Annotated in this window: 47 protein-coding genes and 2 pseudogenes (2 of these 49 running past the window's edge); 13 read left to right on the top strand and 36 right to left on the bottom strand. The window is 40.9% G+C overall.

What is annotated here, in order from left to right; all coding sequences use genetic code 11:
• The 16 genes from gabT to BRLA_RS05040 form a co-directional block, all read right to left on the bottom strand.
• Positions 1–151, bottom strand: partial view of a 4-aminobutyrate--2-oxoglutarate transaminase gene (gene gabT / locus BRLA_RS05115; protein WP_003335087.1) — the start only. The gene continues 1214 nt to the left of window position 1, outside the view; the window shows 151 of its 1365 coding nt (coding positions 1–151); the start codon lies at positions 149–151; the stop codon falls past the left edge of the window.
• Between the two features lie 171 nt (positions 152–322).
• On the bottom strand, positions 323–1738 hold the full coding sequence (locus tag BRLA_RS05110; protein ID WP_003335088.1) for a sigma-54 interaction domain-containing protein: 1416 nt from the start codon (positions 1736–1738) through the stop codon (positions 323–325).
• A gap of 42 nt (positions 1739–1780) precedes the next feature.
• Positions 1781–3259: an aminoacyl-histidine dipeptidase gene (locus BRLA_RS05105; RefSeq protein WP_003335090.1), complete on the bottom strand. Its 1479-nt coding sequence runs from the start codon at positions 3257–3259 to the stop codon at positions 1781–1783.
• A 116-nt stretch (positions 3260–3375) separates the two neighbouring features.
• On the bottom strand, positions 3376–5175 hold the full coding sequence (locus BRLA_RS05100) for a M3 family oligoendopeptidase (RefSeq protein ID WP_003335091.1): 1800 nt from the start codon (positions 5173–5175) through the stop codon (positions 3376–3378).
• Between the two features lie 235 nt (positions 5176–5410).
• The gene (locus BRLA_RS05095; protein ID WP_003335092.1) at positions 5411–6655 is read right to left on the bottom strand and encodes an MFS transporter; all 1245 of its coding nucleotides are present in this window, start codon (positions 6653–6655) and stop codon (positions 5411–5413) included.
• An 11-nt stretch (positions 6656–6666) separates the two neighbouring features.
• Entirely contained in the window at positions 6667–8031 is a 1365-nt protein-coding gene (locus tag BRLA_RS05090) for an ATP-grasp domain-containing protein (RefSeq protein WP_003335093.1), read from the bottom strand.
• Complete coding sequence (locus BRLA_RS05085) at positions 8028–9164, bottom strand: KamA family radical SAM protein (RefSeq protein WP_003335094.1); 1137 nt, start codon at positions 9162–9164, stop codon at positions 8028–8030. The genes BRLA_RS05090 and BRLA_RS05085 overlap by 4 nt, the downstream gene beginning before the upstream one ends.
• Positions 9165–9300: 136 nt before the next feature.
• Positions 9301–10449 carry a mannitol-1-phosphate 5-dehydrogenase gene (locus tag BRLA_RS05080; RefSeq protein ID WP_003335095.1) on the bottom strand — a complete coding sequence of 383 codons (1149 nt, stop codon included), beginning with the start codon at positions 10447–10449 and terminating at the stop codon, positions 9301–9303.
• Position 10450: 1 nt separating this feature from the next.
• Positions 10451–10873, bottom strand: a complete 423-nt coding sequence (locus tag BRLA_RS05075) for a PTS mannitol transporter subunit IIA (protein ID WP_003335097.1) — start codon at positions 10871–10873, stop codon at positions 10451–10453.
• A complete protein-coding gene (locus BRLA_RS05070; RefSeq protein WP_003335098.1) occupies positions 10870–13038 on the bottom strand; it encodes a BglG family transcription antiterminator in 2169 nt (722 codons plus the stop codon). Before BRLA_RS05070 ends, BRLA_RS05075 begins: the two co-directional genes overlap by 4 nt.
• A gap of 34 nt (positions 13039–13072) precedes the next feature.
• Positions 13073–14542: a PTS mannitol transporter subunit IIBC gene (locus tag BRLA_RS05065; RefSeq protein ID WP_003335099.1), complete on the bottom strand. Its 1470-nt coding sequence runs from the start codon at positions 14540–14542 to the stop codon at positions 13073–13075.
• Between the two features lie 484 nt (positions 14543–15026).
• Positions 15027–15767: a pyruvate formate-lyase-activating protein gene (gene pflA / locus BRLA_RS05060; RefSeq protein ID WP_003335101.1), complete on the bottom strand. Its 741-nt coding sequence runs from the start codon at positions 15765–15767 to the stop codon at positions 15027–15029.
• A gap of 141 nt (positions 15768–15908) precedes the next feature.
• On the bottom strand, positions 15909–18173 hold the full coding sequence (gene pflB, locus BRLA_RS05055; protein WP_003335102.1) for a formate C-acetyltransferase: 2265 nt from the start codon (positions 18171–18173) through the stop codon (positions 15909–15911).
• Between the two features lie 362 nt (positions 18174–18535).
• Positions 18536–18862 carry a nitrite reductase small subunit NirD gene (gene nirD, locus BRLA_RS05050; protein WP_003335103.1) on the bottom strand — a complete coding sequence of 109 codons (327 nt, stop codon included), beginning with the start codon at positions 18860–18862 and terminating at the stop codon, positions 18536–18538.
• 48 nt (positions 18863–18910) lie between these two features.
• Entirely contained in the window at positions 18911–21346 is a 2436-nt protein-coding gene (gene nirB, locus BRLA_RS05045) for a nitrite reductase large subunit NirB (RefSeq protein WP_003335104.1), read from the bottom strand.
• Positions 21347–21614: 268 nt separating this feature from the next.
• Positions 21615–22397, bottom strand: coding sequence for a Cof-type HAD-IIB family hydrolase (locus BRLA_RS05040; protein ID WP_003335105.1), 783 nt, complete (start codon positions 22395–22397; stop codon positions 21615–21617).
• A gap of 144 nt (positions 22398–22541) precedes the next feature.
• Here BRLA_RS05040 and yunB point away from each other — a divergent pair, with 144 nt between their 5' ends.
• A complete protein-coding gene (gene yunB / locus BRLA_RS05035) occupies positions 22542–23246 on the top strand; it encodes a sporulation protein YunB (protein ID WP_003335106.1) in 705 nt (234 codons plus the stop codon).
• An 18-nt stretch (positions 23247–23264) separates the two neighbouring features.
• On the opposite strand, the gene BRLA_RS05030 is transcribed toward yunB, so the two are convergent.
• Positions 23265–23828: a DUF402 domain-containing protein gene (locus tag BRLA_RS05030; RefSeq protein WP_003335107.1), complete on the bottom strand. Its 564-nt coding sequence runs from the start codon at positions 23826–23828 to the stop codon at positions 23265–23267.
• Positions 23829–24187: 359 nt separating this feature from the next.
• Here BRLA_RS05030 and BRLA_RS05025 point away from each other — a divergent pair, with 359 nt between their 5' ends.
• From BRLA_RS05025 to BRLA_RS04995, 7 genes are all read left to right on the top strand, one after another.
• Positions 24188–25969 carry a flavocytochrome c gene (locus tag BRLA_RS05025; RefSeq protein WP_003335109.1) on the top strand — a complete coding sequence of 594 codons (1782 nt, stop codon included), beginning with the start codon at positions 24188–24190 and terminating at the stop codon, positions 25967–25969.
• A gap of 499 nt (positions 25970–26468) precedes the next feature.
• Positions 26469–27479 (top strand): FecCD family ABC transporter permease, encoded by a 1011-nt coding sequence (locus tag BRLA_RS05020; protein ID WP_003335110.1) that lies wholly within the window; start codon positions 26469–26471, stop codon positions 27477–27479.
• Positions 27472–28530, top strand: coding sequence for a FecCD family ABC transporter permease (locus tag BRLA_RS05015; protein WP_003335111.1), 1059 nt, complete (start codon positions 27472–27474; stop codon positions 28528–28530). Before BRLA_RS05020 ends, BRLA_RS05015 begins: the two co-directional genes overlap by 8 nt.
• 129 nt (positions 28531–28659) lie before the next feature.
• Positions 28660–29646 (top strand): ABC transporter substrate-binding protein, encoded by a 987-nt coding sequence (locus tag BRLA_RS05010; protein ID WP_051876105.1) that lies wholly within the window; start codon positions 28660–28662, stop codon positions 29644–29646.
• Positions 29647–30011: 365 nt separating this feature from the next.
• On the top strand, positions 30012–31604 hold the full coding sequence (locus BRLA_RS05005; protein WP_003335113.1) for a spore germination protein: 1593 nt from the start codon (positions 30012–30014) through the stop codon (positions 31602–31604).
• A gap of 21 nt (positions 31605–31625) precedes the next feature.
• Entirely contained in the window at positions 31626–32738 is a 1113-nt protein-coding gene (locus BRLA_RS05000; RefSeq protein ID WP_003335114.1) for a GerAB/ArcD/ProY family transporter, read from the top strand.
• Positions 32713–34014: a Ger(x)C family spore germination protein gene (locus tag BRLA_RS04995; RefSeq protein WP_003335115.1), complete on the top strand. Its 1302-nt coding sequence runs from the start codon at positions 32713–32715 to the stop codon at positions 34012–34014. The genes BRLA_RS05000 and BRLA_RS04995 overlap by 26 nt, the downstream gene beginning before the upstream one ends.
• Positions 34015–34101: 87 nt before the next feature.
• Here the strand turns inward: BRLA_RS04995 and BRLA_RS23010 are convergent, their stop codons facing one another.
• From BRLA_RS23010 to BRLA_RS04975, 5 genes and pseudogenes are all read right to left on the bottom strand, one after another.
• Positions 34102–34314, bottom strand: a complete 213-nt coding sequence (locus BRLA_RS23010; RefSeq protein WP_003335116.1) for an IS3 family transposase — start codon at positions 34312–34314, stop codon at positions 34102–34104.
• Between the two features lie 46 nt (positions 34315–34360).
• Positions 34361–34516 (bottom strand): annotated as a pseudogene (locus BRLA_RS04990) (transposase); the annotation flags it as partial.
• Positions 34517–34634: 118 nt separating this feature from the next.
• Complete coding sequence (locus BRLA_RS04985) at positions 34635–35456, bottom strand: arylamine N-acetyltransferase family protein (protein WP_003335118.1); 822 nt, start codon at positions 35454–35456, stop codon at positions 34635–34637.
• A gap of 463 nt (positions 35457–35919) precedes the next feature.
• Positions 35920–36285, bottom strand: coding sequence for a hypothetical protein (locus tag BRLA_RS04980; RefSeq protein WP_003335119.1), 366 nt, complete (start codon positions 36283–36285; stop codon positions 35920–35922).
• A 497-nt stretch (positions 36286–36782) separates the two neighbouring features.
• Positions 36783–37334 (bottom strand): copper amine oxidase N-terminal domain-containing protein, encoded by a 552-nt coding sequence (locus BRLA_RS04975; RefSeq protein WP_003335121.1) that lies wholly within the window; start codon positions 37332–37334, stop codon positions 36783–36785.
• Positions 37335–37771: 437 nt separating this feature from the next.
• Here BRLA_RS04975 and BRLA_RS25205 point away from each other — a divergent pair.
• Positions 37772–38575 (top strand): annotated as a pseudogene (locus BRLA_RS25205) (DUF4158 domain-containing protein); the annotation flags it as partial.
• A gap of 164 nt (positions 38576–38739) precedes the next feature.
• On the opposite strand, the gene BRLA_RS04965 reads toward BRLA_RS25205, so the two are convergent.
• The 7 genes from BRLA_RS04965 to BRLA_RS04940 form a co-directional block, all read right to left on the bottom strand.
• Entirely contained in the window at positions 38740–39234 is a 495-nt protein-coding gene (locus BRLA_RS04965; protein ID WP_003335124.1) for a hypothetical protein, read from the bottom strand.
• 135 nt (positions 39235–39369) lie between these two features.
• Positions 39370–39552, bottom strand: coding sequence for an SMI1/KNR4 family protein (locus BRLA_RS22995; protein WP_081870799.1), 183 nt, complete (start codon positions 39550–39552; stop codon positions 39370–39372).
• Positions 39553–39692: 140 nt separating this feature from the next.
• Positions 39693–39857: a hypothetical protein gene (locus tag BRLA_RS23930; protein ID WP_003335126.1), complete on the bottom strand. Its 165-nt coding sequence runs from the start codon at positions 39855–39857 to the stop codon at positions 39693–39695.
• Between the two features lie 473 nt (positions 39858–40330).
• Positions 40331–40705, bottom strand: a complete 375-nt coding sequence (locus BRLA_RS04960) for a MerR family transcriptional regulator (RefSeq protein WP_003335127.1) — start codon at positions 40703–40705, stop codon at positions 40331–40333.
• A gap of 1221 nt (positions 40706–41926) precedes the next feature.
• Positions 41927–42892, bottom strand: coding sequence for an ABC transporter substrate-binding protein (locus tag BRLA_RS04950; protein WP_236867757.1), 966 nt, complete (start codon positions 42890–42892; stop codon positions 41927–41929).
• 323 nt (positions 42893–43215) lie between these two features.
• Positions 43216–44061, bottom strand: coding sequence for an IS3 family transposase (locus BRLA_RS04945; RefSeq protein ID WP_158332762.1), 846 nt, complete (start codon positions 44059–44061; stop codon positions 43216–43218).
• Positions 44062–44078: 17 nt separating this feature from the next.
• Complete coding sequence (locus BRLA_RS04940) at positions 44079–44375, bottom strand: helix-turn-helix domain-containing protein (protein ID WP_003335133.1); 297 nt, start codon at positions 44373–44375, stop codon at positions 44079–44081.
• Positions 44376–44545: 170 nt separating this feature from the next.
• On the opposite strand from BRLA_RS04940, the gene BRLA_RS04935 reads away from it, so the two are divergent.
• Positions 44546–45406 (top strand): DUF2087 domain-containing protein, encoded by an 861-nt coding sequence (locus tag BRLA_RS04935; RefSeq protein ID WP_003335134.1) that lies wholly within the window; start codon positions 44546–44548, stop codon positions 45404–45406.
• A gap of 84 nt (positions 45407–45490) precedes the next feature.
• Here BRLA_RS04935 and BRLA_RS04930 read toward each other — a convergent pair whose 3' ends face one another.
• Positions 45491–46438 (bottom strand): nucleoside hydrolase, encoded by a 948-nt coding sequence (locus BRLA_RS04930; protein WP_003335135.1) that lies wholly within the window; start codon positions 46436–46438, stop codon positions 45491–45493.
• Positions 46439–46441: 3 nt separating this feature from the next.
• Positions 46442–47413: a nucleoside hydrolase gene (locus BRLA_RS04925; RefSeq protein ID WP_003335136.1), complete on the bottom strand. Its 972-nt coding sequence runs from the start codon at positions 47411–47413 to the stop codon at positions 46442–46444.
• Between the two features lie 240 nt (positions 47414–47653).
• Between BRLA_RS04925 and BRLA_RS04920 the strand changes: the two genes are divergently transcribed.
• Positions 47654–48235 carry a biotin transporter BioY gene (locus BRLA_RS04920; protein ID WP_003335137.1) on the top strand — a complete coding sequence of 194 codons (582 nt, stop codon included), beginning with the start codon at positions 47654–47656 and terminating at the stop codon, positions 48233–48235.
• Between the two features lie 455 nt (positions 48236–48690).
• Here the strand turns inward: BRLA_RS04920 and BRLA_RS04915 are convergent, their stop codons facing one another.
• Together BRLA_RS04915 and BRLA_RS04910 are read right to left on the bottom strand one after the other, a co-directional pair.
• Positions 48691–50985, bottom strand: coding sequence for a thiamine pyrophosphate-dependent enzyme (locus BRLA_RS04915; protein ID WP_003335138.1), 2295 nt, complete (start codon positions 50983–50985; stop codon positions 48691–48693).
• Positions 50986–51002: 17 nt separating this feature from the next.
• The gene (locus tag BRLA_RS04910) at positions 51003–52022 is read right to left on the bottom strand and encodes a 2-oxoacid:acceptor oxidoreductase family protein (protein WP_003335139.1); all 1020 of its coding nucleotides are present in this window, start codon (positions 52020–52022) and stop codon (positions 51003–51005) included.
• 312 nt (positions 52023–52334) lie between these two features.
• On the opposite strand from BRLA_RS04910, the gene BRLA_RS04905 reads away from it, so the two are divergent.
• A complete protein-coding gene (locus BRLA_RS04905) occupies positions 52335–53444 on the top strand; it encodes an acyltransferase (RefSeq protein WP_003335140.1) in 1110 nt (369 codons plus the stop codon).
• An 87-nt stretch (positions 53445–53531) separates the two neighbouring features.
• On the opposite strand, the gene BRLA_RS04900 is transcribed toward BRLA_RS04905, so the two are convergent.
• From BRLA_RS04900 to BRLA_RS04890, 3 genes are all read right to left on the bottom strand, one after another.
• On the bottom strand, positions 53532–54068 hold the full coding sequence (locus BRLA_RS04900; protein ID WP_003335141.1) for a hypothetical protein: 537 nt from the start codon (positions 54066–54068) through the stop codon (positions 53532–53534).
• A 105-nt stretch (positions 54069–54173) separates the two neighbouring features.
• Entirely contained in the window at positions 54174–55619 is a 1446-nt protein-coding gene (gene cls, locus BRLA_RS04895; RefSeq protein ID WP_003335143.1) for a cardiolipin synthase, read from the bottom strand.
• An 887-nt stretch (positions 55620–56506) separates the two neighbouring features.
• Positions 56507–57373 carry a LysR family transcriptional regulator gene (locus BRLA_RS04890; RefSeq protein ID WP_003335144.1) on the bottom strand — a complete coding sequence of 289 codons (867 nt, stop codon included), beginning with the start codon at positions 57371–57373 and terminating at the stop codon, positions 56507–56509.
• A 143-nt stretch (positions 57374–57516) separates the two neighbouring features.
• Between BRLA_RS04890 and BRLA_RS04885 the strand changes: the two genes are divergently transcribed.
• A protein-coding gene (locus BRLA_RS04885; protein ID WP_003335145.1) for a DMT family transporter crosses the window boundary here: on the top strand, positions 57517–57671 show its start. The gene runs 802 nt beyond the window's last position; only the first 155 of its 957 coding nucleotides appear in the window; it begins with the start codon at positions 57517–57519; its stop codon lies off the right edge, out of view.

Genomic DNA, 57671 nt, shown 5'->3' with positions numbered 1-57671 from the left:
CATGAACCAATGCCCCATCTGCCTTTTCTACAAAAATAGGAGAATTATTACCTACACCTTTAGGTACATAGGTCTTTCGCTTCTCAATCAGCTCCATTGATTTTGGTCCAGGAATGCTGGTGTTTATGGATACGCATCTAGTAGTTGCCATGTTATACTCCCCCTTCATATTTTGGCTACGCTTTTATATATTTGCTACTCAGCCAATTTTCTACTATTTTATTATTAGCAATTATCGTGCCAAAGTATTGAAGCGGAGAAAATAACATGACCATACAAAACACTCTATCTAGAAATCAGATTTTTATTCATTTATAAATAATTATTCATTTTTGAATCGTTTTATCTGATACTTTTTTACCTTCCTCACTACAGAAGGCTGACTGATTCCTAACATCTGTGCCATTTCTACCGTTGTCTGGCAAATGTTAGCTGCCTGTTCTAGCATACTTTTCTCTAATCTCTCCACAGCTTCTTTCAGGGGAACAGTTGGAGGTAAGGAATGTTCACCTGAGAGAATTGCAGGAAGACGTAACGAACTGATTTCAGCTGGTAGATGTTCGGCTGTTAGCGTATCCTCGTCAGCAATGACAACTATTCTTTCTAAAACGTTCTCAAGCTCTCGAACATTACCCGGCCATTCATATTGCAGGAGTACTTGGGTCGCTTGAGAGGAAAGTCGCTTTTGTAGCCCGTACCGATCATTTAAAGAACGTAAGGTCCATTTCAAATGGGCAGCGATATCTTCCTTTCGCTCACGTAAAGGTGGTATTCGTAACGGAATCACATGTAAGCGAAAGTACAGGTCTTGGCGGAACGTCCCATTCCTGACCATTTCCTCCAAATCTCGATTCGTAGCCGCAATTAGGCGAAAATCCACCTCTCGATACGTAGTGCTTCCGATACGCTGTAGCCGCTTTTCCTGAATGACTTTTAACAGCTTGGCTTGTAAGGACAAGGGTAGCTCTCCCAATTCATCTAGGAATAGGGTTCCCTGATTAGCCCGTTCGATTATCCCCATCTTCCCGGCTTTAGCAGCTCCCGTAAAAGAACCTGCCTCATAACCAAATAGCTCAGACTCTAGTAGTCCATCGGGTATTGACCCGCAATTAATTTCCACCAATTCTCCGTGTGAACGACGGCTTCTCTGATGTATTTCCCGGGCGATAACGTTTTTCCCCACGCCTGATTCCCCTAAAATAAGAACCGTTGAATCTACCCCCGCTACTTTTTCTACTAAACGATAAATTTCTTTCATAGCTGGGCTAACTGCTACAACTTGATCGGAACCACTATTTTTCTCACGCAGTTCCTCAATCTCATTTTCGAATTGCTTCAATTGCTGTGTTAGATTTTCATAGCGGCGTTTTAATTCAAGAATCTCAGTCAAATCATGTGAAAAACTAACTACACCTTCCAATTCATCAGGCGTATTCCAAATGGGAAAGGCAGACACCATCAGCTTTTGCTTATAAATCGTCTCCTGCATCATTGTCTGGGCTTCCCCTGATTCCAGAACCAAACGAGTAGCGGACGGAGAAAAAATTTTAGCTTCCTCCAATTCCCTTACATTTCGTCCAAGTAATTCCTGTTGCTTTTTACCATAAATAGCTTCGCACGTAGGCCCAACTAGCCGAACTACACCATCTCCATCGGTAATAAGCAGGTGCTCATGCGAATAGTGGACGATCTGTTCTAAAATACGACCCATCCATTTGTCCGTGTCTGCCTTGTCCATCTTTATCCTCCGTAAATCTTTTCCTCCATCATAACACGCCTGCTATGAAGCGAAACGCTCGGCCTCTTTCATTGCAGCCAGAATTTCTACTAGATATTCCCAAATGCGAGTCACTGAATCAATTTCAACATGCTCTTGTGGGGTATGTGCCCCATAAATATTTGGCCCAAAAGAGATCATATCTAGGTTGGGATTTTTCTCTGCAAATACACCGCATTCTAAGCCAGCATGAACCGCCGTAATTTCTGGTTTTTGACCATTCATCTTTCCATATACCTGCTCACAAATCTCCCGAATCACAGAATCCGGGCGGTATGCCCACTCTGGGTAATCGGAATCGGTGATAAGCTCAGAGCCTGTTAAGGAGGCGAGCATTTCCAGCTGTTTCACAATAGCTCCCTTTAAGCTAGCCACAGAGCTTCTTACCTCATTTTCCAAATAAATGTAAGTGTCATCTGTTCGTATAACACCTAAATTCGTGGAGCTTTCTACGAGTCCTTCGATTTCTTGGCTAATGCTTTGAGCTCCATTTGGTGTGAGCATCAGAGAGGCAAGTACATGTTCACATGTCTGGGTAGAAAATACACGCTTTTCTTTCCCTTGTGCTTCTGTGAGTTTGACACAAACCTCTGGATCACTTGCCCGTAATTCTGTAACAAATCGTTCTTGAAGATCGCCCACTAGCTGCTTTGCTTTTTCTATTTCTTCCTTTTTTATATACAAAATGGCCTCTGCCTCTCGGGGAATCGCATTGGTTTTCATTCCACCTTGCACATGTTGGAGCTGATAAGGAATCACTTGCTGAAGACCATGCAGCACACGACCTAGCAGTTTATTAGCATTGCCGCGACCCTTATGAATCTCAGCCCCTGAATGCCCTCCTTGTAATCCATGTACAGACAATCGAAATGCGGTACTTTGGTCATCGGCGTCAGCCCATTCTATTTCAAGTCGTTGTCTCGCCGTGACACCACCTGCACAGCTTACCAGCAAACGTCCTTCTTCTTCCGAATCAATATTAAGCAGAATGGAGCCCTTTAATTGATTAAAATCAAAATGCATAGCCCCACCCATTGATGACTCCTCCTCGGTGGTTATAAGTGCTTCTAGGGCAGGATGCATGAGAGTCGTATCAGCTAGCAGAGCAAGCATGTAAGCTACGGCTATACCGTTATCTGCACCTAATGTGGTCTCCGTAGCATATAGCATATTGTCCACTACCCGTAGCTGAATGGGATCTGTTAGAAAATTATGTACGGTTCCTTGATTTTTTTCACAAACCATATCCATATGCCCTTGTAAAATAATGGTGGGCAATGCCTCATAACCTGCGGAAGCTGGCTTGCGAATCACTACATTTAATGCCTCATCCCGTGTAGCATCTAATCCATGCTGTGCCGCAAAATCTAATAGATAGGTACTGATTGCTTGTTCATTGCCTGATCCCCTTGGAATTTTTGATATTTCTGCAAAATAATGAAATACGGGATGCTGTAAAACTTCCTGGAGTGTTTTAGCCATATGTAGTCCCTCGCTTCTAAATTAGTAGATTAGATGATTGCTTTAGATGCAGGAAAAAGCCCTCTTATATGAGAGCTTTTCCCTTTTCTTCCTGCTTGTTACGTTAGATAGAATTTTTACGCTTTTTTCTCTGTAAGCGTCATAAATTCATCAATGTTTGCCAAAGCAGCATCTACAGCACTTTGCCAGAAATCTGGTTGTGTCAAATCTACATGTAGATGAGCCTTCGCCAGATCTTCTACTGTCATGCGACCTGTGTCTTTTAAGAAGTCAATATATTTTTCCTCAAAGGAAGCCCCTTCTTTTTGTGCCTGCGCAAACAAACCAGCACTTAACATGTATCCGAATGTGTATGGGAAGTTATAGAACGGAACATCACTAATATAGAAGTGAAGCTTAGCGGACCAGAAGTTAGGGAAGTATTCGTCTAAAGCTCCCGCAAATGCGAACTTCTGCGCTTCTTCCATTAGTTGATTCATTTCTTCCGCACTTAGCATTCCATTCTTGCGTTGTTCGTAGAATTTCTTCTCAAATGTAAAGCGAGTAAAGATATCCATAAAGAAGGAAACGGCATCACCAAGCTTATCATCGATCATGGAAATACGTTCTGCATCAGATTTGGCATTTTTTAAGGCAGCATCCTTCACGATTAATTCTGCAAAGGTGGAAGCTGTTTCGGCAACGTTCATGGCATAATCCTTCGCCAGCTCAGGCAAATCCTTCATTACATACGTGTGATAGGAATGTCCCAATTCATGAGCTAGTGTAGAGGTGCTAGACATACTACCGTCAAACGTCATGAAAATACGCGTTTCTTTGCTGGACTGTAAATCGGTGCAGAAGCCACCTGGTCGCTTACCAGGACGATCCTCAGCTTCAATCCAATGTTTTTCAAAAGCCATTGTTGCGAATTCAGCCATTTTTGGACTAAATTTCTCAAACTGCTCTGTAATGAATTGGGCTGCTTCATCATAGCTCATTTTGCTGGTACTGCCAGGCAATGGTGCCGTCCAATCGTAGAAAGACAGAGAATCGATGCCAAGTAATTCCTTTTTCCGTTTTAAATAAGGAACGAGGCGCTCACGATTCTTCTCTACAACCTCCCACATGACATTCAGCGTCTTCTCACTCATACGACAAATCTCGACCGGCTCTTTCAAAAAGTCATCCCATTTACGCTCTTTATATAAGGCTAAACGGAAACCACTTAAATGATTCAATGCTTTTGCGCATAGGTCTTCATTTTCAGACCAAGCTTGCTTCCAATTGGCAAACATCTGCTTGCGAACTGTAGGATCAGTATCAGATAGCAGGTTAAAGGCTTGCCCAACTGATAAATTCTCAATTTTCCCATCTTTCTCACTTGGGATATGCATGCGTCCAACGATCACGTCATATAACTGCGACCATGCATGATACCCATCTACTGCTAAGTTTCCTGCCAAAATCTCTTGCTCAGTAGGAAGCTTAGCTGCCCCTAATTGACGGCGCTCATCTAGAATAAAAGCAATTGGTTTCATACTATCTAACGCTAGGAATTGCTTCCAAAGCTCCTCAGGCACTTCTAAAATGTACTGATCAAACAATGTTCCTGTTTCTTGATTTGCCGCTCCTAATTGTGTTACACGGTCACGTAGGAAATGAGCTTTTCCATCATGTACATTCTGTGCCTCAAGGCAGGAGACGAATGAACTTGCCTGCATCCAATCAGAGCGTACTTGTTCAAAACGTGCTACAATCGCTTCTAATTTTTTTAGCTGCTCTAGCGATGTAGGAGCTTCTAACGCTTTTAAATCAGCCGTTAAAGAAGACGTTTGTTCCTTTAATTTATCCAAGAATGCAGCAAATTCCTTTGATTCGCTTCCTCCAGGAAAGATGCTATCTAAGTCCCATACGGGTTTAAGATTTTGTAGCATGTAATATCCTCCTTTGTCTTGGCAAAACTCGCCTGTTATGTATAAGTCTTAGCTCTCATTGTACCTGTTTCCTGCTAGAATGGTATGCTTTTTTTACCGAAAAAAATTTTTTGATTGTAAACGATAACGCAAAACTAGGTAAAGGTGAAAAGCAAGGTGCCGGAGTGTATAACCTGACACCTCGATGCAAAAGGCACCGCTACATTTGGCGGTGCCAAGCTGATCTCTTCTTTTCTTATGAAGTGAGTTCAGTTGGTGCTTTCCATTTCCGATAGAAATAGATCGTGAATATCAGCGCCATGACCATAGGTACACCATGTAGGATACCTACTACCCATATCGGCAGCATGATTTCAAATAAAGGGGAACAAATTAGCATTCCAAACGCAAATCCAATTGTTTGCAAGGTGGAGGATACTCCAAAAACACGACCGCGCTTATCATCTGATACCTGCTGTAGGCGTGAGTTATAGCAAATGGCCGATATACCATCAGATACTCCCGCTAGGAAAGCACAGATAAGCAGAAGATACGTTGTAGAGAACGCAAACAGTAAAATAAAGAAGAACGACATTAAAATCGTCGAGATGCCAAATGCTTTTTCGGTAAATACTTCCTTAGCATTTTTAGAATGCTTACTCATAAAACGAGAACCGACAAGATTCCCAATTGCCCAGATTCCCCATATAAAGCCCATAATCATAGAGGGATTGTCCGGCTTAATCATAGACGAATAAATCGGTATCCCTACATTATGCGCTGCGGAACCAAACGTATCAAATAATCGAATCGTCATTAAAGATAATAAAACAGGAATTACACGTAAATACCGATAAATAAACGAAAACTCTGAAAAAAACGAAGCCTTTTGATCTGATTGAGTTCGTGTTTCATTCGTTTTAATGGGGAGGCTAATTAGGTTCACAGCCGAAAGCAAATAAGTCAGGGAGTCAAGCAAGAAAATATTTTGATAGCTTAACAGATTAATGAGAATCCCACTTGATAGCATCCCGACAACCATGGCAATGGCTTGCCACGACTGTAATAAAGCATTGGCTCTTACTCTATTTTCTGGTGACACAAGCATAGGAATACTGGATTGCATGGATACGTTAAACATCGAGCTAAACATTCCCATACCAAAGATCACAAAATACAGCATATAAAAATGATATTCCTGTGGTGTAATAAATAGAGAAAAGAGAAGACAAAACCTTGCAACGTCACTAATAATCATTAGCTTTTTACGGTTAAATTTATCTGCTAGCATACCAGAATAAAAACCTGCTAAAAAGCTTCCCAATAAACGAACAGCCATAAATAATCCCATGTAAACAGCACTGCCCGTTAATAGGTACACATACAGATTTAGCGCAATCATATCTAAATAACTGCCTATATCTGAAATGGTTCTTCCAGCAATCAACTGGTAAATGTACCGCATTTTATTATTCTGTCCTGCTGGAATTGTTGTTGTCATGTTCTTTCCTCCTACACCTTAACCAATTTCTCGATTTCAAATGTGACTAGCTCGCACGCCTTTTCATAGACTTGTTCAATATGTTCATAGCTTTCTCCACGCATCCAGCACATAACGAGAAATACTTCTTCCTCGTCCCCTCTTATCTCTGCTCCTATTGGATAGACTTGTGTTACTCTTAATACCCCAGGAATTTTTTCAAGCTCCTCTAGTCCGTTTACCGCTCGAAGAATCCCGCTCTCCTTTGGATATAAAGTAAACATGGCATGAGGAGTTTGTTCTTGGTTTGGTAGAGTCGGTAATTCAAAGGTTCCTAAAACAATTCCCAATTGGGCTTTTACAGAATCAAATCCAAGCATTGTTTCTAAGCTATCCTTAACACACATACCACCTATACGTGGATTGATTTCTAATACCTGTGGGCCTAATTTTTCGTCATAGCGTAATTCAACATGGGACAACGAATTCTTTAAGCCAACAGCGCGAACGGCTTCCACTGCATAATTCTTGAGCTCCTCAATTTCCTTCTCCGTAAAGCGAAGAGGGGGAACGACCAGAAGATGCTCATAGAACACCTGCTTTTCTTCTGTGACTTTTAGCTTATCATGCACAAGTAGAGGAATGATTTCCTTCTCTGTGATCACCATCTCTACACTAGCTTCCCGACCATTCATATATTTTTCCACTAGCATGCAACCCATCGGATTAAAATCAATAAGCTTCCCATCCTTCGTCGCATAGGTGTGACAGGATGCATAAAGATTGGAATAATTACAGTCAGGTAGCTTTTGCAGGGCGTATGTAAAATTATCCCTTACCTCTTGTTGATTGTGGGATTTGAGAATTAAATGCGAAGCAACTCCGTTAATCGGCTTTAAAATCACCGGATAGCCAATCCGTTCCGCATGGGCGACTGCTGAATCTACATCGACAGCTAGTCCATAATCAACCGTTAGCACTCCCGCATGTCTTAGTGCGTCACGCATAAGGTATTTGTTATTTGTACGATACAACGCATCTGAGTCCTGAGATGGTAATCCTCTTTTTTCTGCTATCTTAGCGACATCAGCCCCTAATAAACCAGCGCTTGAAAATAACCCAAGAATACTAAGTACAGCAGAAATTTTATATGTTTCCTCAAGCATGCACATCTTTTTTTCTAATTCCTCATAGCCAAAATCAGTAGTCTCCATTATTTCGGCAAATAAAGCAGGAATGTCGTTTTCTGCTTCTAATTGAGCGATTTTCGTTCTTTCATGCTCTGTGAGAGGGCGAGTAATGATTGCACACTGGTATCCCATTTTCGTAACATGAACAGCGCGATTAATGGTAGGAACTACCGAGAGATTTTCAATAAATACGATTAATTCTTTCATATCAATGCCTCCATTGGATTATCATCCCCGTCAAGATAATGAGACACAATGTATCCGTTTTCATTTATTTCATGAAGAGGTGGTAGCATCGTGTTATCAGAGAAATGTAAGAAATCAGCCGCTTTATATGGTGTAGTGGAACGAATATACCGTTGACCATCAATCTCTACATAATCGAGCTGAGAATTCGTACCGACTCTATGCTTTCCAATAGGGGTTACATAAACATAATGCGGAGCAATGCTTCCAGAGAAAGCGGATAGTTCACGTATAATATCAATTCCCTTTTGGACTGATGTACGGAAATGCTTAGCGCCGACTACAGCCATACAGTGGAACAGATAATAAGGCACAATCCCATTACAGAGAAACAGCTCTATTAATTCTCGCATCGTTTTGGTATTATCATTAATATCTTTCATCAAAACGATTTGTCCTCTTATCGTAATACCTCGGGAAATGATCTTTTGCGCAGCGCGAATAACTTCTGGGGTAAGTTCATCTGGGTGATTTAGAGATAAGCCAATGGAAAGGTTCCTGGATAAACGTGGATTTTCATAGTTAATTTCATTAAATTCTGATAACATCTCTGCTGTTTCATCCGTGATGTTTTCGGGAGCAAATAGAATATTTCTGGTGCCTACCCGAATGTTTCGTACATGATCAATTTCCTTGATTTGCTGTAGAACCTTATGCAGTAATGTTACATCGAGAAACGGGTCTCCGCCGGTAATTAATACCGTTTTAATCCGATCATCATTGCTTATATAGTTGATCGCATCTGCAATATTTTCATCTGACATCCGCTTGGCTTCTCCCGCTAACGTACGGGTTTTCTTAAAACAGTATCTACAATAGGCAGAACATTCAAAATAGGGAGTTAATACTGCTCGATCCTCGTATATTCTTTCAAGTCCGTATATTCCTTTATTATTTTTACCCTCTTCAAAAGGCTTTTCTGTGCCATATTCTAATGCTTCATAGGGACTTGGTACAAATTGCTTGGCTACACCCTGAGATTGCTTCACAATCTTTGCTAGAGAAGGACTAATTTTGGAACGGAATTTTTGCATTACCTGCTTCTGCATCTCTCTTGCTCTTTCAGAAACGATTGTTTCCGTCATTCTTGACATTTTGTTACCTCCCTTAATATAATTTGATTTTTCCATTTAAACCTTATATTTAATTTACATTTTTGTCAATAATAGGTTTCTTGCTCGTTCATAAGAAAAAAGATCGGGGAATTCCCGATCCTTCTAGAAAAATTTATTATGATTTTTGAAGTATCTCATGTTTTTCCAAAATCCATTCTATCAACGGACTCTCTTCTGGCAACTCACAATATTTCATGATCGTTTCCTTCAAGCCTTGCTGTCTAATACTATTTTGCAGCTCGACTGCTTCTGAATCTTGTTTGTAGTCAAACGAAAGAGCCGCTGCTATTCCCAAGCAAAGTGCCTTGGGCTCCATTTGATAAAACAATGCTTGACGAGCTGGATTAATAAAACGATCGTTACAGCCCAACTTACGAATTGGCGAACGCGCAATACGTGTCACTTCATCTTGTAGGTGTTTATTTTCGAAGCGACGAAGGATTTTACTAATATAGGCAGCATGCTCTGTTGCCTGAAAACCATATTTTTTCTGCAACACGTTACCCGTTTCTTGCAATGTTTCTTCTGTTAATTGGCGAATCTGTGGATCTTTCATCGCTTCTTCTATATAGGAATAACCTTTTAAATAGCCAAGATAAGCCGCTGTAGCATGTCCTGTGTTAACCGTGTATAGTTTCCGCTCAATATAGGGTTCTAGATTATCTACATACATAATATCAGAAGATTCAGGTAATTTACCTTTTGCCTGTGATTGATCGATGACCCATTCGAAATAAGCTTCCACCATCACCATTAGCTGGTCATCATTCTTTTGCATCGGAACAATTCGGTCTACAGCAGAATCTGGAAACCCAAATTGTTGATCCGCTCTTGCCTGCTCTGATTCATGTAAGTGACTATACACGTATTGCTTAAGTAAAGTGCTTCCACCGATCGCATTTTCACAGGCAATGATGTTAAGTGGCTCGCTGATTTGATTCATGCGTTCCTTCATGCCCCAGGCAATTGATTGAGAAATGTATGGGAGAATATGAGGCCCAACCGCTGTCGTGACGAGATCGGCAGTAGCAATGGCTTGAACTACTGCCTGTTCGTCTGCTCCATGTAGGGCACTTACATGTTGAACCGTGAATTCTTGTGTTTCTTCTTCAGCGATCTGTACGGTATAAGATTTACGTTGGTTTATTTCCTTAACAAGCTCCTCATTAACATCTACAAAGCATACCTCAAACCCTGCCTGTTCTAGTAACAGTCCAATGAAGCCTCGTCCAATGTTACCTGCTCCAAAGTGAATGGCACGCATCCTACATACCTCCCTTGATGATATCCATGATCTCTTCATCGGTAGTAGCATGAACCAATTTCTCTACATTTTCTTCCTCGGATACCACAATCGCTAAATCAGACAAGATATCCAGATGCTCATCACCTACACCTGCAATACCGATCAATAAACGCGCTTTATTCCCTTCCCCAAAATCTACTCCATCTGGAAGCTGTACAATTGAAATTCCTGTACTTTTAATCAATGTCTTTGCCTCATTCGTACCATGAGGAATTGCCACACCATTGCCAAGATAAGTGGTTAACAGCTCTTCACGCTCTTGCATTTTAGTAATATAGTCCGCTTCAACATGACCTGCTTGCACTAATAGTTTACCTGCTAGCTCAATTGCTTCTTGTTTGTTGTTCGCTTTTTGATTTCTAGCAATTACGATGTTTGTCATAGGTGATTTCCTCTCTCTTTAACTTTTCTGAAACAAAACTGTTTCAATTTTTCTATAAAGTAGGTTTTAATCTCGATAGGCTGCTTGTTTTCTATTACATTCATTGTCTCTTCTTCAATTAATAAAGAGCTGATTTCACTCAGAATTTCTGTTCCTTCACTCCGCATTTCTTGTGGACTCACCAAAATTAGTAATTTAGTAACACTCATCTCTTCCCCATCCATCGACCGGCGAATGATCGGTTCTTGTAAATATCCAATGGAAAAGGAGGGTTGTACGATTTCCGCACTTTTTACATGATAGAGAACCTGCGTGGTACCTGGTATACCAAGACCGCTTTTCTCCTCGCGTTCTAGTAATTTACGAACAACCTTTCGATAGTCACGCATGATCCCAAGATTCTTTAATTGTTCACATATCGTTTCCAGCGTTTCGATAATATCCTGGCTCTGGTTATTTAGTTGGACATCATACCAGCCCTTGCAAATAGTTAGCGTATACCTAAAGTAGGATTCGCCTGCCTCCATATGATCCAGAATTTTTTCTATCGTTTGCGGTTGACTAGGCTTAGCATCATTCAAAGGTTCTATTGGTACCTGACTGAGGAAATTCCGAATACTAGCAATTTCTTCACGTGATAATAACGGGCTTACTGTAATGTACGGCTTCTGCTCAAATGGGACAGGAATCGTTGAGATAATTAGGTCATACTTTGTAAAATCAATTTGATGTACCTCAAAGATAGAAGCATGTTTAAAAACTTCTATTTCTGGAATTTCTGCTTCAATCCGGTCTGCCAGCATACGAGAAGATCCGATCCCGCTTGAACAAACGATTAGTGCCCTGTATTTGGTACGTGTTCTCTTTAACCGCTCCATTGAGGAACCAAAATGGAGAACCAGATAAGCAATCTCCTCCTCTGGAACCTGTACAGGGGGAAATGCTTCCTTGACTGTTTCCGCTATCACTTTGAATACTTGCTCATAATCTTGTTTGATTTTATGGAGCAACGGATTGCGAATGTGCATGCCTCGCCTCATTCGATTCATTGCCGGCTCCAAATGAGTTAAGAGTCCTGATAACAATGAGCGATCTTCATAAAAATTGACCCCTAATCTTCTTCCGGCACCCTCCATTAGCTTCTGTGCTACGGCGGTTACTTCTACATTATTGATCTCTAATAGATCATGCTGACTCATTCGTAGCTTAGATCCTTGGAGATGCATGGTGATGTAAGCAATTTCTGCTTCAGGAAATGGAATGGTAAAGGTACCTGCTAATTCATTAATGATTTGCTTAGCAACTTTATATTCGGCTTGCCTTTTCAAATCTTCAAAGTAATGCTGATCAATCTCGATATGCTCGCCTTTCATGAGTCGTTCAATCATGAGGGACAAATGAACTACTAAAGCAATATAGGAGCTATCAGCTAATGGATAAGGCAAATCCTTCCGTACACGCTGTAGTGTATTTTCCACAGCAATCAATCTGTCTCGTTGAATCAGACCTAATAACTGCTCGGAAGCACTGTTTACCCTTTGAGCCGTTTTTTGCTGGATATTCTCTTTTAATAATCCAATGAGTTGTGTTTCATCTAAGTTTTCGGAGAGTAGGGACATCATGGCTTTTCTCTTTGCTGCCTCCGTCCCCTTCAACTCAATGCCGTATCCTCTGCGACGTACCAAATGTAACTGCAAACCTCTAACCCACTCTTCCAATTGATCTAAATCGTGACTAATAGTAGGAACCGCCACCTTCAGATTATGTGCCAGCAAAAATAGCTTGATGGGTTCGTTGGCCGCTAGCAGGGTACACAAAATAATACTGCGTCGCTCCTCAGGGCTAAACTCCCTTTGGGTCACTTGAAATGCCTCTTGATGTTGCTCTGGATTAGATACATGCTTGGAGGAATGCTGTATAGCCCTCTCCAGTGCTCGTTCTAATCGCTCTTTATCTTGTTCCGCTCCTTGGAGAATCAAGCCAACCCCCGACCGTTTCATTAGGTGAAGTCCGTACTGCTCCATCAGTGGTTCTATCTCAGGTAATTCACGGTGTACAGTGCGTGTGCTCGTATGGATTTCATCAGCAATTTTAGCAATCGTAATCCCGTTGTTCTCCCGTAGTAGTATCATGATCATCTGTTGTTGTCTCGCTGAAATTTGCACATGTACACCGCCTTTCTCATGGATTTCCTATCGATTACTTACTTAGATAGGTGGTTAACTCATCATATTTAGGACTGCTTAGGAAATTATCTACCGAGATATGATGCGCTTGGGGTACCGTTTGTTTAGCACGTTCGGTCAAAGATTTATGTGTAACAACAATGTCTACATTCTTTGGTAAATCATTTATTGCTTTATTTGTTACTTCTACATCAATGCCTGCCTTTTGGAACTTCTTGCGTAAAATAGAAGCACCCATAGCACTTGAACCCATTCCAGCATCACAAGCAAAAATTACTTTTTTCACCTGTTCCTTTGCAGGTAAAGCATTGCTAGTGGCAACTTGGTCTGCCTGATTTTTTACGTTAGCGCTTACAACAGCGCTTTCTTCTTTGTTGTTTTTCATTGCTTTCATTTGTGCAGTTGCTTTGTCTAGTCCATCCTCTTCATCTGATGCAGCCGAAGCTTTTAAGAATACAGATGCAAGTAGGAAAGAAACGATCGTACTAATGACTACCCCGGCTAATACCGGGAATAATCCACCTTTTGGCGCCATAGCAGCTATCGCAAAGATACTACCCGGAGATGCAGTCGCTACTAAACCGGCACCTAACAATTTGAAAACAAATACCCCACTGATGCCACCGCCAATTGCTGCTAGAATTAGCTTTGGCTTCATCAAAATATAAGGGAAATAAATTTCGTGAATCCCGCCTAGGAAGTGAATAATTGCTGCACCCGGAGCGGATTGCTTTGCTGCACCACGCCCTACCAGCCAATAAGCTAGCAGGATTCCAAATCCAGGACCCGGGTTTGCTTCAAGCAGGAAGAATATCGATTTACCGGTTTCTGCCGCTTCTTTTAATCCAATAGGGCCTAAGATTCCATGATTGATTGCATTATTTAAAAATAAAACCTTTGCCGGTTCAATGAAGATACTAACTAGCGGTAAAAGCCCCAGATCAACAATAGCTTGAACGCCTGCCGCTAAAGCATTTGTAAGAGCAGAAACAACAGGACCTACACCTGTGTAGGCAATAATGGCCAAAATCGCTCCAAGAATCCCCGCTGAGAAGTTGTTCACCAGCATCTCGAAACCTGCCCTGATCTTCCCTTCAAATAACCCGTCCACCTTTTTCATAGCGTATCCGCCAAGTGGACCCATGACCATCGCGCCAAGGAACATCGGAATTTCTGCACCAACGATAATGCCCATTGTAGCTATCGCACCGAGTACGCCACCGCGTACATCATAGATCATTTTACCGCCCGTGTAGCCAATCAGTAACGGCAGAAGATAAGTGATCATAGGGCCTACCATTTTACCCAATTCTTCATTAGGAATCCAGCCGGTCGGTATAAACAGAGCAGTGATCAGTCCCCAAGCAATGAAGGCACCGATATTTGGCATGACCATCCCACTTAGAAAACGTCCAAATTTTTGAACCTTTACTCGTAGACCTGTATCTTGAGACTGCTGTGCTGCTACAGATGTCTGATTCATAATCATACTCCTTTCAAACACAAGCTCCATATGAGTAACAATAATGTCTTGTTCATGACTTAATACTAGAATGGTCTCGTTTCTTATTCAATAAAATGAAAATCTAGTTCCGTCATGAAGAATGTTGACAAAAGTTAAATTAATAGCGGAAAAAGGCTTTGTTATAAGGCATTTCCAATCTCCTTATTTGGCACTTTATGTAGATAGGAAAGCATGAATCTCTTTTTCGAATATGTGACTGAAGAGGATTAGGAGCAATGTAAGCAGCTACTCAAGTGATTTGGACTAATCAAGCAACAGTAAAAAAGCTTGACCATAAAAAAGGCCAAACCATTTCTTATCTATATCCAAATTCCATTCCTTTCTATCGTAAAAAGGAATGAGAAATAAAAAGATTGCATGCCGATTATTTGTCACAATAAAATAGCCAAACCCTCCTGAATCCAAAGTGGAGAGTTTGGCTTTATCAACTATCTATTATCTATTATTTAATGACCTGAAGCTGATTGGTTCTGCCTTTCTCAATTAATTCATAGGCACGTTTAACTTCTTCCTCTGAGGGAGAGCGCTGTCCTTTTAATGGATACGCTTTGCCTAGCTCCTCCCATTTATATATACCCATTTCATGGTAAGGTAGAATTTCTACCTTTTCCACACCTTGGAGGGAGCCGATAAATTCCCCCATTTCAAGCAAATGACTAGCCGAATCCGTAATACCTGGGATCAACACGTGACGAATCCACATTTTTTTGCCGCGATCAGATAAAAACTTGGCAAATGCTAATGTCCGATCATTTGGTTGGCTGGTAAGCCAGATATGCTTTTCACGATTCATCTGTTTTAGATCAAGAAGGACCAAATCGGTCACTTCCAGTAATTTATCCGCCTTAGCTGTGTCACAGAAGCCTGAAGAATCTAGCGTAGTGTGAAGACCCCATTTTTCTTTAACAGCAGTAAAAACCTCCGTTACAAAAGGAGCTTGTAAGGTCGGCTCTCCACCTGTGACTGTCAGACCACCACCAGAGTTACGATAGTAATTCAGGTAGGGTTCAATTTCAGCCAAGACCTCGTCTACCGTCATCTCTGTTCCACCGCTTGTATCCCATGTATCTGCATTATGGCAAAATTTGCATTTTAAAGCACAGCCTTGCAAAAATAAGACAAATCGAATACCTGGACCGTCTACAGTACCAAATGTTTCAAGGGAGTGAATTCGACCTTTCATGTTGATCAATCCTTTCTACACAACAGCAAGAGAAGGAAAGCTGTTCTAAGTTAGTGTGTTATGCTCCGTCACTTTCCTTCCCTTGCTGTTGTCCGAAGCAGCCAGCTAGCTGCCTCGGAAACAGTCGGGATACATGTAAGCCTAGATTTTGCCATGGAAAGTACGGTTGATAACATCTAATTGCTGTTCACGAGTCAATTTGATGAAGTTAACCGCATAACCGGATACACGAATTGTTAATTGTGGATATTCTTCTGGGCGTTCCATCGCATCCAGCAATTGTTCACGGTCAAATACGTTTACATTTAGGTGATGTCCACCATCTGGTGTCATGTAACCGTCCATCATCGCAACCATATTAGTAACGCGAGATTCTAGGTCTTTACCCAACGCTTTTGGCACGATTGAGAATGTATTAGAAATACCATCCAAGCTATGCTCATACGGAAGTTTAGCTACGGAAGACAAGGATGCTAAAGCACCTTTTTTATCGCGTCCATGCATTGGGTTCGCACCCGGTGCAAATGGTTCGCCAGCTTGACGTCCATCTGGAGTCGTACCTGTCTTTTTACCATAAACTACGTTGGAGGTGATTGTGAGTACTGACATTGTTGGCAACGCATTACGGTAGGCTTTATGCTTACGAATTTTGTTCATGAAGCGCTCCATGATATCAATTGCGATGGAGTCAACACGATCATCGTTATTACCATATTGAGGATATTCGCCTTCTGTTTCGAAATCGACCGCAATACCTTGTTCATTACGAATCGGTTTTACTTTCGCATACTTGATAGCAGATAAGGAGTCTGCTACTACGGATAAACCAGCGATACCGCAAGCCATCGTGCGAAGGATTTCACGATCGTGCAATGCCATTTCAATACGCTCATAAGAGTATTTATCATGCATATAATGAATTACGTTTAGTGTATTCATGTATAGCTTAGCGAGCCATTCCATAACATTGTCGAACTTCGCCATGACTTCATCAAAGTCAAGCACTTCGGAAGTAATAGGAGCGAATTGAGGTCCTACCTGTGTGCCTGATTTCTCATCCACACCACCATTAATTGTATAAAGCAGTGCTTTCGCAAGGTTAGCACGTGCGCCAAAGAATTGCATTTGCTTACCAATTCTCATAGCGGATACGCAGCAGGCGATACCATAATCGTCACCAAAGTATGGACGCATCAAATCGTCGTTTTCGTATTGGATAGAGCTTGTTTCAATGGATACTTTTGAGCAGAACTTTTTGAAGTTCTCAGGAAGATCTTTAGACCAAAGAACAGTCAAGTTTGGCTCTGGAGCCGGACCAAGATTATAGAGTGTATGCAAGAAACGGAAAGAGTTTTTCGTTGTGCGAGTTTTACCACTTAACGACATCCCAGCGATGGATTCAGTTACCCAAGTTGGGTCGCCGGAGAATAACTCATTGTAATCAGGAGTACGCAAGAATTTAACAATGCGCAGCTTCATGACGAAATGATCAACTAATTCCTGTGCCGCTTCTTCTGACAATGTACCCTCAGCAAGATCACGCTCAATGTAAGCATCTAAGAATGAGGAAACACGTCCTAAGCTCATTGCGGCTCCATTTTGTTCTTTAATTGCAGCTAGGTAGGAAAAGTATAGCCATTGGAATGCTTCATGTGCGTTCTTAGCAGGCACAGAGATATCAAATCCATGTTCTTTTGCCATCAATTTTAGTTCTTGAAGGGAGCGAATTTGTTCGGCGATTTCTTCCCGTAAACGAATAACATCTTCTGTTAAAGCATCTACTTCTAATTGTTGGAGGTCGCCTTTTTTCTCAGCGATTAGGCGATCAACACCATATAAAGCTACGCGACGGTAGTCACCAATGATGCGGCCGCGACCGTAAGCATCTGGAAGACCTGTGATAATACCTGCACGACGAGCCTTTTTCATTTCTTCTGTATAGGCATCGAATACACCTTGGTTATGGGTTTTGCGAATATCGGTAAACAACTTAATGATTGATTCTGGCACTTCAAAGCCGTACGCTTTGCAAGCATCAATCATCATGCGGATTCCACCGAAAGGCTGAAGAGAGCGCTTGAATGGTTCGTCTGTTTGTAAGCCTACAACCTTTTCTTTATCCTTATCCAAATAACCTGGTTTATGGGAGGTAATAGTAGAAGGAGTGTTAACATCTACGTCAAGAACCCCACCATTTTCACGTTCTTTTTTTGTTAAGTCAGAGATGATGTCCCATAGTGCTTTTGTATCAGCGGTAGCACCAGCCAAAAATTTATCATCGCCATGGTAAGGAGTGATGTTTTCTTCAATGAAGTCACGAGTATCAATCGTTTTCATCCATTTCCCTGGCTTAAAGCCTCTCCATGCGTGTTCAAATGTTTGCAGGTCTTTCTCTTGAATCGCCATCTTACATACCTCCTCAAGTATTGGCTCGTTGTTCTGTACTCGGCAGCACAACTCTTTACATGAGGTGTCTCTGCCTGTAACGAAGGCCATCTATATGATTAAAAAAGCTATTGAAGGATTTAATGCGTAAAAGAGCTTGTTTCGATTCTGAACAATTGCTCTTTACAGTTTCATCATACAAGAGAGATTGCGCCTCGGTGTGTGAAAAAGATCACATATGCACCTATTTTGTGATATGGTTCACAAATTTGTTTCATTTCATTCATAAAACTGTTTTAACACCAAAAACCGTTGATATATAACACATTTCGGATCGTAAAAAAAGAAAAATGATACAGATTTTATACCTGTATCATTCATTTTCACCTGCACTCCATATTAATCGAAACAATATTATCTATCACCTGTAATGGATAGGTTTTGACCTGGCCTGTGTCAGGCGCTTGAACCTGACCGCTTTCTAAGCAAATCTTCCAATCATAGAGAGGATCGTAGACATATTTGCCAGAAACGATCCCTTCTGATAAAGGTCCTCCTCGATACGGACTTTTATCCTCAAGCGCATACATACTCCCATCCGATAATCGAAAGACGCAGACTTGCTCCTCTCCGATCTGTACCACTCTCCCGAGTTGAACAGGGAACTCTTCCACTCGTCCAATCGTTATTGTTTTAGTGAAATCTCCCATGCTGTTTTCCCCCTTTTTTCATGACATTGGTCCATTATCATTTCTGTACTATGACAGGCTTTCCACCTTAATTGGTTCAAACAACTTTGTTCTGGTTTCTTGATCCTGTAATACTTTTTGCCACGGGTCTTGGACTTGGGCAAGAGCTAATTCGATACGAGCAAATAGCTGCTGACGGTTCTCTACATCCTCGACCACATTTTGATGGATCATTTCTAATCCCATTCGCTCGACCCATTCAGAAGTACGTTCTAAATACTTGCCTGTTTCACGATAGTATTGGATGACTGCTCCGCAAATCTCAATTAATTCTTCATCGTTTTTTACTTTGCACAATAAATCAGCGACACGTGCTTTAATACCGCCATTACCGCCAACATAGATTTCCCATCCGCCATCGTTACCGACAATCCCGATATCCTTTGTGCAGGACTCGGCACAGTTACGCGGACAACCGTTTACCGCCATTTTAAATTTAGCCGGCATATCGAGACGCTCGAATTTTTTCTCCAAAGCAATACCCATCCCAATCGAATCAACAGTCCCAAATCGACAGAAACGAGAACCAACGCAGGTTTTCACTGTACGCAAGGCTTTGGCATAAGCATAACCAGACGGCATATCAAGCTCTGCCCAGACTTTTGGTAAGTCCTCCTTCTGTACACCCACTAGGTCGATTCGCTGTCCACCTGTCATTTTGACCATTTTCACATCATATTTCACAGCAACATCAGCAATCTTTTTCAAATCCTCCGCTGTCGTTACTCCGCCGTACATACGTGGTACTACCGTATAGGTACCGTCTTTATTAATGTTAGCGTTCAAACGTTCATTCACAAAGCGAGAAGCTTTTTCGTCCTGATACGTTGTCGGATGAATCATCCCTAAGTAATAGTTCAATGCAGGACGGCATTTTGAGCAGCCTTCTGGGTTTTTCCATGCTAATACATACATTACTTCTTTAATCGTAGTAAGACCCATCTCTTGTATCTGAGCTACGATTTCATCACGGCTTAACGTAGTACATCCACAAATCCCCTGTTTATTCGCATTGATATCAAAATGATCTCCCAGCACATACTGCAACACTTGTTCCACCATTGGCTTACATCCCCCGCAGGACCGTGCTGCACCTGTGCAGGATTTTATTTCATCTACCGTTGAGCAGCCTTGTTCCTTTATCGCTGTCACGATACTGCCTTTTGTGACACCGTTACAGCCGCAGATGATCTCTTCATCAGACATCTCGGCTACTAAAGCTGCTTGATTTCCTCCACCACAACAAGCTCCGCCGCCCATTATGGAAGCGTACACCTCGTCCGTCATTTCTGTCTGGGTGTTGACCAGCTTTTGTAAGCGAGCAGACTCACTAACATCGCCGAATAGGATTCCTCCGACAATTTTGTTGTCTCGAATCAGAATCTTCTTATAGATTTTCTTCCAATCATCCTGCATACGTACGATGGTCATATCCGCTTGATCCTGAAATTCGCCCGCTGAAAATACGTCAACTCCAGAAATTTTTAATTTAGTAGATACAACGGAGCCTTCATAGCCCTTCGTCTCTATTTCACATAAATGCTTGGCTAATATAGCACCCTGTTCAAATAAAGGAGCTACCAAACCGTAGCAAAGTCCGCGATGCTGGGTACATTCCCCAACCGCATACACATCTGGTGCAGATGTTTGTAGCAGGTCATTTACAACGATCCCTCGTGCTACCTCCATATTACTTGCTTTGGCCACGCTGGTATTCGGTACGATTCCCACTGCCATTACAACAAAATCGACCTCCAATACGCTTCCATCTGCAAAACGCAGTCCCGTGACACGCTCATCCCCAAGTAGCTCTACCGTTTGTTTTTCCATTGCAAATCGGATTCCCTGACGCTCTAGTTCTTCTTTTAGCATGTTTGCTGCTATGTCATCCAGTTGCCGTTCCATCAAAACATTGCCTAAATGCACGACCGTTGCTTCCATTCCCAAATGAACCAAGCCCTTAGCTGCTTCCAAGCCCAACAGACCGCCACCAATCACGGCAGCTTTTTTACAGGTCTTAGCAGCTTCCATCATCTGATTGCAATCCTGAATGTCTCTAAAGCCAATTACTCCTTGTTTATCCACACCAGGTATAGGTAAAACAAATGGTTGAGAGCCAGTAGCGATAATGGCTTTATCGTAAGAAAATACCGATCCATTATCCGTGTACACCTTTTTCGCTTCGGTATCAATGTGAGTCACTGCTGTACCTGTTTGTAGATCAATCTGATTATCTTTATACCAGCTATGGTCATTTAACACGATGTCATCAATCGTTTTACTACCTTCCAGCACATACGAAAGCATAATGCGATTGTAGTTGGGATGCGGTTCGTTTCCTATGATTGTGATATGATACATCTCTTTGTTGTGCTTTAAGATTTGTTCAATAACATTGACGCCAGCCATACCATTTCCAATTAATACGAGACGTTGCTGCTTCATAGACAATCCTCCCAAAATCTTCTATAATTGTTTGTGAAATAATGCACAAAAAGAACTCTACGTGATTCTACATTCGTTGCATAATCTATTTTTACTTCATGTAAAGCACTGATATACCAAGGATTTTACTGCTTCTTTTATCTGTGTACAGACCGAGTATAGTATAGAAAAAGACCAGCAGATGTGTGGAAAATCACAGGTAAAATGACAATTTGTCTAGCTAATTATATAAAGCCGATCGTCCCAGATAAAGACGGTCGGCTTTCCTCTATAACAAGATGTTCAATTCCTTTAAAGCATGGCTAATACCGCCCTCATCTACGTGCTTCGTCACGTAGTTTGCATGTGGAAATACGTCAGGATGCGCATTCCCCATCGCTACTCCCATTCCTACAAATTGAATCATCTCAATGTCATTCTTGCCATCACCAAAGGCTATCGCTTCTGATCGATCTACTGTAAGGTGCTGTAGCAAGGCTTCAATGCCTTTTGCCTTAGAGCCATCCTTTGGCATCACATCCAAGGACACATCATGCCAACGGAAAAAGCGCACGTTTTGAAGCGTATCGTCTTGCTCGTAGACCCCTTCTTCCCCTTCAGCACAATGAAGCCAGCATTGGTAAATCGGCTTGTTGCGGAATACCTCTGCATCCATGCCGGGTGGGTCAAATAGAATAGAAGAAACAGCACGATTCACCATCTCATTTCCCTCATGTGTCGCATAAAAGGAGTCGTCACTCAAATACACAAGTGCATGATTACGTGCCATCACAAGCTGGTACAGTTTCTCAATACTATGAACATCAATAGGAGTAGAATAGACCACTTCCCCTTTGTGCTCTACATAAGCGCCATTAAAGCACACCAGTGTCTCAATTTCTAAATCCTCTGCGAGCTTTCGAACATGAAACGGTGAACGCCCTGTAGCAATAACCGTATGAATCCCGCTATCCCGAAGCTGACGGAGTGCTTTTCGAGTATCCTCTGGAATCTGCTTCTGCTCATTTAACAACGTGCCATCCATATCAAAAAAGATAACCTTATAGGGCATGCGCTTCTCTCCTTTTTTCTGACTTACTGTTCATTATAAACGAAATATTCCTACTACATAAGTGAGGTTCTTTGCATGAACCCTTGGCAAGCTGTCATGTTTCTCCCTATTTGTAACATATAGTCTACAGATGGGGTGATCTAGATGGCTATTCGCATGAGACGCCGGCGCATTCGGACGTCAAAAAAGAAAATTTTTTTTATTGCCTTCATTGTCTTTCTTGCAATCATCATCCAGAGTATCGTCTTTCTAGAGCAAAAAATTAAACCTACTTTATTAGTGATCGCCAAGCAGAAATCTGAACAAATTGCCAAAGAGGCCATCGCAGACGCGGTGACCAAAAAGATCGCTCAAATTGATATGAATACAGCCGAAGTTCTAGACATTGAGAAGGATAGCGATAATAAAATACGGGCTATTAATTTTAATTTTCAAGGATATTCAAAAATCATGGGGGAAGCCAATCAACGCATTAAAAACAGATTAAAAGAGTTTGAAAGTGAAAAAATTGAAGCTCGCGTACCTCTTGGATTAGCCTCAGGAAGCTCCTTTTTGTCCGATACGGGGCCTAAATTACCGATCACCTTCAGCCCTGTTGGTTCTGCAAAAACATGGCTTGACCCTAAGCTATCCGAAGCTGGGATTAACATGGTTATGGTAACGATCTATCTGCAAGTAGAAGTTCGCTTACAAGTGATCATACCTTTTGCAACTGATCAAACCATTGTCACAACCTCCATTCCCATTACCAACTCTCTTGTCGTGGGAGAAGTACCAGACTATCTGTACAACAATCCGCTAGGCAAGCCAGAGGTTCCTAGAATGCAGGTCGAGCCACCAGCTAAATAATACAGAAGGAATCCTCCTTTATTGGGAGGATTCTTTTACTTTCAGGACGATATCTCGCCATTTTGTAGCATGCGTTAGCACCAGCTTTGGTAGGATACATGTATCATTTGCTACCTCTGTGACCAACCGTTCCATTTCCACTACGGCCAAATCACGCTCCCACTCACTAATCGTGTTGTTTTGGAACGCTTCCTCCAGTTCATCCTCATCCAAAACTTCAGTACTCCCAGAAGGCATCATCGCTAAATCTAGATACAGATCATCATACCAAGGAACACCATTTTCCCCTATAGCATGCCTAAGAACGATATCAAAATAGAAGTAGACTACCTTACCAGTCTGATCTATCATCGCAGTCATAACATAATGCCGCCCCGCAGGAAAGCATTGTATCCAGACGTATCCATCATCCGCGATACAAATGTCTTGTCCGTTACACGTTACCCAGTATGGTTCCTCCATTTTTGTGAGGACGAGACCAGTAATGCTGCCGTCAAAGTACTCTCCACGTTGGGCCAATGGTATAAAGTGCTTGTCTATCACTGTTGTCCACCCTGTCACATCTGCATATTTCCGTTTCATGAATACGTCTCCTTTATCATCTGTAGCATCATCGTCTCTTCTCATTGTAACAGATGGAAGTTTAGTTGGAATTTTAAGACTTATGGTACAATTCTTCATCATAAAATTTCGTCAACATAACTTCACAGATTAAACACAATGCTTAAAACACTTGGTATGAAAGCGCTTTAGAAGTACATCGTACATGTACGGGATGGCACTATACGTAATTTGTGATTTTTTTCACTTAAGCTTTTATGAATGGTTATTACAATCATGGTGAACGACCACGAGTATGCTTGCAATCATGCATTTCTGCTTTAGATTTTTTCCTACTCTCCCTTCTCATTACTATACATATATCCAAGGAGGTTTTCGTCTTGAAGGGTTTATCAAGGATTTTTCTGCTTTTCTTAAGTATGGCAATCATAGTAGCTATGGCTGGATGTAGCGGTCAAGGCACCACCCCTGCAAAAGGTGATTCTGTGAAAGCTACCGGTCAAGCTGATGGTAAACATGGCCCAATCAAGGTTGAGGTAACAGTAACAAACAACGAGCTTTCAGACATTAAAGTCCTCGAACAAAAAGAAAATGAAGTATTATCCGAGCCCGTATACAAGAAATTGCGAGACCAAATCATTGCAAAAAATAGCACAGAGGTAGATGCAATAAGTGGTTCTACTCTTACAAGTCAAGGCTATATCAATGCTGTAAAGGACGCCGTGGGTAAAGCTGGACTAACCTTAACTGCTAAAGGTTCAGATACATTGGCAACAGTCAAAGAGGAGGCTGTTCAAAATTACGATGTAGTCGTCATTGGCGCAGGTGGTGCAGGCTTCGCGGCTGCTATGGAGGCGAAAAAAGCAGGGGCCTCTGTAGTCCTGCTGGAAAAAATGCCATCCATCGGTGGTAACACATTGATTTCCGGCGCAGAAATGAATGCTGCTAACAACTGGGTACAAGCAAAAAAAGGCATAAAAGATAGCAAGGAATCCCACTACCAAGACACCTTAAAAGGCGGAGATAACGTGGGGGATCCTGCTATGGTGCGTGTGTTGACAGATAATGCAACAAGCGCAGCAGAATGGCTGAGAGATGAAATAAAGGTGGAGTTTTTACCAGATCACCTATTCCAATTCGGCGGTCACTCTGTGCCTCGTGCCCTCATCCCTAAAGGTCACACTGGTGCAGAAGTAGTCACAAAACTAAAAGCAAAAGCGGATCAGCTGCAAATTCCTGTAAAAACGGAAACAAAAGCGGAAGAGTTATTGAAAAATAGCGAAGGCCGTGTCGTTGGCGTTAAAGCAAAAACGGCTGCTGGTCAAGAAATTACCTTTAACGCAAATAAGGGTGTTATTGTTGCAACTGGTGGATTCGGTTCCAACGTAGAAATGCGTAAGAAATACAACCCAGTTTTAGATGAAAGCTACATGTCTACCGATACTCCTGGTACAACTGGTGACGGTATCGTGATGAGCGAAAAAATCGGGGCAGCTATCACAAATATGGAGAGTATTCAAACATACCCAATCTGTAATCCTAAGACAGGTGTTATTTCTCTGGTAGCGGATACGCGTTTTGATGGAGCTCTTTTAGTGAACCAAAGTGGTAAACGCTTTGTAGAGGAATTAGAGCGCCGCGATGTGATTTCGAAAGCGATTCTTGCTCAGGAGGGTAAATATGCCTATCAGGTCTGGAATCAAGCTGTAGGTGATATTGGTAAAACAGTAGACGTGCATAAAGATGAATATGACATGCTTGTAAAAGAAGGCTTATTAGTGAAAGCTGATACGTTGGAAGAGGCAGCAAAGCATTTTAACATCCCAATAACAGAGCTTCAAAAAACAATTGACCGTGTCAATGGATTTGCTAAGAATGGTAAAGATCTAGATTTTCATCATCGTGGAAAATTAATCGAAATGACACAAGGCCCTTGGTATATTGAAAAAGCGGTTCCTTCCGTGCACCATACCATGGGGGGATTAGTCATTGACCCTGAGACTCACGTACTGGATACCAATGGAAAAGCAATTGCTGGTCTTTACGCAGCAGGAGAAGTAACCGGCGTGATTCACGGGAAAAACCGTCTAGGTGGTAACGCAATCGCAGACATTTTCGTGTTTGGTCGCATTGCCGGACAGAACGCGGCTGCACAAAAATAATGCAGATTGATTCGCGAATAACATGAGAAACTACAGCTACCGGAGAATTTTCGGTAGCTTTTTTATACCTTATGAGCCTCTAGTAGAAACTTTTCTACAGAATTAGCTTTATGCTTGTATGCTTGATTTCTGTGAGGTTTTCCATCCCATGTGTGGATAATTACTTTCATAAGAACGCTTTTGACAGGTGTATTGCATCTGTAAAAACTCTTCCTGCTGTTGCTTTGTCCAGCCCCATTCAGCTACTCTTGCTCACGTGTACTAGCATATATCTGAAATAAAAATCCATCATCTGCCTCACTTGTTACATTGCGAGTAAAAATCATGATATCCACCTCCCGTACACAATAATGCCTTCATGAGCAATTCTTCGACGGCTATCTCATAGAAAAAAGTTTATCCGCATATAATTGATAACGATTTTCATTGACATTATATTCTGATTTTTTTACAATCAAAATGCCAATATGTAATATTTTTCTAGAGAGGGGTCTCTGTCATGTCTTGTTTATTACAGAGCCGCCGAGCCAAAGTCTGGGCATTATTGACCGGTATCTTGTTGCTGTTAGTCTCTATGCTGATGAGTATCTTGTTCGGCTATCATATGTTTACCTTCCACATGTTGCTCGATATGCTATACCAATTTGATGGTTCAAAGGAACATCTCCTTCTTAGAGATGTTCGATTACCCGCAGCTTTTATTGCAGCCAGTGTAGGGGCTAGTCTAGCCATTGCTGGCGTTTTAATGCAAAATCTAACCAAAAATCCGTTAGCCTCACCTTCTTTATTCGGTATTAATGCTGGTGCAGTACTGTTTATCGTGCTCACTCTATTTTTCTTTGACTCGGATTTAACCCTTACACAGATGGTCTGGATCGCTTTTGTTGGAGCTGGTGTGACTGCCGTTCTGGTACTGATTCTAGGTACGATGGGCAAGGATGGTTTTTTACCTATCAAAGTAACATTAGCAGGAGCGGCTGTTTCAGTATTTGCTTCCTCATTTACCTCAGGAATTATGCTCATAAATAATGAATCGTTAAATCAAGCCTTATTTTGGCTAGTAGGCTCTGTCACTGGACGAAAAATGGAGCATCTTACCACGGTCTTACCTTATATGGTGATCGGTTGGATTATTGCTCTGTGTCTGTCTCACGCGCTCAATTTAATGGCAATGGGTGATGATATGGCAAAAGGCTTGGGCTTACATACTGCTTTTGCTAAGCTTCTCATCATTCTGGTTGTCATTTTATTAGCAGGTGGCTCTGTTTCCTTAGCTGGTCCAATTGCTTTTGTGGGACTGATTGTCCCTCATATCTGCCGCTATATTGTTGGAGTTGATCATAAATGGCTGATTCCATTTAGCGGACTAATCGGGGCTATTTTATTGGTTTCAGCCGATACTGCCTCTCGATTCTTATTGATGCCAAAAGAGGTTCCCGTTGGCGTAGCCACAGCATTATTAGGCGTCCCATTCCTTATTTATATCGCTAGAAGGAGTAGCTATGAGTAAACCATCTCTTGTGCCTAAATTTATAACCATTCGGAGTAACAAACCAGCCCTCTCCGCTCAGCTTTCTATTCGTGATTTACTTGTATTAGTTATCCTATTTTTGGTACTGATTGTCTGCACACTACTAAGCATTGCCTTTGGCACGACTCGAATTCCTATACCAGATATCCTAGCCACATTTGTAGGTGGAGATGTAACCAATCGAATCGTCATTTTGGAATTGCGAATGCCAAGAACATTAATGGCTATTTTGATTGGTGCCGCTCTAGGCGTGGCCGGTGCTATTACGCAAGGAGTCTTCCGCAACCCTCTCGCCTCACCCGATTTATTAGGTGTGACAGGAGGAGGCTCAGTGGCAGCCGTAGCCTTTATGACATTTAGCAATGGACAAGCTAGCATCCATTGGCTACCGCTTCTTGCTATTGGCGGCGCCTTTGCAACAGCCTTCATCAACTATTCGTTTGCTTGGAGAGGTGGCGTTTCGCCTTATCGACTTGTATTGATCGGTATTGGAATTTCTACGGCCATGTCCGCTTTAACCACTTTTTTATTAATAAGTGGCCCAGCACATTTAGCTTCTCAGATTCTTGGCTGGTTGACTGGTACCATTTACGGCACATCCATGAAACATGTCATAGCTATTTTGCCCTGGATCATCTTTTTTGTACCACTCGCTTGGCTACTAGCTCGTAGATTGAACGTGCTAACGCTAGGTGATGGAATCGCAACCGGATTGGGTAATCCTGTGCAGATAACCCGTTTTTTGCTCATTCTTATCAGTGTAGCACTCGCTGGGGCCGCTGTAGGTCTAGCCGGAAATATATCATTTATTGGACTTACTGCACCTCATATTGCTCGGCGCTTAGTCAGTTCGCTTTATGGAGTGTTAATACCAGCCTCTGCTCTATTAGGTGCCATTATTTTGGTGCTAGCTGATCTTGCAGGCAGAATGCTATTCTCTCCTGCCGATATACCTGCTGGAGTCTTTACCGCAATCATTGGGGCACCATTCTTTCTCTATCTACTCTATCGCGGACATGGAAAAAAGTAAGTATATACAATTTATTCTGGAAATTATGTTGACATGTACCATTTATTGTATATAAAATATATTTGATAATGATTATTGTTATCATTTAATCATTTCCAAATTTAAAACAATGAAGGGGAGAATCAATTCATGGTCCAAAAAAAATGGTTTCAGATTCCCGCATTGATGCTACTTTGCATGGTGTTTTCTCTTCTTGTAGCCGGTTGCGGCGGCACAACCAACACTGCAACATCAGCTCCTGCAAAAGCAGAATCAGCAACAGCATCAGGTGATTCTTACACCATAGAACACGCGATGGGCAAAACAGAGATAAAAGGGACCCCGCAACGAGTCGTTATTTTAACCAATGAAGGCACAGAAGCACTTTTAGAACTTGGAGTAAAACCAGTAGGTGCTGTTAATTCAGGTGTTGGCGATGGCTGGTATCCACATATTAAAAGCGAAATGGATGGAGTAACCGAGCTAGGCTATGAATCTCAGCCAAACATTGAGCTAATTGCATCCTTAAAGCCTGATTTAATCATTGGAAACAAGGGCCGTCAGGAGAAAATCTACGATCAATTGAAAAGCATTGCACCTACTGTATTCTCTGACGATTTAGCAGGTCAATGGAAAGAAAACTTCAAGTTATACGCAAAAGCTTTACATAAAGAAGAAGAGGGTAAAAGATCCATGGCTGCTTATGATAAGCACGTGGAAGAGATTAAAGCAAAACTGGGCGACAAAGCTAATATAAAAGTATCCATTGTACGTTTCTTGCCAAATGCAGTACGTATTTATCAAAAAGACACGTTCGCTGGCGTAATGCTCAAGGATTTAGGTGTTGCCCGTCCGGCATCGCAAGATAAAGATAACTTTATGGAAGTCGTTACGAAAGAACGTATTAATGATTTAGACGGCGATGTCATGTTCTTCTTTAACGCAGATTATGATGAGAAAAAAGGCGGAACCAAGAACCAACAAGAATGGATGAACGATCCACTCTTCCAAAGCCTTAATGTAGCGAAGAAAAATACAGCTTTCCAAGTAAACGAAATTATTTGGAACACGTCTGGTGGTATCAAAGCTGCTAATAAAATGCTAGATGAGTTTTTAGGCTTCGTTGAAAAATTGTAGGTTCCATGCATAAGTAAGCATTTAAAAAGCAAGGAACATATTAAAACTGGGTGAATCCCTGTAGCTCCTAACTAGGAGGACAGTGGAGACACCTTTTTTATTTATGAAGCTATCCGTCATCAAACCGTATAACCGTATATATGACAACCTTACATGGGGTTTTACTGCATCCCGGTTTTCTGATAAGTGGAGCCTATCTAGGAGTATATAAGCAGTCTGGGCACCTTGTCGATTCACATTAAAAAAGGGACTTCCACGCGAGCCTGCATGTTTTACCTATAAAATACAAATACTTCCTATTGACTGCCAGAAAGCTAGGTATCTGACTACTCTTTGGTTTATTACTGCGATACAAGGGGTTAATTATGTCCACTTTTTTTCAGCGCGCAAAACAGATACGACAGAAGCATTTGTCTGCCAAAAACAATTCAAAAGAAAGTGCTCCCTTTTCATCGGATTTATCGCTATCTCTTTGTCAATTACAAGATGTTTTTGGAAAAAGCTTCGATGTCTCCACACGCGAAATCTACCTGAATCAAATACAAAAAAAAGCGGCGATTCTCTATGTAGAGGGAATTATTGATAAACAACAATGGAAGGAGTTTTTATCCCCTTTTACCTCTAATCTAAAAAAGGTAAAGGACCAATCTGCTCAGACAAATGCAGAAGCGACGACAGCTCCTTCCATCGAGCAACTCGTTACTACACTTGCCGTTTGTCGGAAAGTAAAAACGTATGCACGGCCCTCTGATTGTATAGAGGATATTCTTCGTGGATATACGGCACTATTAATCGACTCATATGATTGTGCTTTTCTACTGGATACAGCCTATTTTCCCTCACGTTCCATGGAAGAACCGGTCACAGAATCAGTTATTCGGGGACCTAGGATTGGCTTTGTAGAAACCATCGCTGATAACGTTGCCCTATTGCGCCATCGTATACGAAATCCTAAATTAACCTTCCTTTCCCAAGAAATTGGGGAGGTTGCTCCTAAAAAGGTAGTAATCTCTTATATAGAAGGAATTGCAAACCCTGCTTTAGTAGATGAGGTAATACGTCGCGTGAGCAACACTATGATTGATGATCTACAAGAATCCAGCTATATCGAGCATTTGATTGAGGATGATCCTTGGTCGCCGTTTCCATTGATTCAAAGCACGGAACGACCCGATCGTGTGGAGGCTGCTTTATTAGAAGGAAGAGTATCCATTTTAATCGATGGAACACCTTTTACCTTAATTGTTCCCGTTACCTATCCCATGCTGCTGCAATCTCCTGATGACTACTATCAGCTTTGGTATATCGGGTCGATCCTGCGATTTTTACGATTTATTTGTGTGCTAATCTCGTTGTTTCTTCCCTCTCTCTATGTATCACTGGTCTCTTATCATCAAGGGCTGATTCCTATGCGGCTCGCTTTTACGATTGCTGGAACACGAGAAGGTGTACCTTTTCCAACTATCATTGAAGCATTAATCATGGAAATTACTATCGAAATTCTGCGTGAAGCGGGCTTACGCCTCCCTAAACCTTTAGGGCAAACGATTGGAATTGTTGGTGGTTTAGTTATCGGACAATCGGCTGTAGAAGCAGGGATTGTAAGTCCGATTATGGTCGTGGTGGTGGCTCTTACTGCTATCTCATCATTTACTATTCCTCAATATGAAGCAGGGGTTGTCATTCGTTTTTTACGTTTTGGAATGATGCTATCTGCTGCCTTTCTAGGTTTGTATGGGGTCATTTTGTTCTTTATTATTATTACCTCTCATTTGGTAAAGCTCAAGTGCTTCGGTGTCGATTATCTAGCACCTTTAACACCGATCATGACCAAGGATTGGAAAGATTTTATTTTGCGCCTGCCTCAAAAATTGTTAGTGAGGCGCCCTCAAATTTTTCAACCGCTTGATACGAAAAGAATAAAGAAAAAACCTCGGGACAATTCTACAAGGAACTAAACAAAGGAGGTACGAGAAAGAATGTCACTTAATTTCCAGCCTAAATTCTCTGGTCTTGATGTGTCCTCTTTTATTGCATCTATGGTCATTGGAGTATCTATTCTGACTCTACCACGTGTTGCTGTTGAAGCGGTAGGAACAGCGGATGTCTGGATTGATGCACTGGCTGGGGGAATTTTAGCAATGATAGCTGGCTATTTTTGCGCCAAATTAAGCCAACAGTACCCCTCGTATCACTTTTATAGAATAACGCAAATTATCGCAGGAAAATGGGTAAGCTCACTGATAATCCTAATCTACTCCGTCTTTTATTTTTTCTTATGCGTCTATGAAGCGCGGGTACAAGCTGAGGTTATTCGTCATTTTTTATTAGATCAAACGCCTATTCATGTGACGATCATCTGTTTTTTACTGGCAGGGTTATATTTAGTACTCGGAGGTGCACACCCTATTGTGCGTCTGTTCCTTCTCTTTTTTCCTGTCACGATCCTTATTTTATTTTCTATAACCTTCCTTAATTATCAAAGCTTCCATATTGATAATTTATTGCCAGTTCTGCATCACGGCTGGATGCCTTTGCTCCAAGGCTTGCCAGCCACTTCCCCCTCCTACATGGGTTTCGAGGCCATTATGTTTTTGACCTATATGATGAAATCTCCAGGGGATTCCTCGAAAAGTGTAGTGATTGGTCTTGGCTTTGCCACCCTGATCTATACTACAATTACCCTGATGGTAGTAGGAACCCTGACTGCACATGAGGTGAAAACGCTGACTTGGCCCACGATGGAGTTCGTCAAGCAGATCGAATTTCCCGGGGCCTTCTTTGAACACTATGAATTGTTTTTTATGGTCATCTGGGTATTTAGTATTTTTACTACTTTTGTCTTTTGCTTTTATTTGGTAAGTCTAGGTTTAAGTCTGCTTGTACCGATACGGCTACCTTTGCTACAAGTATTGTTGACCCCGCTTATGTATGCATTCGCCATGGTACCGCAAAATTTAGACCAAGCATTTTCTATAGGCACCCAGCTTGGCTACGCTTCAGTAATAACATCCGGTGTCATTCCGATTTTATTGTTAACCCTGTCAAAATGGAGGAAACCTGCCAATGCCCAACAAGAAAAACAAACATAATTGGGTGGCATGTGTGCTCACACTCTCTCTAACCCTATTGATATCGGGGTGTTGGGATCGCCAGGAAATTGAAGATTTGGGTATGGTCATTGGAATTGGAATTGATTCTCCCCAGAAGGAAAACCATTCTGAATCACAGCAAAATCAAGAGGAGGACGAAGCTGGTTCATCTGACGCTGGCTCTGAATCCTCACAGCAGAAAGATGATTCTAGCCCAGAAACAAAAGTCAAACAAAAAGTCTCCGTTCTCTTAACTCATCAAAATGTGTTGCCTAAGGTTCTGGTTGGCACTGCTAAAGTAACTGGTACCCAGAAGCAAGCCTATTATAATATTTCAGGTGAAGGGAACTCGTTCTTTGAAATAATCCGTAATTTTGCTACCAAAAGCTCCCGCCCCCCGTTTTTTCTGCATGTCAAAACGATGGTGATTGGGGAAGCTATCGCTAAAAAATTAAGCCTGAACAAAATGCTAGAGTACTTTTTGCGCGACACAGAATTACGCAGAACTGTACTAGTTGTGGTAGCCAAAGGTCGAGCTATTGACATACTGAATAAAAAACCACTTAATGAAGCGCTTCCTGCAATCGAAATCCTTAGTATTATAGATAATGTTAGAAAGAGCTTAGATATCGCCACCCCTGCTTCACTTGGGCATATTTCAGAGAATATGACAATGAAAAATAGCTTTATGATTCCTCGCATAGAGCCATTAAACAAGACCATAAAGATATCAGGGGCTGCTCTTATTAAAGGTGACACAGGAAAAATGATCGGATGGTTAGGCGATAAAGAGGTACGCGGTGCCAATCTGCTCATTGGAAGTGGAAAATCGAAATGGGAAAAGCACGCAGGTCTGATTAAAACGAGTATGCCTCCAAATAACAACATGATTATCTATGAAATTCGTACCGTGTCAAGTAAGATAACGCCCAAAGTCCAAAATGGAAAAGTCTCATTTTCTGTACAGATAAATCTGAATGGACGGATTGGCGAGGATTGGTCTCAAACGGAAAATAGCTTTAAAGACAGCTATCTTCAAAAGGCTGGAGAAGCTTTTGAGAAAAAAATCAAGGAATTAACGAGAAACACGCTTAACAAGCTCCAAAAAAAATGGAAAATAGATGTTTTGGGATTTCACAAGGCCCTATCTGTTCACTATCCAGATGTGTGGGAAAAAATGAAACAGAATTGGGATGATGAATTCAGCAAAATTCCTATTGATGTTCAAGTAAAAGTGCATGTTAGAGAATTCGGTTTAAAAGGCTCAAAACATTAATAGCCTAGACTACATGATAAAAAACAAAACCCACAGGGTCACGTGGTCAAGCCCCCGTTTTGTAGACAGTAAGAAAAGCCCCGGCCGTTATGCCGCTAACTGACGCCTAAATTCACTAGGCGTCAGTTTATTTAACTTCAGTTGAAGACGTTCTTCGTTGTAAAAATAAATGTAATTTTCAATTCTCCTTTGAGCATCTTGAAGATCTCGTATATCATAGGGATATAGGGCTTCGGTTTTCAAATGAGAAAAGAAGCTTTCAATCGAGGCATTGTCTAGACAATTACCCCATCGGGACATGCTGATTTGGTCGCCAACCGTAGGCAATAGATTGTCCTGCTTCTCCGAGAGGAGTAAATTCTTTGATCCATTTGTAAATAGTGACTTCTGAAATACCATATTCGCTAGATAATTCCTTTACAGAGTAACCAGAGTGATAAAGATCTACCACTGTTCTTTTAAAATCTTGATTGTATCTCTTGTTCGTTTTTTTATGTTCCATCCGGACTCATCTCCTCTTTTCATTGTAAGGACTTAACTAAGAGGTGTCCATGAAACTATACTAACTCCATGGTAGAGAACTTTTATATGAGTTGGTTTAAGATTAAGCTAGCCACTTTCTAAAGTTTTATCGAAGTATTTATTCGGAATACTTCTGTAAGAATCTGATGATACTCTTCTTCATTTATGGTTCGTTTTCTTTTTTGGCCTTTTTTGGTTTCTGTAAAACTTCGTTTAGTAAGTGAAATATGCCCACCTTCAATTAATTTACTGATAATACACCCTTTGTTAAATGGAGATTCTGGGTGCTCTACAATAATATTTTGTATGACATTTACTTTATTTGTATCTATTTCATCTAATGTAAATGCATATCCAGTGCGCCATGTATTTGTAGGTTCAGAATCAAGGAATTGGGCGCTCTCCCCATTTTCTCCTTTTTTCATTTCTAGTAGGTAGGTTCCTTTTTCAGTATTTTGTTTACGAATACGGTATTTTCCTGTTTGAGATGAGATGACTTCCCCGTTAAATGGGACTGGATATAAAGGAAGATGTGAGGCAAACCCCCCGTCTATAATGTATTTCTGATTATTATAGTTTAAAATAATAATCACATGCCCATCATCAGGTTTCCACTTACCACTCCCTAAATCGTAAACCGTACCAGATACTCGATAGACATCAAATCCACAATCAATTAAAAAATAATATAATAAGGAATTAAGCTCGTAACATAGTCCTCCGCAATGGGTTAATAGTAATTTTTCTTGGACATTTTCTCTAGAAATTTTTCGGATATTCTTGTCCATAACGTCTAAATTTTCATAGGGTAGTACATATCCCATTTGCAAAAGAATTCCATGTAAATCTTCAAAGGTTACATCTTCTTTTGGAGATATCTGTAACCGGGAGAAAAAATTTTTTTGTAATTCGGTTAACATCGTATACCACCTTCCATTTATAGGTAAATAATCCATTAATTATATGTTACACCTTTAAAATATATAATCAAGTAGGGCTAACATCAGTATTTTGCTCTTTTACATCGTTAAGAATAAGAAGTCTTGTGTATCACGTTTCCCCAGTTTGTCCCCATAGAGTAAACCCTATTGATACAAGAGTGAAATCTTGAGAACAAAGATTTCACTCTTGTATCATATAACTTGTCTCAAATATCTTAACGATGTTAAAACAGTATATTTATATCGAGGGATAGGCTTATCGTTGTAAATCCGCATTTCCTGACGCTATTCCTTTAACGTATAGTTGGTTTTGACCATCATTCGAAGTCCGTCGCGCTGTGGTAGTTTCCTACCGAACTTCAGAAGCCCAACGATGGGCAAAATAAAAAGACGCTTAGTTAAGCGCCTTGAAATTTTTTATATCCTTGAGCTACTGACTGAATTAGATATTTGCTCTTATACGTTTCCGAATATCTGATGCAACACTTGAAGGGTCATCTATCTCAAAAATCACATAATTATACTTCTCATGCCCTTCCAACTCAATTATTAACAGAGGTTCTCTTCTCTCATAGGAGAGAAAGTACCACTCATCTGCGTATTTAAAACTCCCCTCAAAAATATTAAGTGCTGAAAGGGAGGTTCCAGGCATCCGAAGCATCCATTGTGGAGCATTGAAGTAGTCAACATATACACTTTTAATTGTACTATAGGGCATTTTAAGATTGAACTTTACTGCGAAAAATCCAGTCGCTCCTGTTAATTTTAAAATTACACCTTCATCATCAAATAGTACTTCTCGGGCCATACTTTACCCTCCAGTGCTTGTTGTTTATCGCGTTGCGTATTTCGGTGGTCCGGGTTATACCTCCCGGACATTGGGCTTGAGTAAGAAAAAACGCTAAGCTGTCATCGTTGGCGGGCCCCTATTATTGCACCAGAAATTAGAAATAGTGGCCATCCAAATTCCATAGCATAAGATAATATTTGTACCATACCATCTTTGGGAATTAAATTGAACTCGGGCATCGTACACCTCCTAAAAATAACCTTTTCTAGTAATACGTTATATTAATCTGGAGGTTTCACACTCTACTACTAACGTTGACATTCGACTTAAACCACTTTTTTGTACAATGTTTTAGTTGTTACAAATAACATGAAACTGTTGATTAATAAACCTACTAAGTTTACATAGAAAAGGTTTGTTCTTGTTAAATTGTACAAACCAATTAAAGGAAAATGAGTAAGGAAATTATAAGTGCTATTGTTTTTTGTTTATTTTTATATGTATTCAACCTAAAATTAGTTATTTATTAAATGTACGGGGATACCACCAACAATCTTACCTTTAGTAATTTGTACCATCTTATCTTTCTGAACCCATTCCACTTTTGCCCCCAAAATCTTACTAAAGAATTCTAGAGGTACAAAAACACGATCGTCCTTAATTACTGCAGCTGCATCAAACGTAAAAAAACCACCGTCTACGTTTGCACGGTTTGCGCCAACATTTAGTGCAACGATATTTTCTTCTTCATAATATAGCAAAACAGCTTGATTAGGTTCCGACTCCCATCCCACACCCAAATCCAATGCTTCACTTACAAATCGAATTGGTACCATGGTATGTTTACTCCTTGAATCGATGTATGGTTGAGCATCTGGAAAATTAATTACCGAACCATTTATCTTTACCTCCACATGGTGCTGTGGTTGAAGCTCCGTTACTGTTATTGGCTTCTTTACCTCCACATATTGCATCGATTTAAATGCCATTACTGTTTTCGGAATAGCAATCATCCACATGAGAGCCAAACACACAGTTAGTTTTGCAGCATTACTTCTTTTAAACATTTTGTTTTCCTCCTTTTAAAACAAATGGAAAATACAAAGATTTCCTACTTCTTCATATCTATATAGATATACTTTAGAGATATCTAATTGTCAATTACTTCCTTCGGCAATAGATGGAGTCGCGTGATTTTTTGTTTGCTCCCGAACACACATCTGTTTACTACATAAAATCTTATACCCCGCGTAACTCGCCCACACCCATCGATAACATTTATGATTTTTATCGTCTTGTAACGGAGATCTCTTATAATTTTCAGTAATTACAAGTGGGGATACATATTATCCATCAACAAAATCGTCTAGATATTCCCTCAATTGTCTCCCTCCTTCAAATAGGCTTAATGACAGGGTAGCTGCTCTAGACCGCAAAGTATTGTTTTCACCCTCTAATCAATAGATTACACTCAAATTAGTAATTACTTAGGGGAAGAGGATTTATGAAACAAAATTGGGATGAACTACTGGAACACTTTGGAATTTTACCAATTGAAAGAAAACTGATTAGTAATAAAACAGGGGCAAGTCGTTTAGGATTTGCAGTATTATTAAAGTACTTTCAACAAGAGACAAGATTTCCGTCCAAGAAACAAGATATTCCCAAAGTCATGGCTGAATATATAGCGCATCAATTGGAAATATCCGCAGATATTTTTGAAGAATATTGTTTGGGAGCAGAGGAAAGAAATTTTACTTATCATCGAAAGCAAATTAGGGAATCTTTCGGCTTTAGAGAACTTACGGCAAAGGACAATGATCTTTTGACAGATTGGTTAACCGAACAAGTTCACTTTACACACGAAACAGACTATTTAAAAGGTCAGGCATACAGTCTGTTTCGTAAGTGGAAAGTCGAGCCTCTTTCAAATGGAAGTTTAAAGCGTTCTGGAATCTTATGCTGATGAGGTATCACAAGAAGGTTTTGAAGAAGAGTTTCATAAGGAAAAGGAATCAGATATTTTAACTTTTCGTCAACTTTTATCTTCTCCCAGCAAACCAAGTGTAAACACCATGGAAATGGAAGTTAAAAAATTGTTAGCGATTCGGCATCTACACATTCCTTCAAGATTATTTCATCATTTGACTCCGAAATTAGTAAAGAAATATCGACTTCGTGCAGCTACTAGACAGTGACAGAATTGTGTGCACACCCTGCACTCATTCGCTATACCCTTCTTGCCATTTTATTTTCGCATCGTCATGAAGAAGTTATTGATTATTTAGCTGATTTATTGGACGAATTACGCTTAAATTTGGACCCTAGTGACAACATATTTTCGGTTATATAAATCAACTTTTTCAGGTGTAAAAATAAAGTTGTTTAATTTTTGGTACAATGAATCGAGCACACGCAGTGGTAGCTTCTCCCCATACCCACAATTGCCCCTGATAGTTGAACAACAACAATTTATTTTATATACTCAATTAACTTTGCAGGGACTGTTTCAAAAATTAAAATTTCTGGTTCCTTATATGGCTTGTAATTTAAGTATTCTTCGATGGTCAACATACTTTCCCAATATTGACTTACTAAATCTTCTTTTGAAGGTAGTCCCTCCGTAAAGTATCCTCCGCCAGTCTCCTCTTCCATATATTCATCTTCTATATAGGCGAACAAATCACTTGATATATCTTGATTGAAAACTAATATCTTGTCGCTAAAAGTAGGAAATCTAAGATAGGGCTTGGTTGGTGGAACCAACTCTGCACCAAATGCAATTTTAAAATCAATCCATTTTGGTGAATTTATCGATTTGAAACGGTCTGTAATTTCAGGATATAAATCACCACCATTTGTGTACAGCCTCGTTACTGTTCTAATATTTAGCCCTTCATTTAAAGCGTTTTGTGGATTTATATGTATATCGCTATCTTGTTCTATTACTGTATGGTATAAATACAAAATTATCGCTCCTCGACTTATATTTCCAGCATTTTCCTCCTCAACTTTACTGCCCTTAAATTGAGAAACGTATAAAGAAAGAGGATAGCTCTCATCAACTCCGTTATCGCGCTCGTATTAATTGAATAATATAACTTAATCGGTTAACTCTAATTGTTGTTTAATAAATTCAAATAAATTGTCAGCTTCTTTTTCGCCTTTTTCTTGACCTTGATACCATGCAACAACTGGGCATTCGCCATTGTCCAGTTGGGTTGTATCCAAACAATAAATCCAATCAGCTCCAGGCTCAAAAAATACAACATAGCCGTCTGGTATATCGTACTCTTTCTAATCCATTGTGTTGTCTAAACTTATGAACATCGTTTAAACCAATTCCATCAATATCTAAACCTTCAAAACTAACTTAGCTATACTCCTTTAATAGCCACTTATAACTATCAGGTAAAGTCACATTCCTAAATGCTCCCAGTCAGGCTCAGCCACCGCAGGAGTACAGCTCCAATAGAACTAGCTTGTCCTTTTGATGCATAAGTTACCTCTGGTCCTATCGTGATCATACTTGTTGTCAAGAGCGACACGGTTACCATAAAAATGGTTCTGTTCCATGTTTGTTTCTTCATTCTTACACCTCTTTTTTAGTAGTTACAGGTGTTTAACTCTATCATAATGACGAACTCTAGATGAAATGGTTACCATTCATTCGACACTTTTTTCTGAATTTTTTTAGAAAACGAATGCTACCATAATACAAAATTTAGAATCGTTCTAATTTTTAAAATTTATTGTTCAGAAAATCACAAGTAACAGGTTAAGTTTCGAAAATAATTTAGGAATTGGAACTGTAAGAGATTTGATGCTTTCTTTGAGCGACATTGTACTGAGTCCTTCAGGAGCCATTTGATCGATTTTCTCATGGATATTTTAAGTAGCAAGGATTTTGTATTCTCTTTTTAGAGTGGGTCGTAAAGAAATAATTATTAGATGAAATATTACTTGAAACATGGTTACAATGCGATAATGATCTTACAAAATATAGTATGCGGAACAGACAGAAGATGGATAGAAAAGCATAGTAATCTATAAATCTAATGAATTAATTCCTCTTAAAGGATTTATGAATTGATGGCATCACATTCCTATTTTCTATTTCCAAAAGACGTTCATTGGAACTCCTATTTGTGTGAAGAACGCTTGTCTGCACTTCATCCGTTCTTTGTTGGTCAGAATACATGGTATATACGGCTTTTGATGCGTTCTCCATACTCATTTTATTTCTCAAAAAATCCTGCATCGTTCGTAACGCTATCAGATCACGCTCACGGTAGGCACGCCTGTCATGTTCATCGCGAAGGATGCAGTAACCCTCCGCCTCTAAACGTAATGACCATTTTCGTAAAGCACTTACTGATATATCTAATAATTCAGCTACATCATTTGCCCAATAAGTCCGTTCAAAGCCATTATCCATATCGTTCTCACCTCGCTGTACTAGCTTCTAGCGAGAATGAATAAATCCTTTTTATAATCTTACCAGCAGATTAATTAAACCTACTGGTAAGTGCCTAATGGCAGAAGTAAGAAGGCTCACGCTTTATATACTATGTCACATTTTTTTGTTCGTTTTTTTGTAAGAAAACAATACGTGCAGTTGACGGATTCCTGGATTTTTTTCTTTAAAAAACCGAATAATTTTTTGACCTGGTTAATTGCCTAACATCTTAAAACCGAACATAGTAGAAAAACAGAGCAGAGCGAGATCCGGACTCAACTTTTACAAGTTCTTTAGACTTAAAAACATTATCAAACAAAATTGGGGATATCTGGTATTATTTTTAATATTCAAGCTAAAAGGAGAGATAATTATATGTCTAATATTGCAATGATAACATTAAGAATTATACTTTACGGAAGTATGATTTATTTATTTATTTATTTATTTAATATGTTCATTCCAAGTAATATGATAGCAAATGGACTCGGTTTATTAGTTGCTGGATTTATTTTAGAACCTATATTCAAAAAAATAATTTTTTCAAAAAAATAAGCAGATGAATTTACGCTAGTAACCTCCTTACCTAACCTATAATTAGAAGTAAATCTATTACGGATGTAAAAGTGCCACAGACAATACGGGAACCCAAAGTTTTCTTATAAATATTAACTTCTCCTTTTTTGTAAATTGTTTAATTATTGATTTTGTTACATAATTAAGGAAAATCACACAATTATTGGAGGTTAGTATATATGGGAGGAATTGGTCCAACTTATTTCCTTTTAGGCCTTGTAGTTCTAGTATTAGTGTTTCTAATAACAAGACTGATCTTAAAAAACAGAAATAAAAAATAGGTATCCTAAGGAGTGATTCAATAAGAATTGACCTTATTATCGCTACTGGCTCTGGATTTCAGTTCTAGATGACGTGAAAACCATTGACACCATTACTTTTGTTTTTTGATCTTTCTTGCATACTCACTGTTTGATGGAAGTCTTCCCATATTAGTCACATATAAAGAACCAGTTCGGCAAACCAAATAAGCCTTTCCCTATTTTTACAGGAAGGCTTATTTGTGATGACTTACAAAAAATTCGCGCTCTTGTGTAAGGAGCGATAAACAGTTATTTGGGCCACCAGTCCCAATTATGGTGTTTCAATCCACACTCCCGTGGTTTGAGCGGCGTCTTGATTCTCTTATGGCAGTAGCGATGCTGCAATCTCGTCGACAATCCGGTTGATCGCCAGCGGACCGTAATAGACGATCCACGTCGTCGTATTGACCGTATACACTTGTTTGTTCTGCACAGGCTTCAAGCTTTTCCAAACCGCTGTCTGCGCAAATTCCTCGGTCAACTGCTGATACTGGTTGTCCGTCAACACAAACAGATGGTCTGCGTTCAATTCCGGCATCACTTCCAGATTGATCATCGCACTCGTATTTTTATCATCGAGAACCATCGCCGGCGCCTTCAGCCCCAAATCCTGATACAAAATCTGCGACGTCCGGTGCGCTGTCGTATGAATCCGGATCTGTTTGTCACGCGGACGAATCATTGCTACCGTCTCGTCTCCCATTTTTTTGGCCAGATCGGCCTTCAAGGAAGCGACCTTCTTGTTGTAGTCGTTGATCACCTGTTCGGCTTTTTTTTCCTTGTGAAGCAATTGACCCAATGTCACGATTGTTTTTTGCCAGTCCTCGTTGCGCTCAAACATCAACGTTGGCGCGATTTTGTCCAAAGCGTCGTAAATCTCGTTCTGGAACTCGGTGCAAATGATAACGTCCGGATTGAGCGCCAATACCGCCTCCAGGTTGACCCCGCTACTCGAGCCGATCTGCGTGACATCGCCAATTTTGTCTACCAAATAAGCGGGGAACGGCGTTGCTTCATTCGTCGCAACCGCGCTGCCTGCCACACGTTGACCAAGTGCTGTCAACTGGTCGAGATATTGGGTATCCAGTACAACGATGCGCTCCGGCGCTTTCTCAAATACACGCTCCCCCTTCATATGCGTGATCGTGCGGGCTTGTTCCGTTGCCTGCTTGTCTGCTCCTTCTTGTTGTGTTCCGCCCTCTGCTGCGGGCTTGCCGCAGGCGCTCAAAACGACGACCACTAGCATAATCAGGAGCATGGCGCTCCATCGTTTTTGTGTTTGCCGCATGTTATCATGTCCTCTCCTCGGAAGCTTGCAAAACCGCTTCGGTTGCATTATGATATTGATAATTATTATCATCAAGATCATACGAGAAAACTTGCTGCCATGCAACCCCCTTTTTCACACGATAAAAATCTGACATATTTTCAATTTTGCTATCCCTCTATTAACATTTGCACCTTAATTCAGTGCTATCCCCTCCAAGAATAATTCGTCATGTATCCTTGTCGAATCCTTTGACGAGTAATTGGAAGCCTTGACGAAAAAGAGCCCCGCTATCATGTTTGGTCAAGCCCCCGTTTTGTAGACAGTAAGAAAAGCCCCGGCCGTTAGGCCGCTAACTGACGCCTAAATTCACTAGGCGTCAGTTTATTTAACTTCAGTTGAAGACGTTCTTCGTTGTAAAAATAAATGTAATTTTCAATTCTCCTTTGAGCATCTTGAAGATCTCGTATATCATAGGGATATAGGGCTTCGGTTTTCAAATGAGAAAAGAAGCTTTCTATCGAGGCATTGTCTAGGCAATTGCCCCGTCGGGACATGCTGATTTGGGCGCCAACCGTAGGCAGCATGTCGTGGTATGCATGGGACGTGTACTGGGAGCCTTGGTCGCTGTGAACGATCAAACCAGTCACGTCTTTTTGCATTTCAAATGCTTTCCTAAAAGTCTCTAGAACAAGCGCATTGTCATTTCGAGTACTGATATGATAAGCGATAATCTCATGCGTACATAAATCTTTGATTGCAGAAAGGTAGATACGTTCCTCACCAATTCGATATTGGGTAACGTCAGTTACCCATTTTTGATTAGGCTCTTGAGCGGTAAAATCACGCTTGAGTAAATTATCTGCAACACGTCCATCCGATACCTTTGCTTGATGGGCAGTCATATAGGAACGTTTACGGCGAATGATGGATTTAAGTCCCAGATTTTGCATGATGCGTAATACTTTCTTATGATTAACCCTACAACCAAATTGGCGTAACAGTTCGGCCTGAATTCGACGATATCCATATATTCCTTTTCTTTGTTCATAGATCGTTCTGATCCGTTTTTTCATCGATTTATCCCTATACAAGTTTCTAGTAGAGAGGTACTTGTAATAGCCACTTCTCGAAACTCCTAACACCTTACAAACCTCAGTAATTGGATATATTGTAGACAAACTCTCCACAATTCGATACTTCTTCCTTACACCTCCCGCATCCAGATTTCCAAACACTTTTTTAGGATTTCATTCTCGTGCTTCAGTTTCTGGACATATCTATCCTGATCAATATAGGCCTCACGACGTCCGCGTCGATCTAGAAGTCCAAACTCACCCTGTTGTCTGTACTTTCTCATCCACTTTTTTAAGCGATCTTTGTCCTGAATTTCCAAATGCTCTACAATTTGTTTGTACGTCCATCTTTCCTCAATGTGTAAACGGATGGCTTCCATTTTCAATGATTCTGGATAACTTTTAAATTTTTGTCCTTTAACCGCCATGAAAAATACACCCCCTAAAGTTCATCGGATAACCTCAGGGCTTTTTCCAATGTCTACTTTAAGGGGTGCACTTCAAACGGCCTTTGTGGGTTTTTATACGTTAATCTTGACTAAAATCAAACAAGATATTAATATGTCTATAAATAAATAAACGATTGGGGTTTTCATCTATGGATATTTTAGCTGACTTGTTTTGGAAATCATCTATGGAAGAAATAAAAAATGGCTATGTTTACAATGAAAAACAAGAGAGCTTTACATGTCTAGTTTGTGGTCAGACCTATGAAGAAGGCATTATTTATCCAATTGATGACAATTGGTATGAAGCAAAAAAAGCCATGAAGCACCATATTCATGACGCTCATACCTCGATGTTTCACTTTCTTCTATCACTGGATAAAAAGGTGACTGGTTTAACCGACGTACAGCGTCAGCTCCTTGCCCAGTTTTATGAAGGACAAACCGATGCCCAAATTGTCCAAAATAGCACAGGCCGAAGCAATTCCACTATCCGTAACCATCGTTTTATGTTAAGAGAGAAGGAAAAGCAGGCCAAGATTTTTCTCGCCATCATGGAATTGCTAGGAGAAGCGAACCAGTCTCTCCCAAAATCAAACACCGACTCTGCTTCTTCAGTCGAAACCGCATCACCCAAGAAAAAAATCCGTGAACCGAAAAGCCCTTTTCTAGCTGTTCCACCTACTGTTCGATTTCAAGACGAGCGTTTTGCTATGACGGAAGAAGAATATCAAGAAATCTTACGGACGTACTTTCCTAATGGATTGGATGGAAGGATAAAGGAATTTCCACTTAAAGAAAAGCGCAAAGCAGCAATTTTGCATCATATCGTAGGTCGTTTTAAGCGCAATACACTCTATACTGAAAAAGAGGTAAACGCCATACTTACAACCGTCTACGAAGATTACGCCATCTTACGCCGCTATCTAATTGAATATGGCTATATGGATCGCAAGGCAGATGGCAGCTCGTACTGGCTCATTCCATTTACACCGCAACCGCCAGCAGAGTAACAGCAGTAGGAGCAGATCCTACTGCCTGCTCCTACTGCTGATTAAATAAGATTTGATTTGCACCCTTCCTCCAGACCTATCTTCCTAGATGTTGTTTTTCGTTATCACCTGCTGGAGGAAATGGGAAACAAAGCGATTAACATCTACTTGTAAGCATACATCCATATTTGGCGATTGCTTTGGAGGATTTCGTCTGTCACCGATGGTTCTGCCGATAGAGGCCGAGCCTTCCGTGTCCACCTGTACGTACATTGGCGATGCTTGAACAAAGGACGGATCAATAACCACCCCTACTGCTAGTGGATCGTGTAAAGCGCATCCTCCGAGGTAGGGGTTAATTTTAGCATAGGCATCCATATAGAATTCGCTACAAGATGCTAAGAATTTGCCTACTGGCGTGCCCGACTCTCTCCACATTTGTGTATGTTCCTTCGTCAGCAGGGTTTGCATAGTAACATCCAGCCCGACTAAGGTAATCGGTATACCTGATTGAAACACAAGCTCTGCCGCCTCTGGGTCCGTATAAATATTTGCTTCCGCTACCGGGGTTACATTTCCGGGAACTGTAACTGCTCCCCCCATAATGACAACTCTCTTTACGAGTGAAACAATCTCAGGGTCCTTCATAATTGCCAAGGCCAAATTGGTTTGGCTAGCAACAGTAATAAGCGTTACTTGCTTCGGGTATTTACGAACTTGCTCAATGATAAAGTCAGAAGCATGCTGGTCGATTGCCGTAACTTTTGGCTGGGGTAAATAGGTATTCCCTATACCGTCCTCTCCATGTATATGCGTAGCATTCGCCTTTAAAGGAGAACGTAGCAATGGTTTCCCTGCTCCTTTTGCCACAGGGATATCTGTCGCTCCTAGAATCTCAAGCACTTTTAGCGTATTTTCTGTCGTGATATCCACAACGTGATTTCCAAAGCTAGTGGTTAGGCCTAGAACGTGTAAAGCAGGCGATTGTATCGCATACGCAAGCGCAAGCGCGTCATCAATTCCTGTATCAACGTCTAAAATAACGTATTTCATCGATTAATTCCTCCCGCTCGCATCCATCGTTAAGGTAGTAATCCAATGCTGTATGAAACGCTCACTGTCTGCCTCTACACCCGTAAGCACTTTTCGTCCAACGCTCGCTGTTTGTCGTAAATCGGCGATAAGGGCTCCGCGTGAAACCTCCCCCTTACATTCCACTTGAACAAAAGTCTCTTCGGTACGAATTAAGGTACTATCTAGTGCCACACCAACCGCTAACGGGCCTTGCATCGCAATTGAGGGCTGGCACTGCTCGGCAGCCTCACATTTCTCAAATGGAAAACGTACCATCTCTTCTATCAAGGAAAGTACGCGTTCTGTGTGTTCTGTTTTTTTGTGGAGTAATTGATCTAGGTGCCTAGCTGTAATCAGTGTTGGCTGAGTTATATCTAAGCCAATGATCGTAATAGGCAAATCGGCTTCTAACACAAATAAGGCAGCTTCGGGATCTCCCCAGAAATTGAATTCTGCGGCCGCTGTTACATTCCCAGCTACACGAATTGCACCACCTGCAATGATCACCTGCTTTATTCTTTTTCCAAGAGAAGGGTCCTTGGCAACCGCATTTGCTAGATTTGTGAGGCGCCCCATCGTGACAATAATTAGCTCATTTTCGCATTCTTTCGCTTTCGAAAGAATAAAATCACTAGCTGACATTTCCAAGGCCGTTTGCTTGGGCTCAGGTAAATTAGCATGCCCCAGCCCATTCGTACCGTCATTTTGCTCATAGACAATCTCTTTACGAATTAATGGCTTACCGGCTCCTTTTATCACAGGCACCTCGTATCCTGCTTGTCCGGCTTCGATTACCTGTAAGGTATTATAAGTGGCTTGGTCCAAGCTAACCTGTCCTGCCCCAGTAATAATTCCTTCCACACGAGCCTCTTTCGATTGCAACGCATATAAAATAGCAAGTGCGTCATCAATGCCGGTATCTACATCTAGTAACAACCGTTTTTGGTCTGCCATCGTCCCACTCCTGTCGTTAGAAAAAAGCTAGTTTTTCATGATCATAAACCCTCATTATCTTTCAAGTGTACCATATTTTCTACCCTACCATGCCAAGCTAGACATCTTACATTCTGGCTTCCTCAAATTTTCAAACTCTTCCTTTTATCGCATCCCATTATTTACAGCGAAATATTCTTTTGATACAATTTTAGTAAACTCAGATATACTATTTGTTTACATTAAGAATCGAGGTGCTTCATGCAACATCGCAACGAAAACTTACGAACTTATATGGTCATTGCTATTTTTACTGCGATTACTGCAGTATTTGCACAGATTACAATTCCTTTGCCAACCGTACCCATTACTGGCCAAACTCTAGCTGTAGGCTTAGTGGCAACAGTACTTGGAAGTCGCTATGGTACTGTATCTATGGTACTCTATGCCTTGCTAGGAGCAATTGGCGTACCAGTGTTTGCAGGCTTCTCTGGTGGTCCACAAGTATTGATCGGCCCTACCGGAGGCTTTATCTTTGGCTTTATTGCTACTGCCTTTATAATGGGCTACCTTTTGGAAAAAACAAAATATACCTTCCCTATGGCATTGATTGCGAACCTACTTGGGATGGTAGTCACCTTCCTCTTCGGTGTAGTCCAACTGAAGCTAGTCCTGAATCTAAGCTGGGCTGGTGCAATGGCCGCAGGGGTTACTCCCTTCATCGCTGGCGGGATTATTAAAGCAGTGCTGGCTGCTTACGTAGGTATTATTCTGCGGAAACGTTTAATTTCGATTGGGATGTTAAAAGGAAATCATTCCATAGATCATGTGTCTAGCAATTAGTTACTGAAAAAAGATTACAGCAGCAATAGCAAACGGCAAGAATAAGAACAAGGCTACCTGATATTTTTAGAGTTTGCCTTGTTTTTTCTTTAATGATTTGGATATTTTTTTCAAACAAATAATTCTCCTCGTGCTTTTGGATTATTTCTGTGTCTCTTCTAATCAACTCTGATAAAGCCAAAGGGATATTGTGAAACCCATTACAGATCTAACTGACTATGATGATTTTATTAATGAGAACATCAAAGGGATATACCTTACAGAAGTAGTGGTTGCTGGTTATAAAAAATATCTGTAAAAACCTTACGAAGTACATATTAGAAATGAATGAACACATGTAAATTTAGAACAAGAAATAGCTACTATATTATCTTTCTATTCTCAAAAAAACGTATAAAAACCCATCTCAACTACAACCAGAGATGGGTTTTTTCCAAAACAATTCAATTTGGTTTTTATAAAAAAGGACTCTCGTGCTTCGCTTTCAGCATATTCCAGCGACGTTCGATCTCCGTTTCAAATTCCTTGAGTAAGGATTCATTCTCAGGGCGCAGCAGGTGTCTCGTTTTCCCTAACAATTGAAGCCATTCTGTCACTGGTACACGTTTGTTTTTCTCTTCGGGATTAAACGTGATCGTAGTTATACCCTTCTCTACTTCATATAGCGGGAAGAAGCAGGTAGTAACGGCCGTTTCCACGATAGATTTCCCCTTATCCTCTGGAGCTTTCCAGTTGAGAGGACAGCTAATTAAGATTTTGCCGTAAACCGTACCGACATGCTGTGCATACCATTGTGCTTTTGCCGCCTTTTTAATTAAATCCTGTGGAAAAGCCTCTGTTCCTGTAAAAACATAAGGAATGTTGGTTGCCGCCATGATTTGTACCGTATCTTTATGGTGGAACGCTTTCCCTTGTCGCCCTTCTCCAAGATTGGAGGTAGATGTCATATGTCCCATTGGCGTGGAGTACGACATTTGCGATCCTGTATTCATGTAGCCTTCGTTATCATATTCTAAGATGATTAGCTTATGATTGCGTAATGCTGTACCAATTGCAGGTCCCATTCCAATGTCCATACCACCGTCACCAGAAATCATGATGAAGGTTACGTTGCTCTGATCTACCTCAATTTCCCCTCGGCGTATGCGTTCCCAGAACATCTCCACGACACCTGAGAGTGTGGCAGAACCATTTTGGAATAGGTTATGAATATAATTAACCTTATGAGCAGAATATGGATAACCTGTCGTTACAACCATCGCACAGCCTGTATGGAAGAGAACGACAATGTCACCCTCAATTCCTTTAAAGAACATTTCTAATCCAGAAAAAATTCCACAGCCTGGGCAGGCACCGTGTCCTGGGGCGATACGCTTCGCTTTTTTGGTCAGCATGCGCATTGGTGGTACTTTTACTTTCAAGTCACCGCTCTCTTCATCTTGAGTAACTGTAATAAAGCCACTGGTTTGCTCTTTCGTCAATGGTTCAAGCACGCGTGTTGGACGAGCTTGTTCATCTCCAGGAGTAATGCCATGGTAGTCAAAAGAAGCTACTTTTTCTCCCTGTAATTTTTGTAAGCATAGTGTAAAGAACGCTTCTGCATCTGAAGCATAAAAGTCTTTACCTCCCAAGCCATAAATCCGCGTTAGGATAGTCGTATCAGCCTTAGCATCCAGCATAGCGGCTTTAATTTCATGACTTATATTCCCGCCATGTGCTCCATAGGAATCCGCCCGCTCCCCTACTAGCACCACTTTTACATGACGCAATGCTTCCTGCACAGCTTTTTTCGGAAAAGGACGGATGATATTTGGAGATACCACACCTGCTTTGATTCCTTTTTCCCGTAAGCTATCTACTACATCGCGGGCGGTATCAGACGCGGAGTTTAGCAAAAACAAAGCTACCTCTGCATCTTCCATTCTATATTCATCCAGCAAGTCATAGCGTCTGCCCGTTAGCTCCTCAAACTCCTTAGCCACATCAAGGAACACCTGCTCCGCCTCGTACATGGCTTGTGACTGCTGGTATTTGTTATTGATATAATCAGGATCGTTCATATATGGACCGATGGTAGTCGGGTTTTTCACATCAGTGGAGTCAACATAGACCGTATTTTCCCCGACAAACTGGGAAACATCGTCTCGATTTGTAAAATACTGCACGCGCCGCTTCTGGTGTGAGGTAAAAAAGCCGTCCGAGGCTACAATTACGGGTAAACGAACATCTTGATGCTCGGCTACACGTAGAGCAAATAGATTCATATCATAAACGGCTTGCGGGTCCTTGGCTAAGAGAATCGGCCAGCCTGTATTAAGTGCATAGTATAAATCAGAGTGATCTCCCCGTATATCCAATGGCCCTGACACTGCTCGTGTTACTAGATTTAAGACCATCGGGAAACGGGTACCGGATTGAACGGGCAACTGCTCCAGCATATACAATAATCCATTTGCTGAAGTGGCATTGAATACGCGTCCGCCTGCCGTAGAAGCTCCATAGCAAATCCCAGCCGATCCATGCTCACCATCTGCTGGTATCATGACGATATCATGCTCTCCATTTGCTTTCATCTCATCTAGATATTCAGCAATTTCTGTTGACGGAGTAATCGGAAAATACCCCATTACATGATAATTGATCTGAGCTGCTGCTTTCGCTGCCATTTCATTACCCGACCTGAAATCAACAGTCTCCGCTACACAGGCTGTGGGTTTTTGTTCTGGTGACGTTGTTGTATTTACACTCATGTCCCTAGCTCCTCCCTTTACGCTCTTACCATTGCAAATGAATGTTTAACGGCATGCTCACGTGCATATTGTTCTTCTTCTCGTTCACGAGTAAGCGATCCAGTTGGACAAACCTCCACGCACTTCATACAGCCCTTACAATATTGATAATCGATACCACGTAAAAACTGCTGGGCACGACCGCGTTTATCTTCGCCCTCTTCCCATACAAAACAGAAATCGGGACAGTGCATTTCACAGGCTGCACAGTGAATACATGTCTCTTCGTTAAAATGCGGTAGATAGCCTTGACGAGAGGTACTCAGATCCTTTAACACCGAGTTACCTGGATTTGTAATCACGCCCCCGATCGGCTGTGTTAGATAGCCAAGCACCGTCCCCTTGCTTCTTTGAATAGAGGATTTTCCTTCTTCCATATTTGTTGCCACGAATGTTGTGAGGGTCCCTTCCGCATACCCTGTATCAAATGTGCGTAGATTAGACTCAACTAGCTTAGGATACTTGGTTTCGAATGTTTCACGAATAATCTGTCTGACAGCCTCTGGACGTAGAAAATCTACAACTCGGCATAAGGCGCCCATCATCGCTGTATTAATACGTGTTTTTTCACGCAGAGAAATCCCTAAAGCGTCTACACATAGAATGGTTCCCGCGAGTAGCCCTGTTCGTTCTTTGATTTCTTCAGGCGTTTTCGTCGTATTCACGATCAGAATACCGTCTGATCCTAGGCCAGCCGTACAATTCTGTGTTGATAGCATTGCTTCATGAAATACACCCACTACATGCGGCTCATCGATAGGGGAAGTGGCACGTAATTTTGTTTCAGGATTGGCAAAACGGACGAAAGCTTTTACGGGGGACCCTTTTTTCTCTGACCCGTAGGAAGAAAAGTTGGAGCCATTCAGCCCCAGATGAATAACGCCAGCTTCTGCGAGCATTTTACCAGCTAAATTTGCCCCTAGTCCCCCGATTGATTCCAAACGAATTTCGTATAAGCCTAACTCATTCATCTTTGTCAGCCTTGTTTGTGCATTCAATTTTTACACCCTCCCATTATCCCTATGTAACATCCCTATATCATTACCTTGTCTTACCTGATCTAATGCCGGTTTAGAAATTGTGTTAGTCAATACTGTTTTTTATCTTTCTATCTTTCGTCATTTTAAGTTGTATTGCTAAGAAATATTGTGAAAAACATCACACAGAAAAAAGTTATCCTTCCTTTCCTTTTACATCTAGGAATTAATCCGTCTTTTCCAGCTTCTATTTCCATTAGGTAGATATTGAATTGTAATAGGGAAGTTATGTAAAATAGAAAAGTATGACATTTATGAAAGAGGAAAACTATTGTGGAGAATCGTTTAAGAGAATACGATTTTATTCGAGTCTTGTGCGTGCTGGGCGTTATTGCCATCCATGTGACATCGCATTTTGTTACTCGAACTGATTTCGCTTTTATTTGGAATCAATTATCACGCTTTGCTGTCCCCATGTTCATGCTTTTATCGGGATTCTTTCTTTTTTATCAGGATCGCAAGCTTGTGCTTCACCAACGACCATCCATGAAAAAGCGTATGAAAAGACTGATTATTCCTTACCTCTTATGGACAATCATCTATGCGCTGTATACCCAAAGTGGGTTGCTTCATAATCAGAATTATTTCATGTGGATCGATTATTTATTCAAATCATTATGGCAAGGAAAAGGCTATGTCCATCTGTACTTCATGTTAATTGTCTTTCAATTTTATTTGTTGTATCCATGGCTGCGCTCTTGGTATTATCGCTCACCTAACAGTATGCTCTTCGTTAGCTTTATCCTGACAGTAGGCATGCAATCGCTGATTTACCTCTCGCAGCATGATAAGGTTGGGTTTCTCCTGCCAAAATTATGGTGGTCCTATAGCATTCCTATCCCAGTCTGGATTTTCTTTTTCACGGCCGGCATGTTTTTAGCCCAATGCAGAGAACAATGGGAAAACTGGCTCAAAGGAAAAACCTTATGGCTGCTTCTGGCTTGGGCCCTTACATTTGGCCTGGTTGTGATGGATACAATATGGTCGCGTACCTATACCCTATCTATTAAGCCTAGCATCATTTTGTACTGCTTCATTTGCTTTTTCCTTTTTTATCATATGGGACGTTTGTTTTATCAGAAAAAAAATCCGCTTCACTCTATCTTTAATTGGATTTCAGAGCAATCATTTTTGATCTTTCTGTTGCATCCCTTGTTGCTCTCCTATTTATCCTCATTAGCTGTGACAAATAAGCTTGAGTTTATGTGGAAAGGGAACCTTGGGATTGTAAATCAGTATTTGATTACGGTCATAGTTACTTTGCTAATTACCTACCTCTTGTCCCGCTTTTCTTGGATACATCTTTTGGGCGGGGTTCCTCCCAAAAGGCGAGCGAAAGGCATAGCGGCAAATGTAACACATACACCCAACCAAACAACCTAAATGTAAACATCGCTTTCGATACAAAAAAAGATGCTTGAAATAACTTCCTTGAGTCATTTCAAGCATCTTTGTATTTTCCTCTTACCATCATGGATTATGAATTGCATTGTATTCCTCAATCAGCGGATTTGCATCATAATCCCGAGCTATCTTCCATTGCTCGCCCTCTTTTACCAAATCCATCTGTCCATTCGTTGTTATGACTTTATTCTGCTTACCGTCAGCATAAGCTAATTCCAGCTCCATGTTATAATGGTAGGTTATTTTGTCCATTTCCTCGGCGGCTTTCTCCATAGTCAGCTTCTTGAGCTTGATGTTAGCTTGCCTCCCTCTGGCCACCTCATAGCTAAGCAATTGTTCACGGTTCTTTACATGCGATTCAAAGGCTTTTTCAGTTAGATAGGGTTTGACCGCATCGTTCATTGCTGCAAGCTCAGTCACATTCATCTTTTGTACATCTTTTTCAGTCTTGAAATCCCCAACCTCATACTGTGCCTTCTTAAAATTCATAGCGATTTCCAAGGCCTGCTGCTCCATTGTGGAAGTCGAACTAGGGGTTGAACAGCCTTGAACGAGCAAAAACATCATCATTACAAGCATACCTGTAATTCTGAAACGCCCCATTAACATCACCTCCTATGCCTATATTTTATCAATTTCAGATTATTTTTTCCAATTTTACGCAAAGGTCGTGTCCCCTTTAATCAGGTGACACGTCCATACATTAGCCTATAAAATAGGAGATAATAACCGTGCAATCGACTCCTGAAAACGGAGTAGACGTGGACGGTTGTTGTATTCTTCTAGCGTCAGCTCCGTGCAATGAGAAATATCCTGTAAAAAGATTTCCTCCAGTTTTCTTGAGGTTTGACTGTCATAAATAATTGCGTTCACTTCAAAGTTTAGCTTGAGACTGCGAATATCTAAGTTAGCTGTACCGACAGTTGCTAAACTGCCGTCCACCATCATTGTTTTTGCATGCAAAAATCCCTTTTCATAAAGATAACAACGCGCTCCTGCCCCTAATAACTCACCTATGTATGAAGAAGATGCCCACTGAACCAATCGATTATCTGAACGTTTCGGAATCATGATCCTTACATCAATACCCGAAAGTACAGCGATCTTCAAATCGTTTAATAAGCTTTCATCTGGTACAAAATACGGTGTTTGCAGGTATAGACTTTTTTTCGCAGAATGAATCATTTTTAAATAATTGTATTGAATACGCTGATATCTGGAAGTAGGGCCACTTGTGACTACTTGTAGGGCAACCTGTCCAGACCCCCTCCATCTCGGAAAATGCTCCTCTGTGTAAAGAATGTTTTGACCTGATGCCAGATTCCAGTCAAGCAAAAAAGTGATTTGTAACGACGAGACTGCCAATCCCTCTATTCGAAGGTGCGTGTCGCGCCAATCGCCTAGCACTTGATCTAGGCCAAGATACTCATTCCCTACATTAAAACCACCAACAAAGCCAATTTTACCATCCACAACGGCGATTTTTCGGTGATTACGATAATTCAAACGGAAATTAAGATAAGGGATAGGGGAAGAGAAAAAGACCGCCACTTCGCCCCCTGCCTGCTTTAATTCATCAAAAAAATTCTTTTTGATGCCAAGCGAGCCAATATCATCATATAATACTCGGACTTTTACTCCTTGTTTTGCTTTTTTTACAAGGAGATCAACTAATCGACCTCCTAGCGCATCCTGACGAAAGATATAGTACTGCAAATGAATGTGATCTGTCGCCTGCTCCAAGCTGGCAAATAAGGCTTCAAACTTTTCCTTCCCGCTTGTGTATATCTCTACTTCATTGTCTTGGGTAAGTAACGTCTTATTGGTAGTCACATTCATATAGACGAAATCACGATAAGTCTCCACCGAGGCATCCTGATAAACAAGCTTATCCTGCTGAAGCTTCTGTTTTTGCCATCTGACCATATCATTAAGGGTTTTATTTTCTCGCTGATTGATCCGATACAATTTACGCCCACTTAAATTGCGCCCCAAAATCACGTATATGAAAAAGCCTAAACCAGGAATAAAAAATAGAACCAAAATCCAAGCCCAGGTAGCCGTAGCATTGCGTCGCTCCAAAAAGATGAGTGCCATCGCTAGGAAAATGTTAATGACAGATAAACCGAGATAAATTTGGCTGATGGGCCCCATGTATAGTTAACACCCCGCTGACTCTTACATTCCTTTATGTTCTACCTCATATAAGGGTTTATGTATGATTTCTATTTTATCATGTCCTTCCTTTTCCAGCATGTATGGAAAAAAGAAGCGCCCATTCATGAGCGCCTCTCACAACCTTCTAGCAGACAATTTTACAACGACGTCTTCTTCTGTGGTGTCTATGATGTCTACGGTGATGTCTATGGTGTTTACGGTGATGTCTATGGTGTCTATGATGTCTTCTGTGTCTTCTACGTCTTCTTCTCAAGTCGCGAAGAGCGCGTCTTAGGAAACGTTTTGCGCGACGGATATTTCTTCTCGCTCTACGAACATCTCTGTTACTGACACATCTGCGTCTGCGTCTTCTTCGTCTGTGACATGATGACATAACTTGATCACCTCTACTTGTAGTTTTGGGGAACGGTCGAGAAAATAATAATCTCCTAGACACTTCCAAAGCTTAAACAATATCCCCACTAACATACAATGCAAAAGGTATGAGCTTCGATACAGACAGATATGCTGAGTCAAAGGCCTAAATTTATTTCTACCCAGTTATCTTTCAACTGTGCTTCTTACCAACGAAAATAGGCCTAGTCGAAAGCATAGATTTATTAGCTAGATGAATGAACATGCATCCGTTTATATATGGAAAAAATCAAATTTCTACTAGAAATATCAAATTGTGGTTTAAACCTTAAAATAACCTTAATAACATAAAGCTATTCTTAATTATTACGTTTTTTTATTGTTTTTATCTGATTTCCTTATATAATTTGCCATAGGTTGCAATTCTGTCAAAATAAAATTTTGCATTTCTTCTCACAAATAACGTTCGCCATACGTTATTTTTTTTTATGCAGGGAGATTTGGGAGATTTATGCCCGATGTTGTTCATGAAACTGATCAATTTGCTGTAAAAAACAGCGCATGGTATTTGTCAGAAAGGAGTCTTTTCTGCGGATGAATACTGTTGTTACCTGATTATATCCCTCAGGTAATGTAAAATGACGGATGTTTCCTTCCGAATGTAATCGCAACACCGTTGATTTTGGTACAAGTGAAACGCCAAGCCCTGACTCTACTACTGCTAAGATCGTTTCCAACGTGCCAAATTCCATTATTTTGGTAGGCGTGATCCCTTGTGTTGATAACCACTGAGTCAATCTCGCCCGATACCCGCAGCCTGATCGGAATACGAGGAGCGGCCTGCTTTTACATTCCTCTAATGTAAGAATGCCTTTTCCAGCCACTAACACAAGCTCTTCCTCCATGACATGCTCCTGTACAATATCTGGATGCTGTATAGGTCCACTTACAAAAGCCCCGTCTAACTGATATTGTAGTACATCACTTACTAGATGCTGTGTAACTCCTGACACTAAAGATAAATCGACCCGCGGGAACTTTTTGTGATAAGACGACAAGATGATAGGCAGCGCCGAAACGGTTTCAACCGAGCCAATCAGCAATGGTCCAGATGGGTCCTCGCTGGTTTGAAAGGACTGCTGCATTTCTTCCATTAACGCCAGCATTTTTTGGGTATAGCCTAGCAGCTTACGCCCGTCTTCATTTATCGTCACGCCTCGACGGTGTCGATGAAACAGCGATGTTCCTAGTTCCTTTTCTAGCTGCTGAATCCGAGCCGTAACGTTTGATTGAACATAATTTAAGCGTTTGGCGGCCTGGCTCACACTACCTTCCTCGGCTACTATTTGAAAAATACGCAGATCGCTTATTTCCATTCTCTCTTCCTCTTTCTACACCTTACATTTGATATCAATTATAGTGATAGCTAATATCAATTTCAATCATTTTACATGATAGTGTTTTCGACATATGATGTTCAACGTAAGATTTTTTAGAGAGAGAAAGGTAGAGAGAGAAAATGAAGACAGACAACATCATGAGGGGAGCCTTCCTTTGCTTAGTAGCAAGTGTAGCTTGGGGGGCTATGTTTCCAGTTGCAGAAAGTGCATTTGAATTTATTGATCCATTTTATTTCTCTGTTATTCGCTATTCTGTTGTTTCCCTCATTTTACT

The sequence above is a fragment of the Brevibacillus laterosporus LMG 15441 genome, assembly GCF_000219535.2.
Taxonomy (GTDB): domain Bacteria; phylum Bacillota; class Bacilli; order Brevibacillales; family Brevibacillaceae; genus Brevibacillus_B; species Brevibacillus_B halotolerans.
The sequence above is the reverse complement of the archived record's forward strand: the minus strand, read 5'-3'. Positions and strand labels throughout refer to the sequence as shown.

Bases quoted from the DNA above. Each gene is read 5' to 3' on its own strand.
- BRLA_RS05110 (WP_003335088.1), bottom strand. From the start codon at position 1,738: ATGGACAAGGCAGACACGGACAAATGGATGGGTCGTATTTTAGAACAG.
- BRLA_RS05105 (WP_003335090.1), bottom strand. From the start codon at position 3,259: ATGGCTAAAACACTCCAGGAAGTTTTACAGCATCCCGTATTTCATTAT.
- BRLA_RS05100 (WP_003335091.1), bottom strand. From the start codon at position 5,175: ATGCTACAAAATCTTAAACCCGTATGGGACTTAGATAGCATCTTTCCT.
- BRLA_RS05095 (WP_003335092.1), bottom strand. From the start codon at position 6,655: ATGACAACAACAATTCCAGCAGGACAGAATAATAAAATGCGGTACATT.
- BRLA_RS05090 (WP_003335093.1), bottom strand. From the start codon at position 8,031: ATGAAAGAATTAATCGTATTTATTGAAAATCTCTCGGTAGTTCCTACC.
- BRLA_RS05085 (WP_003335094.1), bottom strand. From the start codon at position 9,164: ATGTCAAGAATGACGGAAACAATCGTTTCTGAAAGAGCAAGAGAGATG.
- BRLA_RS05080 (WP_003335095.1), bottom strand. From the start codon at position 10,449: ATGCGTGCCATTCACTTTGGAGCAGGTAACATTGGACGAGGCTTCATT.
- BRLA_RS05075 (WP_003335097.1), bottom strand. From the start codon at position 10,873: ATGACAAACATCGTAATTGCTAGAAATCAAAAAGCGAACAACAAACAA.
- BRLA_RS05065 (WP_003335099.1), bottom strand. From the start codon at position 14,542: ATGAATCAGACATCTGTAGCAGCACAGCAGTCTCAAGATACAGGTCTA.
- pflA (WP_003335101.1), bottom strand. From the start codon at position 15,767: ATGAAAGGTCGAATTCACTCCCTTGAAACATTTGGTACTGTAGACGGT.
- pflB (WP_003335102.1), bottom strand. From the start codon at position 18,173: ATGGCGATTCAAGAGAAAGACCTGCAAACATTTGAACACGCATGGAGA.
- nirD (WP_003335103.1), bottom strand. From the start codon at position 18,862: ATGGGAGATTTCACTAAAACAATAACGATTGGACGAGTGGAAGAGTTC.
- nirB (WP_003335104.1), bottom strand. From the start codon at position 21,346: ATGAAGCAGCAACGTCTCGTATTAATTGGAAATGGTATGGCTGGCGTC.
- BRLA_RS05040 (WP_003335105.1), bottom strand. From the start codon at position 22,397: ATGCCCTATAAGGTTATCTTTTTTGATATGGATGGCACGTTGTTAAAT.
- yunB (WP_003335106.1), top strand. From the start codon at position 22,542: ATGGCTATTCGCATGAGACGCCGGCGCATTCGGACGTCAAAAAAGAAA.
- BRLA_RS05030 (WP_003335107.1), bottom strand. From the start codon at position 23,828: ATGAAACGGAAATATGCAGATGTGACAGGGTGGACAACAGTGATAGAC.
- BRLA_RS05020 (WP_003335110.1), top strand. From the start codon at position 26,469: ATGTCTTGTTTATTACAGAGCCGCCGAGCCAAAGTCTGGGCATTATTG.
- BRLA_RS05015 (WP_003335111.1), top strand. From the start codon at position 27,472: ATGAGTAAACCATCTCTTGTGCCTAAATTTATAACCATTCGGAGTAAC.
- BRLA_RS05010 (WP_051876105.1), top strand. From the start codon at position 28,660: ATGGTCCAAAAAAAATGGTTTCAGATTCCCGCATTGATGCTACTTTGC.
- BRLA_RS05005 (WP_003335113.1), top strand. From the start codon at position 30,012: ATGTCCACTTTTTTTCAGCGCGCAAAACAGATACGACAGAAGCATTTG.
- BRLA_RS05000 (WP_003335114.1), top strand. From the start codon at position 31,626: ATGTCACTTAATTTCCAGCCTAAATTCTCTGGTCTTGATGTGTCCTCT.
- BRLA_RS04995 (WP_003335115.1), top strand. From the start codon at position 32,713: ATGCCCAACAAGAAAAACAAACATAATTGGGTGGCATGTGTGCTCACA.
- BRLA_RS23010 (WP_003335116.1), bottom strand. From the start codon at position 34,314: ATGTCCCGATGGGGTAATTGTCTAGACAATGCCTCGATTGAAAGCTTC.
- BRLA_RS04985 (WP_003335118.1), bottom strand. From the start codon at position 35,456: ATGTTAACCGAATTACAAAAAAATTTTTTCTCCCGGTTACAGATATCT.
- BRLA_RS04980 (WP_003335119.1), bottom strand. From the start codon at position 36,285: ATGGCCCGAGAAGTACTATTTGATGATGAAGGTGTAATTTTAAAATTA.
- BRLA_RS04975 (WP_003335121.1), bottom strand. From the start codon at position 37,334: ATGTTTAAAAGAAGTAATGCTGCAAAACTAACTGTGTGTTTGGCTCTC.
- BRLA_RS23930 (WP_003335126.1), bottom strand. From the start codon at position 39,857: ATGAAGAAACAAACATGGAACAGAACCATTTTTATGGTAACCGTGTCG.
- BRLA_RS04960 (WP_003335127.1), bottom strand. From the start codon at position 40,705: ATGGATAATGGCTTTGAACGGACTTATTGGGCAAATGATGTAGCTGAA.
- BRLA_RS04950 (WP_236867757.1), bottom strand. From the start codon at position 42,892: ATGCGGCAAACACAAAAACGATGGAGCGCCATGCTCCTGATTATGCTA.
- BRLA_RS04940 (WP_003335133.1), bottom strand. From the start codon at position 44,375: ATGGCGGTTAAAGGACAAAAATTTAAAAGTTATCCAGAATCATTGAAA.
- BRLA_RS04935 (WP_003335134.1), top strand. From the start codon at position 44,546: ATGGATATTTTAGCTGACTTGTTTTGGAAATCATCTATGGAAGAAATA.
- BRLA_RS04930 (WP_003335135.1), bottom strand. From the start codon at position 46,438: ATGAAATACGTTATTTTAGACGTTGATACAGGAATTGATGACGCGCTT.
- BRLA_RS04925 (WP_003335136.1), bottom strand. From the start codon at position 47,413: ATGGCAGACCAAAAACGGTTGTTACTAGATGTAGATACCGGCATTGAT.
- BRLA_RS04920 (WP_003335137.1), top strand. From the start codon at position 47,654: ATGCAACATCGCAACGAAAACTTACGAACTTATATGGTCATTGCTATT.
- BRLA_RS04915 (WP_003335138.1), bottom strand. From the start codon at position 50,985: ATGAGTGTAAATACAACAACGTCACCAGAACAAAAACCCACAGCCTGT.
- BRLA_RS04900 (WP_003335141.1), bottom strand. From the start codon at position 54,068: ATGGGGCGTTTCAGAATTACAGGTATGCTTGTAATGATGATGTTTTTG.
- cls (WP_003335143.1), bottom strand. From the start codon at position 55,619: ATGGGGCCCATCAGCCAAATTTATCTCGGTTTATCTGTCATTAACATT.
- BRLA_RS04890 (WP_003335144.1), bottom strand. From the start codon at position 57,373: ATGGAAATAAGCGATCTGCGTATTTTTCAAATAGTAGCCGAGGAAGGT.